Annotated in this window: 51 protein-coding genes and 2 tRNA genes (1 of these 53 only partly in view); 26 read left to right on the top strand and 27 right to left on the bottom strand. The window is 38.5% G+C overall.

All coding sequences use genetic code 11. The features are described 5' to 3' along the window. The first annotated feature begins 174 nt into the window (after window positions 1-174). From D172_RS17245 to D172_RS17210, 8 genes are all read left to right on the top strand, one after another. Window positions 175-1,107, top strand: a complete 933-nt coding sequence (locus tag D172_RS17245; protein WP_007377920.1) for a hypothetical protein — start codon at window positions 175-177, stop codon at window positions 1,105-1,107. Window positions 1,108-1,133: 26 nt separating this feature from the next. Next, window positions 1,134-2,033 carry a DUF350 domain-containing protein gene (locus D172_RS17240; RefSeq protein WP_024589503.1) on the top strand — a complete coding sequence of 300 codons (900 nt, stop codon included), beginning with the start codon at window positions 1,134-1,136 and terminating at the stop codon, window positions 2,031-2,033. Window positions 2,034-2,036: 3 nt separating this feature from the next. Next, the gene (locus tag D172_RS17235; protein WP_007377918.1) at window positions 2,037-3,758 is read left to right on the top strand and encodes a polyamine aminopropyltransferase; all 1,722 of its coding nucleotides are present in this window, start codon (window positions 2,037-2,039) and stop codon (window positions 3,756-3,758) included. A gap of 79 nt (window positions 3,759-3,837) precedes the next feature. Beyond that, a complete protein-coding gene (locus tag D172_RS17230) occupies window positions 3,838-4,251 on the top strand; it encodes a YjfI family protein (RefSeq protein WP_004335098.1) in 414 nt (137 codons plus the stop codon). Between the two features lie 24 nt (window positions 4,252-4,275). Further along, window positions 4,276-4,968, top strand: coding sequence for a PspA/IM30 family protein (locus D172_RS17225; protein ID WP_007377917.1), 693 nt, complete (start codon window positions 4,276-4,278; stop codon window positions 4,966-4,968). A gap of 74 nt (window positions 4,969-5,042) precedes the next feature. Then, complete coding sequence (locus tag D172_RS17220) at window positions 5,043-5,681, top strand: DUF4178 domain-containing protein (RefSeq protein WP_007377916.1); 639 nt, start codon at window positions 5,043-5,045, stop codon at window positions 5,679-5,681. Continuing rightward, window positions 5,678-5,998, top strand: coding sequence for a hypothetical protein (locus D172_RS17215; protein WP_007377915.1), 321 nt, complete (start codon window positions 5,678-5,680; stop codon window positions 5,996-5,998). Before D172_RS17220 ends, D172_RS17215 begins: the two co-directional genes overlap by 4 nt. Window positions 5,999-6,013: 15 nt before the next feature. After that, window positions 6,014-6,199, top strand: coding sequence for a hypothetical protein (locus D172_RS17210; RefSeq protein WP_007377914.1), 186 nt, complete (start codon window positions 6,014-6,016; stop codon window positions 6,197-6,199). A 19-nt stretch (window positions 6,200-6,218) separates the two neighbouring features. Here D172_RS17210 and D172_RS17205 read toward each other — a convergent pair whose 3' ends face one another. The 5 genes from D172_RS17205 to D172_RS17185 form a co-directional block, all read right to left on the bottom strand. Further along, complete coding sequence (locus D172_RS17205; RefSeq protein WP_007377913.1) at window positions 6,219-6,623, bottom strand: hypothetical protein; 405 nt, start codon at window positions 6,621-6,623, stop codon at window positions 6,219-6,221. Window positions 6,624-6,633: 10 nt separating this feature from the next. Then, window positions 6,634-7,155, bottom strand: coding sequence for a hypothetical protein (locus D172_RS17200; RefSeq protein WP_007377912.1), 522 nt, complete (start codon window positions 7,153-7,155; stop codon window positions 6,634-6,636). 84 nt (window positions 7,156-7,239) lie between these two features. Continuing rightward, complete coding sequence (locus tag D172_RS17195) at window positions 7,240-8,616, bottom strand: class II fumarate hydratase (RefSeq protein ID WP_007377911.1); 1,377 nt, start codon at window positions 8,614-8,616, stop codon at window positions 7,240-7,242. A gap of 11 nt (window positions 8,617-8,627) precedes the next feature. Continuing rightward, window positions 8,628-8,993, bottom strand: a complete 366-nt coding sequence (locus D172_RS17190; protein ID WP_232525492.1) for a hypothetical protein — start codon at window positions 8,991-8,993, stop codon at window positions 8,628-8,630. A 101-nt stretch (window positions 8,994-9,094) separates the two neighbouring features. Further along, a complete protein-coding gene (locus tag D172_RS17185) occupies window positions 9,095-9,280 on the bottom strand; it encodes a hypothetical protein (protein WP_007377909.1) in 186 nt (61 codons plus the stop codon). A gap of 200 nt (window positions 9,281-9,480) precedes the next feature. Here D172_RS17185 and D172_RS17180 point away from each other — a divergent pair, with 200 nt between their 5' ends. After that, complete coding sequence (locus D172_RS17180) at window positions 9,481-10,071, top strand: DUF938 domain-containing protein (protein WP_007377908.1); 591 nt, start codon at window positions 9,481-9,483, stop codon at window positions 10,069-10,071. On the opposite strand, the gene D172_RS17175 is transcribed toward D172_RS17180, so the two are convergent. The 4 genes from D172_RS17175 to D172_RS17160 form a co-directional block, all read right to left on the bottom strand. After that, the gene (locus D172_RS17175; protein ID WP_007377907.1) at window positions 10,048-11,187 is read right to left on the bottom strand and encodes a GNAT family N-acetyltransferase; all 1,140 of its coding nucleotides are present in this window, start codon (window positions 11,185-11,187) and stop codon (window positions 10,048-10,050) included. The genes D172_RS17180 and D172_RS17175 overlap by 24 nt on opposite strands. A 6-nt stretch (window positions 11,188-11,193) precedes the next feature. Beyond that, window positions 11,194-12,570, bottom strand: coding sequence for an alpha/beta hydrolase (locus tag D172_RS17170; protein ID WP_007377906.1), 1,377 nt, complete (start codon window positions 12,568-12,570; stop codon window positions 11,194-11,196). Continuing rightward, window positions 12,560-15,280, bottom strand: coding sequence for an ATP-binding protein (locus tag D172_RS17165; protein ID WP_033023772.1), 2,721 nt, complete (start codon window positions 15,278-15,280; stop codon window positions 12,560-12,562). The genes D172_RS17170 and D172_RS17165 overlap by 11 nt, the downstream gene beginning before the upstream one ends. Before the next feature lie 73 nt (window positions 15,281-15,353). Next, entirely contained in the window at window positions 15,354-15,809 is a 456-nt protein-coding gene (locus tag D172_RS17160; RefSeq protein ID WP_007377904.1) for an Lrp/AsnC family transcriptional regulator, read from the bottom strand. Window positions 15,810-15,945: 136 nt separating this feature from the next. Here D172_RS17160 and D172_RS17155 point away from each other — a divergent pair, with 136 nt between their 5' ends. Further along, entirely contained in the window at window positions 15,946-17,115 is a 1,170-nt protein-coding gene (locus D172_RS17155; protein ID WP_007377903.1) for a PrnB family protein, read from the top strand. A gap of 1 nt (window position 17,116) precedes the next feature. Further along, window positions 17,117-18,241: an aminotransferase class V-fold PLP-dependent enzyme gene (locus D172_RS17150; protein WP_007377902.1), complete on the top strand. Its 1,125-nt coding sequence runs from the start codon at window positions 17,117-17,119 to the stop codon at window positions 18,239-18,241. Here D172_RS17150 and D172_RS17145 read toward each other — a convergent pair. From D172_RS17145 to D172_RS17130, 5 genes are all read right to left on the bottom strand, one after another. Beyond that, a complete protein-coding gene (locus tag D172_RS17145) occupies window positions 18,225-18,713 on the bottom strand; it encodes a DUF4124 domain-containing protein (protein WP_007377901.1) in 489 nt (162 codons plus the stop codon). The two genes, D172_RS17150 and D172_RS17145, sit on opposite strands and share 17 nt — an antisense overlap. A 307-nt stretch (window positions 18,714-19,020) precedes the next feature. Then, window positions 19,021-19,113: transfer RNA gene (locus tag D172_RS17140), tRNA-Ser, on the bottom strand. Between the two features lie 52 nt (window positions 19,114-19,165). After that, window positions 19,166-19,256 (bottom strand) — tRNA-Ser (locus D172_RS17135). Window positions 19,257-19,474: 218 nt separating this feature from the next. Then, window positions 19,475-19,615, bottom strand: a complete 141-nt coding sequence (locus D172_RS21600; protein WP_007377900.1) for a hypothetical protein — start codon at window positions 19,613-19,615, stop codon at window positions 19,475-19,477. Window positions 19,616-20,145: 530 nt separating this feature from the next. After that, on the bottom strand, window positions 20,146-21,075 hold the full coding sequence (locus D172_RS17130) for a DMT family transporter (protein ID WP_007377898.1): 930 nt from the start codon (window positions 21,073-21,075) through the stop codon (window positions 20,146-20,148). Window positions 21,076-21,177: 102 nt separating this feature from the next. Here D172_RS17130 and D172_RS17125 point away from each other — a divergent pair, with 102 nt between their 5' ends. After that, window positions 21,178-22,620, top strand: a complete 1,443-nt coding sequence (locus tag D172_RS17125; protein WP_007377897.1) for a PLP-dependent aminotransferase family protein — start codon at window positions 21,178-21,180, stop codon at window positions 22,618-22,620. Between the two features lie 237 nt (window positions 22,621-22,857). Here D172_RS17125 and D172_RS17120 read toward each other — a convergent pair whose 3' ends face one another. Next, complete coding sequence (locus D172_RS17120; protein WP_007377896.1) at window positions 22,858-23,652, bottom strand: YggN family protein; 795 nt, start codon at window positions 23,650-23,652, stop codon at window positions 22,858-22,860. 388 nt (window positions 23,653-24,040) lie between these two features. On the opposite strand from D172_RS17120, the gene D172_RS17115 reads away from it, so the two are divergent. Continuing rightward, window positions 24,041-24,226, top strand: a complete 186-nt coding sequence (locus D172_RS17115) for a PA3496 family putative envelope integrity protein (protein WP_007579801.1) — start codon at window positions 24,041-24,043, stop codon at window positions 24,224-24,226. Window positions 24,227-24,344: 118 nt separating this feature from the next. Here the strand turns inward: D172_RS17115 and D172_RS17110 are convergent, their stop codons facing one another. The 3 genes from D172_RS17110 to D172_RS17100 form a co-directional block, all read right to left on the bottom strand. After that, window positions 24,345-24,842: a glutathione peroxidase gene (locus D172_RS17110; RefSeq protein WP_007377894.1), complete on the bottom strand. Its 498-nt coding sequence runs from the start codon at window positions 24,840-24,842 to the stop codon at window positions 24,345-24,347. A gap of 72 nt (window positions 24,843-24,914) precedes the next feature. Next, window positions 24,915-25,214, bottom strand: a complete 300-nt coding sequence (locus D172_RS17105; protein ID WP_007377893.1) for an AzlD domain-containing protein — start codon at window positions 25,212-25,214, stop codon at window positions 24,915-24,917. Continuing rightward, the gene (locus D172_RS17100) at window positions 25,211-25,915 is read right to left on the bottom strand and encodes an AzlC family ABC transporter permease (RefSeq protein ID WP_007377892.1); all 705 of its coding nucleotides are present in this window, start codon (window positions 25,913-25,915) and stop codon (window positions 25,211-25,213) included. The genes D172_RS17105 and D172_RS17100 overlap by 4 nt, the downstream gene beginning before the upstream one ends. A gap of 107 nt (window positions 25,916-26,022) precedes the next feature. On the opposite strand from D172_RS17100, the gene D172_RS17095 reads away from it, so the two are divergent. The 4 genes from D172_RS17095 (at window position 26,023) to D172_RS17080 (ending at window position 30,152) form a co-directional block, all read left to right on the top strand. Beyond that, window positions 26,023-26,679 (top strand): cytochrome b/b6 domain-containing protein, encoded by a 657-nt coding sequence (locus D172_RS17095; RefSeq protein ID WP_007377891.1) that lies wholly within the window; start codon window positions 26,023-26,025, stop codon window positions 26,677-26,679. Between the two features lie 226 nt (window positions 26,680-26,905). After that, window positions 26,906-27,475, top strand: a complete 570-nt coding sequence (locus D172_RS17090) for a hypothetical protein (protein ID WP_007377890.1) — start codon at window positions 26,906-26,908, stop codon at window positions 27,473-27,475. Between the two features lie 144 nt (window positions 27,476-27,619). Further along, on the top strand, window positions 27,620-29,695 hold the full coding sequence (locus tag D172_RS17085; protein WP_007377889.1) for a S9 family peptidase: 2,076 nt from the start codon (window positions 27,620-27,622) through the stop codon (window positions 29,693-29,695). A 58-nt stretch (window positions 29,696-29,753) separates the two neighbouring features. Continuing rightward, window positions 29,754-30,152: a hypothetical protein gene (locus tag D172_RS17080; protein WP_033023771.1), complete on the top strand. Its 399-nt coding sequence runs from the start codon at window positions 29,754-29,756 to the stop codon at window positions 30,150-30,152. A gap of 22 nt (window positions 30,153-30,174) precedes the next feature. Here D172_RS17080 and D172_RS17075 read toward each other — a convergent pair whose 3' ends face one another. Further along, entirely contained in the window at window positions 30,175-30,927 is a 753-nt protein-coding gene (locus tag D172_RS17075; RefSeq protein ID WP_033023770.1) for a LytR/AlgR family response regulator transcription factor, read from the bottom strand. Window positions 30,928-31,179: 252 nt separating this feature from the next. On the opposite strand from D172_RS17075, the gene D172_RS17070 reads away from it, so the two are divergent. After that, on the top strand, window positions 31,180-34,044 hold the full coding sequence (locus D172_RS17070; RefSeq protein WP_007377886.1) for a TonB-dependent receptor domain-containing protein: 2,865 nt from the start codon (window positions 31,180-31,182) through the stop codon (window positions 34,042-34,044). Window positions 34,045-34,411: 367 nt separating this feature from the next. Here D172_RS17070 and D172_RS17065 read toward each other — a convergent pair whose 3' ends face one another. Then, window positions 34,412-34,885 carry a Dps family protein gene (locus D172_RS17065; protein ID WP_007377885.1) on the bottom strand — a complete coding sequence of 158 codons (474 nt, stop codon included), beginning with the start codon at window positions 34,883-34,885 and terminating at the stop codon, window positions 34,412-34,414. A gap of 335 nt (window positions 34,886-35,220) precedes the next feature. Here D172_RS17065 and D172_RS17060 point away from each other — a divergent pair, with 335 nt between their 5' ends. Next, a complete protein-coding gene (locus D172_RS17060; RefSeq protein ID WP_007377884.1) occupies window positions 35,221-35,430 on the top strand; it encodes a hypothetical protein in 210 nt (69 codons plus the stop codon). On the opposite strand, the gene D172_RS17055 is transcribed toward D172_RS17060, so the two are convergent. Together D172_RS17055 and D172_RS17050 are read right to left on the bottom strand one after the other, a co-directional pair. Then, window positions 35,427-36,029, bottom strand: a complete 603-nt coding sequence (locus D172_RS17055) for a DUF7379 domain-containing protein (protein ID WP_007377883.1) — start codon at window positions 36,027-36,029, stop codon at window positions 35,427-35,429. The two genes, D172_RS17060 and D172_RS17055, sit on opposite strands and share 4 nt — an antisense overlap. A gap of 183 nt (window positions 36,030-36,212) precedes the next feature. Further along, a complete protein-coding gene (locus D172_RS17050) occupies window positions 36,213-36,749 on the bottom strand; it encodes a YaeQ family protein (RefSeq protein WP_007377882.1) in 537 nt (178 codons plus the stop codon). A gap of 91 nt (window positions 36,750-36,840) precedes the next feature. On the opposite strand from D172_RS17050, the gene ylqF reads away from it, so the two are divergent. The 5 genes from ylqF to D172_RS17025 all read left to right on the top strand — a co-directional run bounded on the left by ylqF (window position 36,841) and on the right by D172_RS17025 (window position 47,889). Beyond that, window positions 36,841-37,785, top strand: a complete 945-nt coding sequence (gene ylqF, locus D172_RS17045) for a ribosome biogenesis GTPase YlqF (protein ID WP_007377881.1) — start codon at window positions 36,841-36,843, stop codon at window positions 37,783-37,785. A 1,748-nt stretch (window positions 37,786-39,533) separates the two neighbouring features. Beyond that, the gene (locus D172_RS17040) at window positions 39,534-39,881 is read left to right on the top strand and encodes a hypothetical protein (RefSeq protein WP_007377879.1); all 348 of its coding nucleotides are present in this window, start codon (window positions 39,534-39,536) and stop codon (window positions 39,879-39,881) included. A 34-nt stretch (window positions 39,882-39,915) separates the two neighbouring features. Then, complete coding sequence (locus D172_RS17035) at window positions 39,916-40,266, top strand: hypothetical protein (protein WP_033023769.1); 351 nt, start codon at window positions 39,916-39,918, stop codon at window positions 40,264-40,266. A gap of 18 nt (window positions 40,267-40,284) precedes the next feature. Next, window positions 40,285-47,427, top strand: coding sequence for an FG-GAP-like repeat-containing protein (locus D172_RS17030; RefSeq protein ID WP_007377877.1), 7,143 nt, complete (start codon window positions 40,285-40,287; stop codon window positions 47,425-47,427). A 3-nt stretch (window positions 47,428-47,430) separates the two neighbouring features. Next, window positions 47,431-47,889 (top strand): hypothetical protein, encoded by a 459-nt coding sequence (locus tag D172_RS17025; RefSeq protein WP_007377876.1) that lies wholly within the window; start codon window positions 47,431-47,433, stop codon window positions 47,887-47,889. Between the two features lie 192 nt (window positions 47,890-48,081). Here D172_RS17025 and D172_RS17020 read toward each other — a convergent pair. The 3 genes from D172_RS17020 to D172_RS21785 all read right to left on the bottom strand — a co-directional run bounded on the left by D172_RS17020 (window position 48,082) and on the right by D172_RS21785 (window position 51,119). Next, window positions 48,082-49,262 (bottom strand): IS3 family transposase gene (locus D172_RS17020; RefSeq protein ID WP_150115549.1). Its coding sequence is split into 2 segments (ribosomal slippage): window positions 48,082-49,004 and window positions 49,004-49,262, totalling 1,182 coding nucleotides; the frame shifts between segments, so codons are not numbered across the junction. Window positions 49,263-49,323: 61 nt separating this feature from the next. Continuing rightward, window positions 49,324-50,841 (bottom strand): DUF3857 domain-containing transglutaminase family protein, encoded by a 1,518-nt coding sequence (locus D172_RS17010; protein ID WP_237113702.1) that lies wholly within the window; start codon window positions 50,839-50,841, stop codon window positions 49,324-49,326. Then, entirely contained in the window at window positions 50,838-51,119 is a 282-nt protein-coding gene (locus D172_RS21785; protein WP_007378011.1) for a hypothetical protein, read from the bottom strand. Before D172_RS21785 ends, D172_RS17010 begins: the two co-directional genes overlap by 4 nt. Before the next feature lie 348 nt (window positions 51,120-51,467). Between D172_RS21785 and D172_RS17005 the strand changes: the two genes are divergently transcribed. Continuing rightward, entirely contained in the window at window positions 51,468-51,605 is a 138-nt protein-coding gene (locus D172_RS17005; RefSeq protein ID WP_007378012.1) for a hypothetical protein, read from the top strand. Between the two features lie 206 nt (window positions 51,606-51,811). Next, entirely contained in the window at window positions 51,812-53,896 is a 2,085-nt protein-coding gene (gene fusA / locus D172_RS17000) for an elongation factor G (protein ID WP_007378013.1), read from the top strand. 623 nt (window positions 53,897-54,519) lie between these two features. On the opposite strand, the gene mdoH is transcribed toward fusA, so the two are convergent. Next, a complete protein-coding gene (gene mdoH, locus D172_RS16995; RefSeq protein ID WP_033023781.1) occupies window positions 54,520-56,481 on the bottom strand; it encodes a glucans biosynthesis glucosyltransferase MdoH in 1,962 nt (653 codons plus the stop codon). Further along, window positions 56,453-57,671 carry the 3' portion of a glucan biosynthesis protein G gene (locus D172_RS16990; RefSeq protein WP_007378015.1) on the bottom strand. The gene runs 401 nt beyond the window's last position, so the window shows 1,219 of its 1,620 coding nt (coding positions 402-1,620); its start codon lies off the right edge, out of view; the stop codon is at window positions 56,453-56,455. The genes mdoH and D172_RS16990 overlap by 29 nt, the downstream gene beginning before the upstream one ends.

Here is a 57,671-nt window from a genome sequence, read left to right as displayed (position 1 = left end):
TATAAAGCTTCTACTTCAATTCTAACCTTGGCGATACAGCTCAATATCTTCACTAAATCACAGTCGGATTTAAAAGCTAGCTACTTCTTCTCATTTTGTTGCAATTTCATTCTTGGTTTAATAAGTGACCTGTGTAAAACTAGCTGCGTTAATTTAGTAAATCAGGTGACATGAATGTCGAATATTAAAGCTTGGAAACTTATAAGCCTGTTTTGTTTGTTCGCAGTGCTTATGGGTTGTCAATCGAAAGAAGAGCAGCTGCAACAAACAATTCAAGAGTCTATTAAAAAGGCAGATACGGAGCTGTCTCAGCTTGGTACTGCACTCGATAATGGAAGTGTACGCAATGCTGTGTTACTTAAAGAATATGGCGAGCTTCTTAAAAAACAACAACCAGAGCTTACAAAAGTTGTTGATGTAATTACCCTTGATGCAACGCGCCAAGGCGCACTTTATAGTGGCTTAACACAGCGACTTAAAGATATTAAAGGAACTTACTTAATTCCTCCTTACGAAGATACGTTACATAGCATTGATTTGTTACGTGATGCATCTAAACCTACGCTATTTTCTGATGCGTTAACCGATCCTATCAATATGCTAGCTGATATGTCTAAAGGTGCTTTAGCGCGTGTAGGCGCAATTAGTAAGCAAGCTGAAGGTGAGGGTGTTGGTAACCAAATGGTAGGTAACCCTAACTATGGTAACTGGCAATCAAATAGTAACGGTATTAGCTTTTGGCAATGGTACGGAATGTACCGTATTTTAGGTGATGTATTTGATCGTGTTGAATATGGAAGCTGGAGTAAGCGCCGAAAGTATAGCTATTACAATGACTATGGCCGCTCGCGTTATTCAAGCCCTAAACAAATTAAAACCCAAAGCGCTTTAGAAACACGCACGCGCCAAACATACCAACGCCAAGGTAAGCAGTTTACAAGCCCTTATGCGAGTAAAAAAACAGGTGCATCAGGTTTAAGCCGTAATAGTTATACGCCAGCAAAAAGCCGCAGTAGTTATTCTCGTTCGAGCAGTTATAGCAATAGCTCAGGATCGGTGCGTGATAGCGGTAGCAGAACCTCTCGTGGCGTGAGCCGTGGTAAGTAAAAGAATAAAGTTGGAGTTAGAATAATATGTATGAATTTAATGGAATAACTATGTGGTCACTGCAAGCGCTGGCGATTGATTTTGCAATTATTGTTTTATTATTTGTAAGCCTTAAATATATAAAAGGCTGGGTTTCAAACTTACATGCAAATGATGAAATAACAGAGCGTGATAACTTTGCTTTTGGTATTAGCTTTGCCGCTGGCTTAGTGGCACTGGCGATTGTATTAACGGGTGTAAGTAGCGGAGCTTTTGCTGCAACACTGCAACAAGAAGCACTACAAATGTTAGCTTATGGCGCATTAGCAATTGTACTTATTAAGTTGGGTCACTTTTTTCAAGACAAAGTAGCTCTTCGTAAAGTAAGCCTGCACGACGAAATCGTTAAAGGTAACGTTACAGCTTCAATAATTGATTTTGGCCATGTTGTCAGTGTTGCTATCGTTATTCGCTCAGCTCTTTTATGGGTGGCTACTGACGGCTGGCATGGTCTTCCAATTGTAATTGCCGCCTTTATTATAGGTAGTGTTGTATTACTACTTGTTAGCCAGTACCGAGTGCAGTTATTTAAACGTACAAATAAAAGTGGCGACTGCCTACAACAAGCAATTGTTGATGGTAACTTAGCTGTGGGTATTCGTTACGCTGGATTTTTAGTAGGTAGTGCATTAGCTATTACAGCAGCAACGGGTGTTGCGCCATACGCTGCTGATAATATTAATGCGAGTTTACTATACTGGGCTATTAGCGCTGTTGTGAGCCTTGTCGCATTTATTATTTTGCACTTAGTGACAATTAAAATAATTTTATCTGGTTGCGATATTTCCGATGAAGTTAATCGTCAAAAAAATGTAGGTGTAGCTACTATTTCTGCAGCAGTATCATTTGCTGTAGGTATCACTATGGCAACCTTACTAGGCGCATAATCAGTGTCATCAACCAACACTCCCCCAAGTAAGTCTCGCTTACTTGGGCACGATATACTACTTATTACTGTTATGGCCGTGCTTGCTGGGTGCGGCCTTATTTATGAATACTTACTGTCTCATTATGCGGGCCGTGTACTTGGCTCGGTAGAGAGCGCTATTTACGCCATGATTGGTACTATGATTGTAGCAATGGGCTTAGGCGCTTTTTTAGCGCGTTGGTTTAAAGATGCATTTACCGCTTTTGCTTGGCTAGAAAGCATTATTGCTTTGGTTGGCATGGGCTGCATTTTAGCGATAGCGGGTGTAATAGCAGTTAGTTATTCTCTTCCTCATTTATTTTCGAGCATTTTTAATTTACCCCCAGATGTTGTGCTTAATGGTTACGTATTTCAAAAGCTACAAGAGTGGTCACGTTTTCTACCTTATGTTTTTGGTTTAATACTGGGCTTATTTATTGGTATGGAAATACCGCTTATAGCGCGCATTCGTCAGCATGTTTATGGCCGTTTTTTAGAAAACAACGCAGGGACTATTTATGGTGCCGATTATATTGGTGCTGGTATTGGTGCCGCCATTTGGGTAAGCATCATGCTCTCAATGCCTATAATGCAAGCTGCGGCGTGGACGGCGTTATTTAATATCATCGCAGGACTCGCTTTTTTATGGCGTTACCATGCCCATGTGCGCTTTGCTAAGGCACTTTTAGTTTGCCATATAGTACTGCTGGCATTGTTTGGCTTTATTTTAGTATTTGGCAGTAGCTGGATGAACAATCTAAGTAATGTTTTATACAAAGATAAAGTAATTTATTCGCAAGCAACCAAATACCAGCACGTAGTTTTAACCGAAAGATTAAGCAAAAACCAACCTCAGCCAATCACCGATTTATATTTAAATGGGCGTTTGCAGTTCTCAAGTATTGATGAGCAAATATATCATTCAATGCTGGTTTATCCTGCAATGCTTGCCTCTAACAGACACGACCGTGTATTAATAATTGGTGGTGGTGACGGGCTTGCACTTAGGGATGTTTTAAAATGGCCTGTGAGTGAAGTAACGCTAATAGATTTAGACGCGCAACTACTCAATTTATTTGGTCATAAAGACGGTGACTTTACGCCGCCAGAGCACATCAATAAGCGATTACTACAGCTAAACAATAAATCGATGCAAGACTCGCGAGCCAACATAATTGTGGGTGATGCATTTTTAGAAGTTGAAAAGCTGCTTGATCAATCTAAGCAGTTCGACACTATCTTAATTGATTTACCGGACCCAAATCACCCTGATCTAAATAAAATGTACAGTGACTACTTTTATAATCATGTACGTCAGTTATTAGCACCCGATGGCGCAATGGCGGTTCAATCAACTTCACCTTACCACGCTAAAAAAGCGTTTTTAAGCATTGCTAAAACAGTTAAAGCCGCAGGGTTTGAGTATGTTGAGCAGTATCAGCAAAACATACCTTCGTTTGGGCAGTGGGGCTGGACTATAGCCACTAAAATGGGTCAGTCTGCCAGTGGCCGTATTAATGATGCGACGGCTATGCCTGTGCCATCAAGGTGGATTAGTAAAGAATATTTATTGGCAAGCTTTGTATTTCCTAACCACTACTTTGAACAAGTTAAAAGTATTGAGGTCAATAGGTTAGGATCTGGTCAGTTGTATGATTACTACCGAACTGCATGGCAAATAGAAAGCGAATTGTATAAAAACTAACAAAATATGGTTGACATAATATGTCGGCCGTGAGAATCTTAACTCAGACATAATATGTCAAACGACAAAAGGCAGAGACATGGAATTAAATGAACTTTCAATAAAATTAGCTTCTTTTGAAACTGAAGGCGCTAACTTTGAGTCTTTCTTGATTGCCAACCCAGGCGAGCAAGATGTTTTACAAGTCATTGTTGATGGAAATGATGAACTTCCAATTTTTGTTACACAAACGCAAGAGCAGTTATTATGTATTAGCTACTTGTTTGACGAAGATGAAGTTAAGAGTGAATTACGCAACGAGTTAAACGAAACATTACTACGTTTAAACGTGCCAATTCCACTGAGTGCATTTGCTAAAATCGATAACAAATACGCGATTTTTGGTGCACTGTCGGTAAATTCATCATTAGATGACGTTACCCACGAACTAGTGACATTAGCCGATAACGCTATCGATGCACTAGAAGCCGTGACCTTGTATTTAAACGATTAATAGCCAGTTAGTGGAGTTAAGATTATGAGTATTTTAAAAAAATTATTTACAGCAGTACGTGGCGGCGCTCGTGAAGCAGGCGAAGCAATTGTAGACAAAAATGGTATCCGTATTTTTGAGCAAGAAATTGCAGACGCGCAAAATGCACTTCACCGTGCTAAAAAAAGCCTTACTGAAGTAATGGCTAAAGAAATGCAAACTAAGCGTAAAATTAGCGCTGTAGATGCATCAATCGCTGAACATGAAGCGTATGCAGGCCAAGCGCTTGAAAAGGGCAACGAAGCGTTAGCATTAGAAATTGCAGAAAAAATTGGTGACTTTGAAGCTGAAAAAGCTGAAAACGAGCAAGTATTATCTGGCTTTAGCAATCACATTGTTACGCTCAAGCAGCAAGTTAAAGATGCTGAAAAATCAATTAAAGAAAACCAACGTCAGCTTACAATGGTTAAAACCACTGAAAGCGTACAGCAAGCAACAATGGCTGTTAACAGCACGCTTAATACAAACAGCTCGTCTATGACATCGGCTCGTCAATCACTTGAACGCATTAAACAGCGTCAACAAGATCGTAGCGACCAGCTAGGTGCTGCAAAACAACTTGAGTCAGACGTAAATGGCGATGACTTAAAAGCAAAAATGGCTGAAGCAGGTATTGGCGACACAAGTCCAAAAAGCGCTGATATTTTAGCTCGCATCAAAGCGAAGCAAAATAGCTAACCATTACGTTTATACTTTAAAAAGGTAACCGAGTTTTGCTCAGTTACCTTTTTTGCTTAGAGGGCAGCCTTCCTATGTTTAATTTTTTCAAATCTAAAAAAGAGCCAGAGCGTCAGCTTAATCATCCGAGCGAGCTTAAAAAAGGCGACATGTTTAGCGTTATCGACTCCTTTGCTTATCCGGCATGGCTAAAAGGTGAAACGCTACGTGTTACTGGTATTCAGACTTACCAATATCAGCACAGTAGCGATACTGAATTTGTACTTGAGACAAACAGCGGCCAAGTTGTATTTTTACAAATTGAGCAAGATGACGGCGAGGAGTGGGCTAACTTTTCTATTAAAATTCAGCGCAACGAAGTTGAGGAGATATTTGGCCTTGATGAGTTTGCGCGTATTTTTGATGAAGAGTCGTTAACCCACATTACAGTGCAAAATACACCAGAGCGCTTTATGCAGTTTTTAGCTAAAAGCTATCAACAAAGCGAGTCGCCTTATGTGTGTTATTTCCATAATAAAGATTACCGCAACCAAACTTTGCCTCGTTATGAGCAAGAAGGTGGTGAGCCATGTGAAATGATTTGCTTAGCGTCAGATAATGAAGGTTTTGGTTTAAATATCGAAATTTGGGATGGCGGCGAAACCGAAGTATCGCTAACGCTCATGCGTCCAATGTCAGACATTGTAGACTTGTTTCCCGGAGATGCTAAGTGAGTGATGCTAAAGACAAGTGGTTACGTCAGGAGCAAGCTGTACGTGCCACACAAATGGCATTTGATCTAAGCAGTGAAGTTCAAAAGCTGATAAAAAAGCAAGCTATAGACCAAGAGTTAACACCGTCAGATATGATCCGTAAAATACTTGGCTTAGATGTAAAATCTAAAAAAACGCGTCAACGTTTATCGTTTAATTTAAATGATGATGAAATTGCGCAACTAGCCAGTCGCTTTGATGTCTCAAGTGATGATAAGCGAGCCGTAAAACAACAAGTAGCTGACTTACTAATTGCTCACACTAAAAAAACTAAGTAGTTACACTAGATTATTATGAATATTATTTTAATTGCTTACTTAATTATTTTTGCGTTGTTTGGTACAGCGGCGAGTTATTTTGTACGTTTTATTTATGCGTATTGGGTGCTTAAAACAATGCCCATGAAGTACATTATAAAAGCAGGTATTTGCGTGATACTGGTGGTAGTAATTTCAGCGTTAATTCCGTATTTAAGTTAACGCTGAAATTAAGTTTGATTTACTTTATATCAAACGACTGACATTGCTGATTAATACACAGCGATTGTACTTCAAGTACAGGGGAGCAATCGGTTAAGCCTTGTGCTGCATTTTTTATTTTTTCTTGCTTTGTTATGAGTTGCGCAATATTTTCAGCTTTTTCTTGCGGGGTGTTAAGTGTTGAGTAAACAACATATTTACTCGGTCCACCGCATGCGCGGGCGCCAACTTCAAGCACTTTGCACTGAAAGCTAGCGGTGCAGCTATTATCACTCACCATGTCATTCAGCTCATAGTTTAAGTCAGACAAGTTTTTACTTTGTTCATTGCTTGACGTTATTGTGCTAGCACAACCACTTAGTAATAAAATGCTGCTAGCAACGCTTAAAATTGATAGTTTAATTGCCGATGATAAACAACTCATAACGTTATCCTTAAAATGCACTTACCGCTGAACCTTCAAGTTTAACACATTTATTTTCAACACACTGCGTGCTTGGCGTTGTTAAATGCTGACAAATACTCATCATCCCTTTTTGTGCATTATAGTTACTTTCAAGCTTTGTAACTTTATCACTTAAGGCTGTTACTTGCTCTTCAGACGCTGATTTTGTTGAATACACAATAAAACTACTCGGTCCACCACATGCGCGGCTACCCACTGCATTTACCCTACATTGCGTGCTTGTATCACATTGCGTGTCTGCAATAAGTGTATTTAACTCGGTTTTAGCTGCTCTGATATCTTCTATTGAAACTTCTTTTAAATCGGCTTTCGGGATTTTTTCAGCAACTGATTTGTTTTGTGTTTTAGTATTCTCTTGTAATTTTTGAAGTACTGGCTTTGATGTTTCAGTTTCAGAGGTGACTGTTACTTGATCTGTTTCAGCTGGTGTTTTATCTAAGCATGCAGTTAAACAAAGAGGTAAAAGTATGGCTAACAATGGGGTACGCATAATAAACCTTGATAGTGATGAAATATTCATCACTATCATACACTGTGCATTTTTTACGGCAATAAAAACTATATAATCAAGTAATTAAAGTCCGCCCTGCGTTAGTTTGGTGGGATTAAGTAGCTTTTCGAGTTCTTCGCGCGGTAAATCAGTTTCCTGTTCAGCTACATCAATAATAGGGCGGGCTTCTTTATAAGCCTGCTTTGCTATTTTTGCTGCTTTTTCGTAACCGATCACCGGATTAAGCGCCGTCACTAAAATTGGATTTTTAGCGAGTGCTTTATCTATATTAGGCTGATTTACCTTAAAGCTGGCAATGGCTTTATCGCCCAATGCTTGCGCGCTATTGGCAAGTAATTCTATACTTTGTAAAATATTATAAGCAATGACTGGGAGCATAACGTTCAGCTCAAAATTACCCGCTTGGCCGGCTACCGTAATAGTGGCATCGTTACCTATTACTTGTGCACTTACCATGGCTACGGCTTCTGGTATTACTGGGTTTACTTTACCAGGCATAATAGACGAGCCTGGTTGCAATGCTTCAAGCTCTATTTCACCTAAGCCTGCAAGTGGTCCTGAGTTCATCCAGCGTAGGTCGTTCGCTACTTTCATTTGTGCGACAGCGAGTACTTTTAATTGCCCCGAAAGCGCAACTATGGCGTCTTGTGAACCTATGTTATAAAAAAAGTTACTGCTAGGCGCAAATCTAATGCCTACATTGGCACTTAGGTTTTCTGTAAATTTTGCTGCAAATTTAGGGTCTGCATTTATTCCTGTTCCAACCGCTGTACCACCTTGTGCAAGTTCGCATACACGCTCTAAACTATGTCTAATTCCTGCTGCAGCATGATTAACTTGTGACTGCCATGCACTTAGTGTTTGATCAAATGTAACTGGCATTGCATCCATTAAATGCGTACGGCCCGTTTTAACTATATGGCCTACCTCAGCTTTTTTATTTTCTAGGCTTTGCGATAAGTTTTCAAGCGAAGGAAGTAATTCATACACTACATTTATTGCACTACTGAGTGCGATAGCGGTAGGAACTACATCGTTAGAGCTTTGTCCCATGTTTACATCATCATTAGGGTGAATGCTTTCATTGCCTAATCGGCTAGCAAGTGTTGCAATAACTTCGTTGGCATTCATATTTGAGCTTGTGCCCGAACCTGTTTGAAAAATATCAACGGGGAAATGCTCAATGTGTTCGCCATCAATAATACTTTGACAAGCTTGCTCAATAGCATTTGCTTTGTCTTTACTTAGATGGCCAAGCTCGCAGTTACTTTGTGCAGCGGCTTGCTTTATATAAGCCAGTGCAGTGATAAATTGCTTTGGCATAGAAAGGCCACTAATCGCAAAGTTATTAACTGCTCGTTGTGTTTGCGCCTGATAGAGCGCATCAGTAGGTACTTGTAGCTCGCCCATGCTGTCTGATTCTGTTCTAAAGTTGCTCATAAGTGTGCTCCTTAAAAAGGGTTGAATTCGTGGCTAAGAATACGAGCTTCACGCTCCAGTATTAAAAATTGTGCAGTATTGTTATGCACTTTATAAAACCGTTTCAATGCTAATAATGGCTTGTATAACTGCTCTAAACATTGCTTACGAATAGCATTATGGATAAGAGGGTCGCACATTTTGTTCATAATTTCATGGTGTGTGCGCCTAAGATAAAACTCTTGAAGCAAAGGATTTCGCTGTTGTTCAAAGTTTTTGGCGACGTTTAGGGCGGTTTCTATGTAATCGGCAACGAGCATGGGTGCATGCAGGCCGGGTCTTAAGCAATGGCAAGAGAGTTCTTGATGGTAACGATGCTGTGCATGATTTGAAGACATAAAAAAACCGACTCAGTCTAACGATAATAGTTATCATTACATTTAATCGGTTTCAGTGTAAACAGTTATTATTAAAATTATTTGCGATATTAATTTGAGTTTTAATTGTAGCCAAGAATAAATATCTGATCTGTTTCATGTTTTGTTATCGCCTTTTGATTATGTTTAGGATGCGAAAGTAAATCGATTACTGTAGCTCTCATATCAACGGCATAACTATGATCGTCGGTGGTTTTTTCAATTATAGCAACAGCTGCATCTACAGCTGTATAAGAGGGAGTATGCATAATATTTTCCTATTAATTAAATCATAAATTAACCCAAGTAAGGGTTAATATAACTAAAGCATAATACATACCACTGCCTTAAATTAGTTGTAGAGTTATGAATTTAATAGTCTTTATAAATACTCGATACAATTTTAGTTACCCAAAATTAGCAATTTGCGATATTGTTGTGCAATATGCTTCTCATTTGGTGCAAAGTAATGGCTAAACCTTTCTCACAAGCTTGCGAAAATAACAAAAAGCCTATTTTAAAAGTGCTTACTCAGGTACTTAATAAAACGAAAGTATTGCTTGAAATAGGCTCAGGAACCGGCCAACATAGTGTGTTTTTTGCAGAACAATTACCACATTTACAATGGCATACAAGTGATCGCGCTATAAACCACGAAGGGATTAATTTATGGCACCACGAAGCTAATTTAACTAATTTACATGCACCACTTGAGCTTGATTTAAATAATGAGTGGCCAATAGATAAGGTTGACGCTATTTATACTGCAAACACATTTCATATTGTAAGTTGGCAATTAGTTGAACGTTTTTTTGACGGTGTTAAACGTCACTTAAATAGCGACGGTATGTTGTGTATTTATGGGCCATTCAAATACCAAGATGAATTTACCAGCCCAAGTAATGATGACTTTAGTGCCTTTTTAACAGAGCGCGATCCGTTAAGTGGAATAAGAGATTTTGAAGCAGTTGAACAACTAGCTAAGCAAGCAGGGCTTACGCTTATTAGCGATACTGCCATGCCTGCAAATAATCAGTTACTCGTTTTTAAACGGCAGTAATGAGCTACATTGCTCTTTATATATATCAATATGGCCGCGTTCACGCTTTAAGTAGTCGCTTATTGCATTACTGAAATCGCCATCAACAATATGGTGAGCAGAGTAGGTAAGTACGGGTTCAAATCCGCGTGCTATTTTGTGCTCACCTTGTGCACCCGAATGAAAACAGTTGAGTTTATGTTTTATTGCAAACTCAATACCTTGGTAATAACACAACTCAAAGTGAAGCGAATCTACTTCCTCACTTGCTCCCCAGTAGCGCCCATAAAGCGTATTTGCACCTACTAAACTGAGTGTTGCAGCAATCACGTTATCGTCTCTTTTGGCCAGCATAATAACGAGATTATTAGCCATTAAGGCATGTAAAAGCGTAAAAAACTCCATATTTAAATAGCCCAAATGACCAGAACGCTTTAAGTAGGTACGCTGATAAAACTCACAAAACAATTGCATTATCTCGGGCGTAATTTGCGTTCCTTGCAGCCATTCAATATCAATATTTTGTTGCGCTATTTTAGCTCGCTCTTTTTTAAGTGACTTACGTTTTCGTGAGCTAAGTATTTGCAAAAAGTCGTCAAAGGTTTCAAAACCTTTATTAAACCACTGAAATTGCACACCCACTCTTAACATGGCGTGTTGCTCAGTTAATGAAGTCGCTTGGGCTTGGTCGCAAAAATTAACATGCCAACCCGACCACTTTTGCTCAGCACTGTGTATGCTAAGTTGCTCTGTAATGTACTGATACACCGCATTTGGGTTAGCGTGATCGATAGCAATACGCTTGCCTTCAATAGGGCTAAAGGGAATGCCAGATAGCCACTTGGGATAATATTCTAAACCGTGTTTTTCGTATGCCTCAGCCCATGCCCAGTCAAATACGTACTCGCCATATGAATGACTTTTTAAATACCCGGGTGCAAGTGCAACGAGCGTATCATCTTCAAAAATAGCGAGGTGATGGGGCTGCCAACCGCTTTTTTGTGTTACGCATTGGCTTTGTTCAAGGGCATATAAAAAAGCATGTTGAGTAAATGGTTCATCACCAAATAAACGTTGCCACTGCGCCTGAACAATCTCATTAATACTGCTAAACCATTGGTGCGAAAACGTTCCCATGACTACTTACCTTGTAGTTGTTCTAAGCTGTTCTACATTTTTAATAAACGTACTAATTTGCATTTTAAGCTCGGTAAAATGAGGATTATAAGTTAAGCGTTGTAAAGCCGGATAGTGTTTTAAGTTGGCGCTTGTACGCTCTCCTAGTTGTGGTTTTGTTGTTGTTTTACATGTTTTGTACAGGGACTCATCGTTAATAAAGCTGCCACAATTACGATAGGTTGCGTTAATTCCATAATGTGGATTTTTCGGTGAGTTAACAACAGCAATATGCGACATACCATGAACTTTTTTACATTGAGGTGTTGTGCATTGCGGGTTATTTACTGTGTAGTCACTAGCAAAGTCTGGCGGTAAAATATCGGTTTTGCCATAAAGTACTAAAGTATCGAGTGGCTTATATTTTACTGAATTACCCTTGTGTAACGCACTTAATAATTTTAGCGTGGCACGCGTATCTATCGTGGTATCAATGTCGGAAAGTACACTAAAAATAGGCAATTTAAGTGCAGGGCGTTTGTTTAAACTACTTACGCTTGCAAGTGACATTGCATCGTATGAAGCGGCAGCTGCATTTAAAGGAAATGATTCATACTTAGCAAAGTCTACATCGGCGTCTTTATCTATCCAATTAACAAAGGGTATGGCATCAATCCACTTTGCTATCCAGCCGTACTTATTATGCGGCTCAGAGCCGGGCGAATAAAGCATAAGCGCTTTAATTTTAGGCGAAACAGTGTGTTTGGTTGCGTAATCAATAAGTAACGCTGCACCGGTAGAGTAACCTGCAAGTATCACTTCATCAAAGTCTTGCATCGATCGCTCAACTCCGTACTTGATTGCCTGTTGCCACTGGCTAACCTCTACATTGAGTAAAGCACTTGCGGCACTTCCATGCCCTGGTAATAATATAGTACGCACGGTATAGCCTTGCTGATAATACACTTGTGCTAAATCGTGATACGTAAAGGGTGAGTCAGTTAACCCGTGGATTAATAGTGCAACTTTATTACTGCTTGGATGCGTAAGCTCAAAAGGGGCAATAATATCTACAATAGTAGGGTCTGATTTTCGCGTACCTTGTGTCACTAATTGCTGATACGTTTGTGTAATAACGGGGCATGGCATATTTGCACGGGGATTGGCTTTATTTATATGTTTATACGCATAATCTAAGTAATGATTGAATGGTAAAAGGGCGTGGTAATTAAAACGCTGGTGATTGTGCTCATTTTCAAAGCGTAATAAGCCTTGTTGCTTACTTTTTGTTATAAATTTGAAGTCGCTCGCCTGCGATATACAATTTTGAGCGACAACAATATGCGAAAAAACACTTAAATTAAAACCAAAAAATATGTTTAAAATTAAACCACTATTGTTCATTAACTTCTGCATATTGGACAAGACACTCGGTTAGCTTACTGAGTTCAAGCGGTTTTGCAAGATGCTGGTTAAATCCAACGGCTTGTGCATGTGCTTTATCCTCTGGCATAACGTCGGCGGTTAAAGCAATGATAGGGAGCTCTTCGTCTGTTTTAAATTGCCTGATCAGTGCCGTGGCTCTATAACCATCCATTATGGGCATTTGGCAATCCATAAGCACTAAGTCAAAATGTTGTTCTTTTACAATGTTGACCGCCAGCTCACCATTTTCAACAATGTGCGGCACAATACCTAGCGACCCAAGCATTGCTTTAATGACCATTTGATTTACAGGATTATCCTCTGCAACAAGAATACTTAAAGATGCAGCATTGGTATTTGCAGTCGTTATGGTTGGGAGTTCTTCTGGCTCTGTTGTTTCTAGCTGTATCTCAAATGTGAAAGTAGATCCCTGCTCTAATTCACTTTGCAACGTTATTTGGGCGTTCATTAATTGGCTCAGCTCTCTAGCGATGGTTAAACCAAGGCCAGTCCCTCCAAACTGCCGTGAAGTAGAGCTATCGGCCTGAGTAAACGCATTAAACAGTTTGTTATGTTGGTTTGATTTAATGCCTATACCAGTATCAACAACGTTAATTGTTATTTTTACTTCATTGGTAGATACAAACTCGGTATCGATATTTAGTGTAACGCTGCCTTTTTTTGTAAATTTAATAGCATTACTGCATAAGTTAAGCAGTATTTGCTCTATCCGCATAGAATCGCCAATAAACCATGTGTCGGCTGGTAATTTACAGTTAATTTTCCAATCAAGGCCTTTATTTATAGCGCTTTGTTCAAACATGGTATTAATACGCTGTACAAGTGCATTTAAATCAAATGGGATATATTCAAGAACTAAGCGTTGTGATTCTATTTTTGATATATCGAGAATATCGTTTATTAGATTTAACAAGCTTTTTGAAGATGAGTTTATTTTATCCAAATAGCCAATGAGTGTATTTGCGTTATCTTCTTTACGCGCCAGAGACGAAAAGCCAATTACAGCATTTAACGGCGTACGTATTTCATGGCTCATATTCGCTAAAAACTGACTTTTAGCTTGGTTAGCTAAATCAGATTGCTTTTTAGCTTGTACAAGAGAGTAAGTGCGCTCAGCTACTTGGCGAGTCAGCGCAATTTGCTGCTGATTAAATAGTAGTAATACCATCAAAATTAATGAGCATACGGCCACTTGGAGTATAAGTAATAATAAAGTGAGTTGGCTATTGTGCTGTGATAAAAACTTTTCTTTTAGTGATAGTTTTACAACCCATTGTTGCCCACCAAAGTCGACATTGAATGACATTGGGCGACTGCCTTGTGCTTGGTCGAGGTTCTTTGAGTAATTAGTATAAAATGGAGGCTCGTTTATATCTTCATAAATACCAATCGAGAACATGTCTGATTGTTGCTCAGAAATAGCTTGTTCAATCATACTGCGCACTAAAAACACACCAGTGGCATAGCCTTTAATTTTTTCTCCACTCATACTTTGAGAGTACACAGGCGCAAATAATAAATAAGCTGGGCTTGGCTCTTTGGTTTGCACCAGTTGGATTATTTTAGTGCTAATAGGTAAATATTTAATGGCAGGGTTGAGTAATGATGCTTTTCTATCTGAATTTGAAAAGACATTAAATCCAATCGCTTTTTGATTACCGTTAAAAGGTGCAATATATTTAACAATAACGAGAGGGTCATTATCCTCAAGTGGTTTACCTACGATATCAATATCTAAATGATAAATATTTGAGATTTCTTCAGTAAAAGCATTGCGCTGATCTTGGTCTATTTTTACATTCCACGATAAAGCTTTAATAAATGAATGTTGTTTGAGTAGTTGGCTTGCATAAGAATAAAAGTCTTGCTGATTTAATTTCGATGATGATTGGACTTGGCTCGCTAAACTTTGCACGGCAATAATACTGCGATTTGTGTACCTATATAAGCTATTTTCTATAACGTGAACTTCACGCTCAGCAATTTTAATCGTATTGATACGATTTTCTCGGTCATACAATTGAGTTGTAACGGCAACCGAGACAAATAAAACTGAACATACTGCAAGAGTCGGTAATACAGATATATTATATTGATTCGACTTTTGTGGTAGCAGAGACAGTAACAATGGAGTGGCAATTAAAACGCCTAAAGTATCGCCAAGCCACCAGTAAGTAACATTTCTCCAGTGATTATCAATACTGTAAACAGGGTTGAATTCACTCAGTGCAAATACACCACAATTAGCCGAAATTAAGCTCACTAAAATGGCTACTACAACAATAAAATAAATGATATTTTTGCGTTTTTTAAAGCGTAACGGATGGCCCAACCAAAATTTTAAAAGCGCCGCACCTACCATTGCCTGTATTACAACACCAAAAGAGATGTACATCGCCTCATTAAATGAGTTGCCAATGAGTACCATTTCATGGACTGAGTTATTAAAAACATTAAGATTAAAAGCTATAGAAGCTATAAATAATGGCAGAATAAATCGCCACCACCATATATAACACCCCACTAAAGCAATACCGGCGGGTAACCAAATAGGAATTATTTGTGAGTTAAAAGCAAGTTTAGTGAGTGCAATGCCGACTAAGAAGTATGCAAAGGAAAAAATTATGTAAAAAATAAAAGAGTGATATTTTGAGTTAAAATTTTTCACATAAGGTCCAAGCGATTATTATTCTCATTTTTTAAATATCAGTATAGCTAACAGTAAGTTATTTGCGGAATTTTTATAATGGTAACTGCTTTTTGCTAAATGACTGCTTTAACACGACAGTTGATTCTATATTAGCAATGCAACTTAAACCACCTAATTGATGTTTTACAAATCTCTCATAGCTCTCAAGATCGTGTGCAATAATTTTTAATAGATAATCATAGCTTCCTGATATTACACAACACTCTAATACATGTGGTAATTTTTCTACATGGTGTTCAAATTGCTCAGCAGCACTTACCGAGTTTTGGCTTAGCCTCACAAACGCATACACCAGCACATTAAGATTAAGTGCTTTGGGGTTTATGGCTGCGTGGTAGCCGGTAATAATGTTTTCTTGTTCGAGCTTTTTTATACGCCTTAAGCAAGGTGTATCAGACAAATTAATGCTGCTAGCCAAGTCTGAAACTGACATGCGGGCTTGGCTTTGCAGTGCGATGAGTAATTGCTGATCTTTTTTATCTAACATAGTTATCGGCTTTCATTAATTATTTTTATATTTGTAGTGATTATTGCTAAATATTATGGTTTTTACTATTTTTTTTGGCGTTTTACTCTCATTAAACTCTGTTAGCATTTAATTATAAAAATAATAGAGCACAACAATGAACACACATACCGCTACTTTCGATCAATGGATACGAACAGGATTTGTCACTTTAAATAGTGAACTTGAGCAGCTCTATTGGCAACAAACCGATAAAGCAAATGTAGAAGGAATAGGTGAGGCCTTAAAGCAACAGTTAGAAAAAGAAGGCAACGCATTAATTAGCAATTTATTAGCCGAGGGAAACACAGATCAAGGCTTTGATAGCGCTTTTGACTTACTCGGTAACGTAGGATTATTTATGGCGGCGTGTAGGCGCCATGAAATTACTGAGCCAAGCAGAGAAACTACTTCCCCGCTAATTGAAGCCTCAGCGCTTGCTATGCATATAGGCGCATCCATTGGCGTAACCCCTCGTTTTGCTACCGCCCACTTAACTACTCATAACAAAGCACTTAACGGTATTTATAAACGATTTACTAATTTACCTGATGAAAAGCTATTTATTGATTACAACACCCAAGGTATTTTGGCCTATAAACGTGCAAGTGATGCTTTATTAAAAATATTGCCGTTAGGTATTTCACACCCCTTGTGTGGTGAGTTATTAAAAGTAGCTAAACAAGCGCTTATAGATGTAATTGAGTCAAATAATGCACTTTATTCTGAGCTCGATACAGATCGCTTTTTTAACTGCGTTCGCCCTTATTATAAACCGTACCGTGTAGGTAAAGAGGTTTACAGAGGTGCAAATGCTGGTGACTTTGCAGGTATTAACGTGATTGATATGTTACTAGGGCTTTGTAGCGCAAATGAACCTAGTTACTCGCAAATGCTGGTGGATAAGTTTTTATATATGATGCCGGAGGATCAACAAATCCTACGAGAAGCCATGCGTATGCAAAGCTTTATGGATGACTTTTTACAAGCAGAGCAATATAAAAATACAGATTGGTTTAAAAATCACGCAACGTTATTTATTCAAGTGTGTAAATTACATGGCGACACCGCAGTCGGTCATCATAATCAATTGGTTGAAAAATTTATTGCTCAGCCTTCAAAAAATATGCAACAGCAGCATATGAGCAAGGTAACAGCAAGTGGTCCGCCGCTTCATGTATTACTTGATTCGCTCGAAAAATTAAGAGATAGGCGAGCCAGTGCCAAACGCGACGATATAAAAACACGTTTTGACGATCTAAATACACTTAAAGAATGGGTTAAATAGCATGCTTAAAAATGATTTTTGTATGGCAGATGGCTGTTATTTATTAAACCACTCGGTAGGGCGTCCTCTTAAAAATACACAGCAATATTTAGCACAGCACTACTTTTTACCGTGGGAGAGCTCAAATAAAGAACCTTGGCAACAATGGCTGCCCGCAGTTGAGCAATTTACTACCGCGCTTGGTAAGTTATTTAATGCGCCTAGTTCGCAGTTTTGTCCTCAAGTTAATTTATCAAGTGGCTTAACAAAGTTGCTTATGTCGCACCCTCGATTACAGCAAAAAAATTGTAAAGTGCTTATGGCGCAAAGTGATTTTCCGAGCATGGGTTTTGCAATGCAAAAAGCGTTGCCAGAGTGTGCGCAAATTATGTTTATACCAGAGCACGAAAACCTAACTGATATTAGTGTTTGGCAACGTTATATAACCGCCGACATCGATTTAGTTTTTATAAGTCATGTGTATTCAAATACAGGTGTACAGGCGCCGGTATACGATATTGTAGCTATAAGTAAATTAACCAATAGTTTATCAATAGTTGATGTTGCTCAGTCAGCGGGTGTGATACCGCTTGATTTAAGCATACTCGATGCTGACTTTATGATTGGCTCGAGCGTTAAATGGTTATGTGGTGGCCCAGGTGCAGCTTATTTATGGGTTAACAAAAACCAAATAAAGTTCTGTGAGCCTAAAGATGTGGGGTGGTTTTCGCATCAAAATCCATTTGAGTTCGATATTAATAATTTTAAATATAACAGCAGTGCGCTTAAGTTTTGGGGTGGAACACCTTCTGTAGCGCCTTATATTATCGCTGCAAATAGCATTAATTACTTTGCAGAGCTAACTGCTCACAAGGTAAGGGATCATAATTTAGCTATGCTTACGCTTATTCATGAGCAACTAGCTGAATATGTTGCATCACCTATGGGTAGTGATAAATGCAGCGGGACTGTTATTTTATTTTTTAACAAGCAGCAAGACTATTTACTTACAGAGCTTAATAAAGCGAAAGTCAGCGTAGATGCTCGTAAATTTGGGATACGAGTATCGCCACATATTTATAATACCCGAGAAGACGTTGAGCAGTTTATTTCGATAGTAAAACGAGCACTTAAGGGTTTTGGCTAAGCTGCTGCTGTCTTTGTTTTAATGACTCTATTTTTTGCTGCATTTGATTAATTGATGCGTCGTAAGCTTGCTTTAACGAATTTGTTTTAGTTGCGATAGCATCAGCAATAGATGAAGCGCCTAAACGATTGGCTTTATCTTGAGTCATGTAATCTATCTGCTGTTTTTTAGCTGCGTATTCTTTTTGGCTTTGTGCAATAGATAGCTCAAGACGCTTTATTTCACGCTCTATTTGCTGAACCTCTAAGTAGTCATCCACAGAGGTGTCGCTAATACCTTTATCGGGCGTAGAGCTTTTATATGCTTCAATTACGTTTATATCTTTAAGAGTAATAACTTGTGCATCTTTAGCGCAAGGCGTTTGGCTAAAGGTAGTAACGCCCTTAATTACACACTTATACACTGTTGTACTTTGTGCCAAGGTAAAAAATGGAACTGCCGCGCAAACTGATAGCAATATGAATCGGATCATAGCTAAACCTAAAGTGGCTAAAGTTGTGTTAATAATGCCCGAAGTTATTACAAGGCACAATTTGTTTAGTTTTTATAAATTTTAGGCACAAAAAAACCACAATTAAGTGGTTTAAATTAAGTATGGTCCAGAGGGAGGGATAGACTTGCTTACATCCATGTAATCAATCGCTGCGCGACGCTTGCAGCGGCCTAAAATGTTCCAGACATTTTGTCGAACCCTGTCGAGGGTTCTCACCCTCCCAATTTAGTATCGGTGTTAAATTTTGGGCACAAAAAAACCACAATTAAGTGGTTTAAATTAAGTATGGTGGAGAGGGAGGGATTCGAACCCTCGATAGAGCTACAAACTCTATACTCCCTTAGCAGGGGAGCTCCTTCGGCCACTCGGACACCTCTCCAACGCATAACCGGTTGTATTGATGGAAGTAAAAAAAGCCACCAATTAAAATATGGTGGAGAGATAGGGATTTGAACCCTAGATGGGCTATAAACCCATGCCGGTTTTCAAGACCGGTGCATTCGACCACTCTGCCATCTCTCCGTGACGCAGAATAATACTTAGGTGATACCGCTGTGTAAATAGCAAAATGACTGTTTGCCTAATATTTGTACGTAAATGAGGTTTTTTTTGTAAATAAATGGAAATTAAGGCAGTTTTTGAATAATAAATAGGTTGCAGCAAACTGTGGGAGCTAAAGAAGAGGCTTCATTTAGTGGTTGAGTGTTTGCTGCACCGCAAAAATAATCATGGTTGGGTGATTATTTATATTGAGCTGCGCCGCTAAGTGCTAACCTTTTACCAATAGTGTTAAGTCTAGCTAACATTTTTGCTTTACGGTTAGTTGGTTTAACCGCAATGTGCGCAGATGCCGTTTGGTTTAATGTATTAATTGGATTCATTACCTTGCTCCGAGTTTGTCTGTTGAAATCGAGTGCATTTTGCACGTTAACTGATTAAAAATACAACGATAAAAATTGAGTGTGAAGCATTAGTTATTTTGATGTGAAAATCTTTTAAATACGTTCTATTTTACTTTTTAAATAAGTGTTTTGAATAGTTATTTAAAAAACAAAATACCTATTGCTCTATATTTGCAAGGCTTGTGTGCTTGTTTAGGTTTTTTATGCATTTTACTTTGTTTTTTTTGACTAATTATTCAGATTAAATTATTTTGATTAAAGTGTTTTTCTTCATGCTTTTCGGCTATGTTTTATATCAGTAAAGTTGCTGTTATTGATAATTACTAATGTGGGTAAATATATAATCAAAAAACAGCTTAAATTATTTGAAATTGTTCATTGATGATGGCGTTTATTATAACGAGTCAATGGCACTGCAATGATGAGTTTATTTGTTTTTCACTATATTGGTAATAAAAAAGCGCCTACATACTGTAGGCGCTTTGCGTTAGTTGCGTTAAATAACGCGTCTAACTGGGGACGGAGCCACTTTTAGCTATTGCTCTATTTGCTAAAAAGGCATTAATTTGTTTTGTTGGGGTAAGCACAATGGCGTTACCTAATAGCACTAGGCTAAATCCTGCAAAGGTATTTGCATGCCATTCAAAGCCTTCAAAAAAGCTACTCAGTGTTACTGCCACTAATGGAAATAAAACAATAACGTAGCTGGCTTTTTCAGGGCCTATATTTCTTAGCAGTGCAAAGTAGCACCCAAAAGCGATTACGGTGCCAAATATTGATAGGTAAATTAGTGATAACCAGTAACTTGGTGGAGCATTTAAACTAAATTGCACATCGTTCATTAATACATATAAAGCTAAGCCTATAGCACTATATAACATACCCCATGCATTGCCTTGCAATACACCAATTTGCTTACGAGAATTACGAACGCTTACCATGTTTCCTAATGAAGCCACAAAGGTGCCGCCAAGGGCAAGTAGTAACCCGACCAACGCACCATTACTCAAGTCGAACTGCTGTAACTGTGGCCAAAACAGACACGTAATACCTAACACAGCGAGTACAGCACCTGTATAAATTCGTTTTGAGATTGGCTTACCAAAAAATAGTCGAGTGTTAACTATGTTCATAACCAGCAGCATTGAAAAGGCAATTGAGGTCATTGCGGAGGTTAAGTAATTTTGCGCCCAGTAAAGCATTAAATAGTTTAATCCAAAATTACAAATGGCTAATAAAACAAAAAAGCCATGATCTAGTAATTTAAATCGCATGTCGGGTTTTTTGTACGCTACATATAACCACATCAAAAGCGCTGCAATAGTAAAGCGATAAAATAACGATAACTCTACCGCAATATCGCCCAGTTGAAATTCGATGGCCAACCAAGTAGAACCCCAAATTAAAACGGTTGTAATGTATAGCGCTGCACTTTTCATGGTTACTCTCCAAAGCCCGATTGAATGGCTATTTTAAGACCTATCTGTATACTTACCATATACAGAAAAGTAAAAATGTAACCTATACAGATTGGGTGTGTGATGATAAGACAAAAAAATAGCCAAGGGCACGATTTTTTATATCAACAAGTTATTCAGTTGATCAGAGATATGAGTGCCCAACAGGTTTTACTGCCTGGCGAAAAACTTCCATCACTGCGCAAAATGGCAGATAACTTAAACATAAGTATCCCTACCGTAAAACAAGCGTATCAAGTACTTGAAGATCAGGGGTTAGTAGAAGCACGTGAAAAATCGGGATATTTTTTAAAAGTCGTTAGCATGGCGCGCAATTTGCCTAAGCGCGTTAAATTAAGTCGCGAGCCTGTTGTGGTAAATAAACAAGCCTTAATAGAGCAGGTGTACAGTGCGATTCATCAAGCTAACGTAGTCCCTTTTGGTATTGCTAATCCAATTGCTGCTGCACCCACCGATAAAGCACTCGCCAGAAACATGCGCCGTGTAATGACAATTGCGGGCAGTAAAGCTATTAACTATGGGCCAACAGATGGGTTTGTACCGCTGAAAAAGCAATTGGTGCATCGCTATTTAGATTTTGGTATTGGCATTGATATGGACGAGCTTGTGATCACCAATGGTGCGCAAGAAGCCATGGCTATTGCGCTTAAATGTGTAACAAAGCCTGGCGATGTAGTTGCTATTGAGACGCCTTGTTATCACGGAATTATCGAGTTAATAGAAAGCCTAGGGCTTAAAGCGCTCGAAATACCACTGTGCCCAGATAATGGTATTTGGTTAAGTGATTTGGAACGCGCTTTAAATGAGCATGACATAAAAGCGTGTTTATTCTCGACAGCAATTAGCAACCCTGTGGGCAGCTTTATGCCTGATACAAATAGACAGCAGCTGGTGGAGCTACTTGAAAGTCATGACGTAGTGCTTATTGAAGATGACGTATACGGCGATTTATATTTTACGGCAAAACGAGGCACACCTGCTTTAGCGTACTCTAAAAAAGGATTAGTGATTAGTTGCTCATCTTTTTCTAAAACGGCAGCGCCGAGCTATCGTGTAGGTTGGTTAGTTGCGGGTAAATTTGCAACGCAAGCAAGGCGATATAAAAGAGCGCTAAGTTGCTCTGCTTCTTTAATAAACCAATGGACGTTATCTGAATTTATTGCCAGCGGCGAGTACGACCGAAATTTAAAAGTACTTAGGCAGCGCTTGCGCGATAATAAAGAGCGTATGCGATGGTGCTTACAACAAGCAATGCCAAAAAACACACGTATAAGCAATCCAAAAGGAGGCTGCGTAATGTGGCTAGATTTAGGAGGCGAGTACGATAGTCAAACATTGTTTTTACTTGCGCTTGAGGTCGGTATTAGTATTACCCCTGGGCTTGTTTTTTCGGCCTCTAATAAATATAAAAGCTGCGTCAGGTTAAGTTATGGTGTGCAATGGAGCGCGCAAATTGAGCAAGCAATAGTTACATTGGGTAAGCTTACTTTATTAGCTAAAAAGTAATACCAATCTGCTTATATATGGGGTCTATTTAACGTTAAGAAAATTACGCTATAACTAGGCAAAAGTTTTTGTATCTAGTTGTTCTAAATAAAAATTTTTAACGAAGTTATAGTGCAATTTAATTCGTTAAATTGATCAAAGATTTATGCAGGTTGGTATAAGTTTGCGAAACACAAAAAAGCAGCATTTAAGTAAACTTAAGTGCTGCCAAAGGGATGTTAAATAACGTTTGCTGTACTAATTTTGTTTAAAGCTAAATAACTGGTAACCTTCAAGCTCAGGCACTTGCATTACTAATTGCTCTTCTTGTTTTGCAATATCAGCAAAGTTTCCACATAAAGAGTTAGCACGTTCTTCTAGTGCGCTTGCATGTAGCTCTACTTTTTCTTCTATTTGTGCGCCCATATTTTCCATACGTTGTTCAAAGGCATCCATATCACCGCCTGAACCAAGTAACTCAGAACCTAAAGCAACTAAAATACTGCCCATTGATTGCATCACTGCTGATTCAAACGCTGTTTCTATCTGCTGCTCAAACTGTTGTTCAAAGTTTGAGCCAAATTGATTAAAGCTTTGTTGGCCCATCACAAATGTACCTTGCTGGTAAAATGTGTTTTCTACTTCGATTTTAATGTCGTCCATAAGCTCTGACATATTATCAAGACCGTCAATATTAAATGCATTGCCTACTTCTTCTAATGCTACTCCGGCAATTTTAACACCCTCAAGCGCTATATTAGCTACTTCAGGCAATTGAGTGCGTAAGCTATCAGAGTACTTGGTTAGCGCTTCGCGTTGTGAGTTATTAAGTGCTACAAATTCGCCATTTACGGTTAAGTCACCATGGGTATTAAATCGCATGGCTTTATTATTGGCAGTAAAAATTTCTAATTCGTTTGGTTTAATACGTACGTCGTTTTTAAATTCGACGTTACATTCATCGCTGCTAAATGAAATTGCAGAATCGTTGTCGTTATGAGCCATAGCTGCTGGTGTACAAATTAATGCGCTAACTAATAGTAATTTTTTCATGTGTATTCTCTGCTTTTTTGTTGATGACTATTAACTAATAACAAGTTTAATGCCATTATTTTTTTATTATAATAAACAGTAAGTTAATTTGTCCGAGGCCTTTTTAATAGGTTGGGTTAAGTTAAAAATAAACTATTTTTTAGTCAAATTAACTAAGTTCTACAAATCTATAAGCAATATTTATCGATACGATAAAAAACTCTCACTTTCCACAATTGAAATTTAACGCTATTTATTCACATTACTGACATGAAGACTATTTACGATAGTCACGTGGCTTTATTTTGATGCTAATTTGCAGCGCATTTTGGTGTTAAACATTTTTAATTTACCGGCTATTGCGATAATAAAATCCTTGGCTGGTCTCAAACACTTTATGGAGTGGGTTGTGGGTAAGACATTTAGTTACGATGCGCTAGATGACGATTTTGTTGAAGACGAGTACGAAATGCTCGGACGTAATCAACACGATAAGAACAAGCAAAAGGTTAAGAAAAAGTTGGAAGACTACCTTGAGCAAAAACGCTTGCGTAAAAATCTAGGCGAAGACGATTTAAGCGATTACACCGACTAAATCACGCTAGTATAAATACAATACCAATTAATATTGAGAGTTTAAATGTGCAGTTAGTCGATATGTTTAAGTTTTAATAGTATTGGCAATAAAGAGGCCTCGCGCCTCTTTATTACTTTTAAAGCGTGCTTTTAGCCTGCGCTAATGCTTTTTGGATTGTAAGTTCTAACTTTTTGGGTTTAGTAAAAGGTGCATAGCGTTTAATTGGCATGCCATCTGCGGCAATTAAAAACTTAGTAAAATTCCACTTTATTTTGCGTGTTAAAAAACCAGGCAAGGCTGATTTTAAATAACGAAAGACGGGATGTGCATGCTCACCGTTTACATCTACTTTGGCCGCCATTAAAAAACTCACGCCAAAATTGATTAAACATCCTTGCTCTATTTGTGTTGCGCCGCCGGGTTCTTGTTGACCAAACTGGTTGCACGGAAACCCCAAAATTACTAAACCTTGGCTGGCATACTTATTATGTAAAGCTTGCAGCGACTCGTATTGGTAGGTAAATCCACATTTACTTGCTGTATTAACAATAAGCACAACTTTACCTTCAAAATCATTAAAGTTAATAGGTTGACCCTGCAAGCTTGTTGCGCTTAATTGATGAAATTCGTGCATTTTGGCGTCTTTTTATTGTTGTTACCGGTATTTTAACCTGAGTACAGTATTTCATAAAGTATAAAGAGCACTCTAATTTAAAATTAGAAATAGCCCCATACCGGCAAGCGTTGTGTAATAAATATTATGTGTTTTATAGGCAACAATAATGGCGACTATCGCTGCGCTTAAATAAGGGTTTTGCCAGTTTAAGTTAATGCTATCTTCATTTAAAAATACGATAGGCACCCAAATTGCTGTAAGCACCGCAGGTGCGCTAAAGCTTAAAAATTGCTGCATTTTAGGACCTACTTTAAACGGTAAAGCGCGGTGTAAAAATAAATAACGCGTAAAAAATGTAATGCACGCCATAAGTAAAATATTTGTCATCATAGCGTTGCTTCCTTTTTAGCGGTTAGTCTTGCTGTAGCGTAACCTGCGCTCATTGCCAGCAGCGCTGAGCAAACAAGCCATAACTCAAATCCGGTACTTTTTAAAAGCGTTGCGCTAACGCCTGCTACAATTACCGTAACAAGTGAGGCCAAATTTTTGATTCCCGGAATAACCAACGCGATAAACGTGGCAGCAATCGCAAAGTCGAGCCCTAAATTAGTTAAGTCGGGCAGCATTGTGCCCGCTACAATGCCAATTAATGTCCAAATATTCCATGCAATATAAAAGCTAAAGCCAGCGCTCAATGCGTATATTAAGCGTGTTTTTGTTCTATATGCTTTTCGATGATGAGAAAACGCAAACAGCTCGTCGGTTAAAGCAAAGCTCACCGGTAAGCGCCAACGCATAGGTTGATCAATGACCTTATGACGCACAGCTAAACCGTATAAAAAGTGCCGAGAGCTAATAATAAACGTTGTGAATAAAATTGTGAGCAATGGTGTGTTGCCCGCCATAAGTTCAATCGCAACAAGCTGTGCAGAGCCTGCAAATACTAATAACGACATTGCTTGGGTTTCAAAGGCGCTAAAACCATTTTGAATCGCTAAAGAGCCGCATAAAATACCCCAAGGAACAACGGCTAAACACAGTGGTAGCATATCTAAAAAGCCTTTTAAAATAGCTTTTTTAACTGGTTGCATGATATTTACTCTCACGGCTTGTAGAATGGCTCATAAGGATACCTTAATATTATGATGTTAAAGTAGTTAACAAATTAAATAATACTGTTTTTTTAAGGATAGGCACAATGACGACGTTAAAAGTGTGGGATGGGTTTATAAGATGCTTTCATTGGTTTTTGGTTGTAAGTATTGCAGTGCTTTATTTTAGTATTGAAGAGGGCATGATTGAGCTTCACTTTGTCGCTGGTTTTTTTACTTTAGCACTTATAGTAACACGTTTAATATGGGGTGTTATTGGTAGCAAAACCGCGAGATTAAGTGGGTTACTGCACTCTCCTCGTGCTATTTTAAAGGCGCTAAAAACACCAAGCGAATCGCTAGGCCATTCGGCACCCGGTAGCTGTATGGTGATAGTGTTTTTTATATTGATCATAACGCAACTTGTAAGTGGCTTAATGAGCAGTGATGGTATTTTAACTGACGGGCCGCTTGCTCAATATGTGTCTAGCGATACGATTGATTTTGCCAATTGGCTACATGAGCTGAATTTTGACATTTTACTTTATGCTATTGGCTTGCACGTATTGGCTATTATCATTTATAGAATAAAAGGCAAACCGCTAGTTAAGGCGATGATCACAGGCTCAAAAGAGTTAAAAGCGGATGACTCTGAGGCTAAAGTAACTAAAGCGTCTTGGCCTGCGTGGTTAATATTTATATCTTTATTGGTGTTGCTGGTATTTACGTGGGCGAAAGAGCCTTTAACTTATTTGTTTAGTTAAAAACACATTAAACCAACCTTAAAGGGGTAGTTTTTTATTTTGATTACATTCTTTTGTTTGATTGTTGTGTGGTTGCAAATTATAATCATCAAGTGATTAGCTTATTAAGGTGAGGATAAATTTTTTGCACGATTTATTAGTGCGTATAACTTGCCCTAGATGTATTTTTTGTGTATCCATATAGGTATGGGTAATAGTTTGTGACTCTTAAGGTGTTGCTGTGTTTATGCATACGTCGTTGGCCTGTGGAAAGTGGTCAACTATAGGTTGTTTAAATCATCATACCCAATTATTTATTGGTGATGTGGTGAGTGTAACCTTTTATGACTTGCAAGGAGAGCTAGTCAGTTTATCGTTTGATTATAAAATCACCTCGTTAGAGCAAGGTGAACCCCATGCATGGCCGCGTTTAGTTGCCGAGCACATTAATGTGCATATACCATTAATAAGCGCAGGGCGAATGACTGAACAAGGGCTCGTTGTTGCTTATCGACAAAATGAAATTTTTGCATTGCAAAGTAGTGGTATTTGTAAAGTCCAAGTTGATTTTCATTGCATCGCGAAATGTGATGATTATGTAGTTAAAGAATGTGACGCATATGAATTTATTTATCCACAAAGTAGCGATTCTTACAATGCAGGTACAAAAGTACTACAACCTAAAACGGGAAAAATTTATCAATGTAGGCCTTGGCCATTCAATGAATTTTGCCGTGTTAATGATGAGAATAAAGTTATGTTTGAACCCGGCATTGGACAAAGCTGGGCTATGGCATGGATACAAGTATCAGATTAATAAATATAAAGAACCTTCTTCCCATAGGTAGAACGATTTTAGTAATGAAACGTATTACCTTCTAAGCCCTCTCAACTATTGAGTGGGCTTTTTTATTTTTATGGTAAACTGCAATTATTGTTATTTTTCAAATTGGTCTTTTCTGTGCCTCATCCTGATCACTCTCTAAATTTATTGTCTAACGTCCCTATCGCTAAAAAGCAAGCTCATATACTCAATGCGCATAATAAAACACGTGTCGATAACTATTATTGGATGCGTGATGATGAACGTCAAAATGAACACGTACTAGCGCATTTGCATGCTGAGAATACCTATTGTGATAAACAGTTAGCACCTATAAAACCATTACAAAATACACTATTTGAAGAGCTTAAAGCGCGTATTCTAAAAGACGATAACTCGGTACCCGTTAAAGACGGAAAGTATTGGTATCACTCAGAAGTGCGTGGCGATGATGAATATTCACGCCATTACCGTAGTACCAGCATAGAGGCTGATAATAAAGAGCTTTTACTAGATATAAATGTGCTAGCGGCAGGGTTCGAATTTTTTGAATTAGGTGAAGTCGCTCTTAGCCCGTGTGAACAACTTATGGCTTATTCTGAAGATACTGAAGGCCGACGTATATATTTAGTGCGTTTTAAAAACCTTGAAACAGGTGAGATGCTACCTGATGTACTTGAAAACACAGAAGGGCAAGTTGTTTGGGCTAATGACAATAAAACCGTTTTTTATGTTAAAAAAGATTTAAAAACATTATTAGGCTATCAAGTGTTTCGGCATGAGCTTGGTAGCGAGCAAAGCCAAGACGTAATGGTTTACGAAGAGCAAGATAGTAGCTTTTTTATGGGGCTTGGTAAAAGCCGCGACGAAAGCTTAATTATTATTGATTTAGCATCGACAGAGACCAACGATACATGGGTGCTTGATGCTAATAAGCCCACTGGCGAATTTGAAGCATTAATGCCGCGTGAAGATGGCCACGAGTTTGACGTAGATAAGCTAGGTGACACATTTTATATTGTGACTAACTGGCAAGCTAAAAACTTTAGATTAATGACGGCAACAAACGAAACGATTGCTGATAAAACACAATGGCTTGAGCATACAGCTCACAGAGAAAATGTCCTGCTTGAAGGTGTTGAGTTATTTAATGACTTTTTAGTATTGAGTGAACGCGAGCAAGGGCAATCTCGATTTGTAGTTGTTAATAGGCAAGGAAATTGTATGGCACTTGAGTTTGCCGATCCTTGTTACTATGCCGCTATAGCAATGAACCCAGAGCCAGAAACACGTACTGCGCGTATTTATTACTCAAGCTTAACAACACCGGGTTCTTTATATGATGTTGATTTAACAACAGGCGAAAAAACACTACTTAAACAGCAAAAAGTACTCGGTAGTTTTAATGCCGATGACTATCAGTCGGAGCGATTAATGGTAACTGCTCGCGACGGAATCAAAGTCCCCGTATCTGTTGTTTATCGAAAAGACAGCTTTAAAAAGGATGCCTCAAATCCGTTATTTCAATACGGCTATGGCGCCTATGGCTATACGATTGATCCTAGTTTTTCTAGTTCGTCACTGAGCTTGCTCGATCGTGGTTTTGTTTATGTAATAGCGCATGTTCGAGGCTCTGAAATGCTAGGCCGCGAGTGGTACGAGCAAGGTAAAAAAGAGCATAAAAAAAATAGTTTTAGTGACTTTATTGATGTGACAAAAGCGCTTGTCGCACAAGGCTATTGTGATAGCAATAAGGTGTTTGCCTCAGGCGGCAGTGCAGGTGGTTTATTAATGGGAGCGGTTGTAAACCAAGCACCAGAGTTATATTGTGGTGTTGGCTGTCATGTACCATTTTTAGACGTATTAACCACGATGCTTGATGAGAGTATTCCGCTCACAACAAATGAATACGATGAATGGGGTAATCCAAACGATCAACAGTTTTATGATGTAATTGAAGTTTACTCGCCGTATGACAATATTCGCGCACAAAACTATCCGAACATACTCGTTACTACCGGTCTTCATGACTCGCAAGTGCAGTATTGGGAACCTATGAAATGGGTTGCAAAAATGCGTGAGTTCAAAACGGATAGTAATATTTTAGTCTTTAAAACAGATATGGATGCAGGGCACGGTGGTGCATCAGGTCGTTTTAAAAGCTTAGAAGAAAAAGCCCTCGAAATGGCCTTTTTTATTGCTCTGTTAAATTAACTGCAAAATCGGAAAATTGTATTATTCTATATATAAGTTGATATCTGTAAGGCAATTTATGTTTGGAGCACATGGCGAATTCCAGATTTTCTCGCAGCCACCTCATATGTATTTAAAATTGAAGGGGAGCTTTAATAATGAAGGTATAACATCATTAACTAATGGTGTTATTCAAGAATTGAGCACTCACCCTGAAAATACGATTAAGTTTGTGATTGTTAACTTAAAAGAGTTTGAGCTGTTAACTCTGGATAGTCTTGATTCGTTAGAGGCCTATTTTGCGGGTGTAAAAGAACGTGGCTATCAACGAGTTGACTATATAAACATTAATATCATAGCTAAAAACATGTTTGAAAAAGTATGGAAAAATAGCGATGTAGAAGTTAATTTTTATAAAGATACCGAAAGCTATTTATTAGTGCATCCAAGTGATAGTTATATAAAACAGAACTGGTAATTAATATGAGTATTATAAACCGCTACTGAAGAGGGCTTATAATACTCTCTAAACACCCTTTATAGCGCCTTGAAAGGTTTAAACACATATCGTTTTTAAGTCTTACTTTATAATCGCCACTGTCAGTAGGCATCAGTTCGCAAATAGCTTGTTTTCTTACCAGCGTTGAGCGATGAATACGAATAAACCCTTCAGGCTCAAGCTGCTGCTCAATATTTTTCATGGTTTCGCGGTGTAACACCGGTGTACTACCTTGGGTAAAATGCAGCTCTACATAATTGCCTGCACCATTTATCCAAATAATATCATTGATATCAATTAATCTTACTTTACCTACATCTTTAACTACTATATGTGATGATGATTTTTCAGTTTGTGCGCTTTGCTGATATTGACGTTCGGCCGTGCTTGCAATTGGGCATAAGCGAATCAACTTATCAAAGCATTTATCAATACGTGGTGCAGTTGAATCTAATATTAAAAAATCAATTGCACCCACTTCAAATGCAAAATTGGCAAAGTGGTCTGACTGGGCAATAATGACTAATTTCAGTTTTTTAGCAAGTTCAGTTAAATGCACTATTTGCATAGGGTCAGACATGCTTGTTAACTCATAAAAAAGTACGTTGTATTGACTTGTATCTATCTGATCTAACCTCTTTTGTTGTGTTAGGGATTGAGATTCAAAGTGTCTATGCTCTTGTACTCGATTTGTTAAAAATGTTGCAAATTCAGTGTTGCTAACAAATGTTAATGCATGAAAAGAAGTGGTCATTATTTTATATCCTCGTTGTACAGATTAATAAAGACCGTACTAAATGGAAAAAAATGTTACGAAAATATAATATTTTTATAAAACCATTGTGATTTGTTCACTTATCCCACCAAACTTGCAACTTGTACCAATATAGGTGCCTTGTAAGGAACGTGTATAGAGTCTCAATGCTAATCCCCTTAATGTGATTCGTGAGGTAACTATTTAGTTACAAAAATAACAATTCAAGAAAAAATAATTCAGGGGAATTACATGATATTAACTAACAACGGTAGTGAGCGATTATTTAAAAAATCATCACTAACAGTTGCGCTAAGTAGTATATTATTAGCGGGTTTTTCGTTTCAAGGTGTTGCAGCCGAAGAAGGGGAAGTAAAGAAAGTTGAACGTATTGAAGTGACTGGTTCACGAATAAAGCGTGCAGATATAGAAGGGTCATCACCAGTTACTTCTATTGGTCGCTTAGCCATTGAGTCATCTGGTGTGCAAAGTATTGGTGAACTTCTTCAAACAGTGGCACAAGCTGATTTATCCGGTTTATCACAATTAACAAACAATACGAATGGTAATGATGGTTCTCAAACTATCTCGCTACGTAATTTAGGTGATAACAGAACTCTAGTTTTGGTAGATGGCCGCCGGTTCCTAGCGCTAGGAGGAGGTCAAGTTGATATTTCACAGATCCCTATAGCTATAGTTGAGCGTGTAGATATTTTGGCCGATGGCGCATCTGCTGTATATGGCTCAGATGCTATCGCAGGTGTTGTAAATATTATCACTAAAGATGGCTTTGAAGGCGTGAGTCTTGATGCAACAATTGGTGCAAATTTTGAAGGTGATGGTGAGTATAAACAAGCTGGTATCTCAATTGGTACAATCAAAGGTGATACATCATTATTTTTAAATATTTCAAAATCTGAAGATAAAGAAATTGGTGCTGGAGATCGTGACATTTCATCAACTCCTGTTGCTTATATTCCAGAAGCACGTGGTTCTGCATTTGGACTCTATGGTATTTTTAATACTTCAGATGGTTTTAAATCACTCGACCCAGAAAAAGAAGGTGCGGGCGTAAGGACTGCTGACGATTTTGAGTCGTTTGGAACTAAACATCGTTATAATTTCGCCCCAACAAATTATTTAAAAACACCTTCAGAGCGATTAAATATATTCGCTAAGGTAAATCATGAGTTCTCAGATACGCTTAATGCATTTGTGGATTTCACGTACAATCAGCGTAAGTCTGTAACTCAAATTGCAGCTGTTCCTCTTGTAGCTGGTTTCTCTGGTCCACAGTGGGAAATTCCTTACAGCAAAGATAATATTTATAACCCGTTCGGTGAGGACTTAACCGCATTTGGTTTTAGAACATTACCAATTGGCCCGCGTACCAACATTCAAGATTATGATACTTACTTTATTACAGGTGGTTTTGAAGGTGAGTTTGAAATTGCTGATACAAGCCTATTTTGGGATGTATCTATGTCACGTGGTGACAGCAGTCGTAATGAACACGGTGAAAACTTTGTAAATTTACAAAACCTAAGAAATGCTGTTGGTCCATCTTTTATTGAAGATGGTGTAGCGCAGTGTGGAACTGCGGATGATGTAATTTCAGGCTGTGTGCCTTTAAACCTATTTAATGGTGAAACAGGTTTTACAGACGAAATGGCTAACTACATTGGCTATGAACTAAATAACCAAGTTAAAACAGGTACAACTAACTTTACAGCAAATATTTCTGGCGAAATATTTGAATTACCAGCTGGATTTGTTGGTTTTGCGGCAGGTTATGAAAAACGTACTAATAGCTTCGTAGATAATCCTGATTCTGTTGTTGCTGCTGGTTTAAGCTCAAGTAACTTCAGCGAACCAACAAACGGTAGCCAGACTGCAGAAGAGTCTTACTTTGAGTTTGCAATACCATTACTATCTGAATTACCAGGTGTTCAAAGCTTAGAGCTTAGTATTGCTGGTCGTTTTTCTGATTTCGAAAATAGTGGCTTTGTTGGAACCGACCCAATAACATCTAAATTTGATAATGAGAGTTTCAAGTTTGGTTTCACATGGCGCGTATATGAAGATTTAATGTTTCGAGGTAATTATTCTGATACTTTCCGCGCCCCATCGGTAGACAATTTATTTGCTGGCGGCGGAGAAGGGTTTCCTTCTACTCAAGATCCTTGTAACACAACGCAATTCCCGCTTCAATCAGCTAATACACAAGCTTTATGTATAGCTGATGGTGTTCCTGATGGTGGTTCTATTCAACCTACAGGCCAATTACGCTCATTAAATGGTGGTAACCCTGGACTACAACCTGAAGAAGGTAATACAACTACTTTTGGTGTGGTTTTCAATCCTAGTTGGTTGGAAGGGTTTGATATGACCGTTGATATGTATAAGATTGAGCTTAACGATGCGCTCTCATCTATTTCTGCTGCTGGTATGCTAAATCGTTGCTACGTCCAAGGTGAAAGTGAGTTCTGTGGATTTATTGAAAGAAGAGGTGACGGGCGAGTTGCGACTATTCGTACATCACAGTTTAATTTAGATAAACTTGAAGTTGAGGGTGTCGATTTTAACGCTAATTATGCTTTCCAAACCCAGGACTACGGTAACTTCAACTTCCGCCTTAACGGTTCTTACACTGGCTCTTACCGTTCAGCTGGACCTGATGAAAGTATTAATGATGCAGTAAATGAAGTTGCTCGAATTGATAGTGATATTCTGCGCTGGAGAGGAACATTTAATACGACTTGGTCTTTTGATGATTTAGTTGTTACATGGGGTATGAGATATACTAGTGAAATAACAGAATCATGTTCTATTCCTGAGAACTTTTTAGAGGATGGAATTGCAACACGAGAGCTTTGTAATATGCGCTCTGCTATTAGCGAAGATAACCCAAGTGGCTTAAATCGTATAGGTAGCGTAACGTATCATGATTTATCAGCTAGTTATGCTTTACCTTGGCAAGCAAGTGTTCGTGTTGGCATGAGAAATATATTTAAGAAAGAGCCACCAGTTGCATTAAACCCATTCGGTAACTCTTTTTATTCTGTGCATGACATTCCAGGTGGAACTTGGTTTGTTAATTACAAACAGGACTTTTAATAGCATGTAATTAAATCTCCGTCATAAAATAAATTGACGGTTTAAATGAAAAGACCAGTAGCGCTAGCTACTGGTCTTTTTTGTATATTTACACAGTATTACTTTTATCTACTGCGAAATAATTTGTAAAATAAGCCTAATTAGTAGTTTTACCAGTGTGTACTCGATGATATTAAGTTTTAATGTGTAAATTAATTTAATTAGAATATGTTTTATTACCCGCTTAAGTCAAAAAAAACGCCACTGGTAACAGGTGCGTTGTTTAGATTGAATAAGGGGGTAATATAATAATCGAAACGTTTGATTATTCGACGATTTATCCCTAATTAAGCCCTCTATGAGGGCTTTTATCTTTTTTAGATTAAAATTAATCTAAGTACGCTTTTAACATCCAAACCAGTTTTTCTTGCTCTGAGATGTAATCACTCATTAGTGAGGCTGTGCCTTCATCGTCTGCATCACCTGCTTGGTTTAAAATATCGCGCTGCATGTGAATTAACGTACTGTAACCAGCGAGTAGGTTCTCTACGGCTGTAACACCATCACTAATACCTTTAGCTTCTTTAATTTTACTTACTTCGAGGTAATCAGAAAATGCATGTAATGGAGCGCCATCTAACGTCAAAATACGTTCGGCAACTTCATCTACTTTTAAAAGTAATAAGTTATAAATTTCTTCAAATTTAACGTGTAGCTCAAAAAAGTTACGGCCTTTAATATTCCAGTGAAAACCACGCGCATTCATGTATTGAATTTGGTAGCTGCTTAATAGTGTATTGAGTGATTTTACGATGTCATCACTTTTTGCACTGTTTAGACCTATTGCGTTTACCTGTGACATAACTTGCTCCTTGAATAACCGTTGATTTGTGAACTTGTGATAAGTATTACTAACTTCGATAAATTAGTAAAATCGTTTAAATTTATCTAGTTAATCGTTTTAACCTATCAATTGTTCTTGGTATCTGTATTCACTTTAGACTATTAATAGAAGTGGGACTGATTAATAAAAATACTACCCCTCAAAAATAAATAAAACTTAAAAGTATATAAATCATGATCTAAAACAAACTTTATTCAAGGTAATAACTTAGCTATTTTTTTATTGATGCAGGTCAAAAATCATCCATCCTAACGGCGCATAATAATGTTGTCGAAATAATTAGGAGAGATAACATGCATGCAAAAACAGTTAAGCAAAATAAAGCGGAGTTAATTGTTGTAGGCATAGCGGTGGTAGCATTTGTACTAGGGTTAGTTGCTCACTTGGCCGGAGCTAGCTTTGCTAATTCAGACTTTTTTGGTTATATAGCAGCGCCAATACCACTCGTGCTGGGTATTATATTTTTAATTAGTTATAAAATTGCAGAGGCTGGCGAGGATTAATTCTCGCTTAAGCATTTTAAAATGTAGTCGACCACTTCGCGTGAGTAAATCATACTGGTATGGCTTAAATGAAACACTTTGTGCTCAGCCATACCTTTGAGCTTGGTTTCATCAAGCAATACAGTGCCATCTGATTTACTGCCTTTAACTATAAGGGGCATTAAACCAATGGGTAAGTCACCTGCAATGCTGTAGAGCTTAGCTTTAAATGGCCAGTTACCATTTTGTGTAAGCAAAAATTCAACACTATTTTTTAAAAAAGATTCAAAGCCTTTTTGTTTCATTTTTTGCGCTATATGGCTACCTTGATGAGGCGTGCCTAAAGTAACTACTTTTGTAATGTGTTGGCTTGCAACTGAATTAGCTTCTAGGTATGCGCGAGCGACTAATCCGCCCATTGAGTGACATACGAGTGCAGAAGGTTCACCTGCAATAAATTCATCAATTTGAGCAAAAATAGCATCGCGGTTTGGATCAAGCGTATTATAAGTAAGGTTTAATACCTTAACACCAGATTCTTCCAAGCGAGAGCACAGTGGGCGCATAACAAAGCCAGACATATACAAGCCATGTAAAACAATAACGTGTTTAACTTTCATACGCTCCCTAATACCAATTTTATTAAAAACATGATCATTCTAGCGTATTAAATAATCCGCTACCTGCGTTAAAAATTATTTAGATAGAACAACTATGTGTCATAATTTTCGCCTTGTTATCGACTTATTTATTTGTCGCTATAATAGATAACTAATTTAATGCAATTGGTATAACTACCGTAGTTACATTAACTGCTGTGGTTTTATTTCAATATTAGTTGTATCGGTGTTTACCCACACTTCACCATCTTGAATGGTAATGGCGAGCTTGATACCACGATCAACCAAAGCAGTAAGTGCTTGTGTGGCTGCGTAATCAAGGCTAAAAATACTCAGGTTTTTAAATTCATACAATTTAGGTTGGTGTTTTTGCCACCAAATTGCTTGATTGTTTTCACCATAAGTATATAGCACCACTTTTTTAGATTTATTACAGGCTTTTTTAAGGCGTTTTTCGTCTGGTAAGCCAAGCTCAACCCACAGCTCTATTTCTTCACTGTAGTTTACATGCCAAAGTTCAGGCTCATCGTCAGCACTTAACCCTTTGGTAAATTCTAAACCATCACAGCTATTGAGTGCAAAAGCGAGCAAGCGAATCATTAACCGTTGGTCGGTTTCTGACGGATGTTGTGCCAAGGTTAAACTAAAATCTTGGTAAACGTGGCGGTCCATATCGCTAAGCGATAATTGCACCTTCATAATGGTGGATTTAAGAGCCATAACAACTAATCTAAAAAAATTTGCGCCAGTATAGCGCAATTAAATGAATTGCCAGTTAAAATAGCGGTTAATTATACGTTAGGAGTTAAAAATGGCTATCCAGTGGTTCCCTGGGCATATGAATAAAGCCCGTAATGAAATTAAAGAAATAATGCCACAAATGGATGTGATCATTGAAGTGCTAGATGCGCGCATTCCCTACAGTAGCGAAAATCCGATGGTGGCAACCTTGCGTGAAGGTAAGCCGGTCATCAAAATTTTGAACAAAGCTGATTTAGCTGATCCTAAAATGACGCAAATTTGGAAGGATTATTTTGAACAAGAAAATGGCGTTAAAGCGATTTCTTTTGGTCACGATAAAGCAGCTGAAGTACACCGTATTAATGAGCTTTGTAAAAAGTTAGTGCCGCATAAAGTAGGCGCCGATAAGCAAATAAAAGCCATGATCATGGGTATTCCTAACGTGGGTAAATCTACGTTAATTAATGTATTGGCTGGGCGTATAGTTGCAAAAACAGGTAATGAGCCTGCTGTTACTAAAGCGCAACAACGCATTAAGCTTGAAGACGGTATTATGCTTTACGATACGCCAGGTATGCTTTGGCCAAAAGTAGAAAACGAAAACTCAGGTTATCGCTTAGGCGCCACCGGTGCCATTCGTGATACAGCACTTGAGTATGAAGAAGTAGCAAGTTACACAGCTGAGTACCTATTGCGTGCATACCCAGAGTTATTAAAAGGGCGTTATAAAATAGATGAATTACCAGAAAGTGATTGGGAATTTGTTGAAATGGCGGGTAAAAAACGTGGCTGTATTCGTGGTGGCAATCAAATAGACACATACAAAATGTCTGAAATACTAATCAACGAATTACGCGACGGTATTATTGGCCGTATTACTATGGAAACCCCGCAAATGCGTGAGGAAGAAGAAGTAATGGTTGCTGGTTTACGCGCTGCAGCAGAAGCTAAAAAGGCAGCTAAAGAAGAAGAGAAAAAACAACGCCGAGCACGCGCACGTAAAAACCGTCGTTAATTGATTTAGTTTAATTTAACCAACTAAATTACAGACATAAAAAAAGCCCGTAAGGGCTTTTTTAGTTTCATATCTACCGTCACCGATATGAGCAATGTAGCAAGTAAAATAGTAGGGCGGTTACTCATCATCAACATCAAGGGGCGTTGCGGTTCATAACAAGTAACCATAGCTGTTTACGTGCGCCACACGTTGTTTCAGGGTCGAGAAACAAATCAATTCATTCCGTTACAAGTCAGTATGCTTGCTGTCTTGTTGATATTGATTATCAGTTAGATTCAAGTGTCTGTCAACGATTAAATGCAAATAATTATCATTATCTTAACTGTGTTTTTTATTCTCTTAAAAATCTGCATGTTAGGGTCAACTTAGGTGCAATTTTTTATTTTTACTTAAGCTTATTTTACCTACTAGAGTTTATTAAGCCTGCTAACAATAAGTAAAAATCCCCTTCCATCTGTTTCTATTACTTTAATCCTAATGTTGTCGAATTGTGTCTTGGCTATGTCTATTCTTATTGTTTTTTATCAGATGTCTCATTTAGGATAGTGGAATACAGCGTAATGACTTTATTTATATAAGGGCGTGTCGTTCGCTTATATACATAATTCAATCAACCTACATGGGAGTCATACTAATGAAAAGGCCAAAGCTATGATGTTATAGTCATTTTATCGAGCGTATGTTAGCGAATAGCAACACCTCTATACTCTTTATTATAAGAAAGGGGTCTTCTCTCAAATTTATGGGGAATAATTTTGAATGCCATTAGGCTGCCAGCAGGGTGATCGCCATTAATGGTAGCAAATAAAAGCGCTTGTGGCGTGATTTTCTTTATAAGTACTATGGGTAATCTTCATCGAATAACATCATAAACCAGCTGGTACTTGGTAGGTATTTTCTTATTATTCAATTGCTTGACTGAAATCGTGAGTTATTCTTACCTTGTAAATACTTGCAAGTTAACAGTGCGATTTTATAAAGTTTATGTTAACGAACAATAATCGCTTTATCATTTAGTGTGCTGGCTTTTTATCACCTACAAAAAAGTACTAAATGTTTGTGCTTGCTCATCATTGCGTAGGCGCATACATCAATAAAAAATATTAGTAGTTTATCTTCCACCCAGCCTCTAAGGTCCCCATAAGACTTTTGGGATTTTATGAGAGTGTGGAATTAAGAGCCATTAGAATCTGACTGTATGCACTAGGGTTTGTAAAAAGCAGTTGGTAAAGCAATCACCATATAGTAACAAAATGTAAAGTGAAATAACTAAAAACCATCTAAAAAGTTTGGCTCTAGCGAGGTGTCCATATGTGTATAGTTTTCACTCCATTTTTTAGTAGCTTATTTATATGTCATAAAAGTAAATAAAATGTTTTAAGGTTAACATTCATATGTTTTTTGGGTACTATATATTGATTTTAGACAAAATAAATTCAAATGGAATTTGCAATCGTTTTAATAACAATAATGTTGCTTTTTCCAAGTTTTAGTAGTCAAGCTGCTAAAATCAAGAAAATACGGCAATGATACATTAATTAGATTTGATAAAATGTTCGATAAGAACTGCAAAGGTGCTGAATTTTTGGTTGAAAGGCGGGGGAAAATAAAAGGTTGCTGTCTTTAGTTCATACTGCAGCAACTGCAGGTAAAACAGTCTCCATATTATCTCCAAGTTTTGCAAATGGTGTATACGATTAAAAAATAATAGAAGTATTTGTGAGCTTTTAATATTAAGGAAAATAATGAAAAAACTATTTATTACAATTGCACTTTTATTTTCATTTAACGCTAAAGCTATTTGGCTTAACTCAACGGGTGAAATTGAGAGTGTGGTTATATACACCTCTAATAAAATTTTAGTGAAATTAAAAAATAATAATGGTGGCGATGTTGCTGCATGCAGTAGTAAAGATTTCTTTGCTATATCTAGCACTTATACCGAAGAGGCACGTGCAAGAATGTACAGTACATTACTTGCTGCAAAGCTTGCAGGGCGCTCGGTCACACTGTCTTATAGCGATGTAAGTAATTGCGAAGCTTGGGGAAGTGGCAGCAATGTATACAGGCGTATCACTCGTTTAACACTATAAACACATAAAATATATAAATATTAAGGATAAAAAAATGAAAATAGCCAGCACTGTACTTACAATCTCTCTTCTATTATTAGCAGGTCAAGCGTTCGCAAGCTGTAATAAATATGCTTGCGAAGGTGTGTCAAATGTCGTTTTCTCGTCAGTTATAGCCAATGACTCAGAGGTGAAAATAAAATTTCATGAAGGCACAGGAGCAACCTTGTCATGTAATTTAGATTATGAACAAGCAGCCCCTCTAAATCAACAAAGTGCAAACTTTCGTAACATGCAATCGATGTTGTTGACCGCCGTAGCTGCAAACCTTCCTGTAGTTTTGCGTTTCAATAATGATTTTGCAGCATGCAAAATTGAATCAGTAGAAATAAAAGTTGTTGAATAATAGGGACTATTAGACTAAATGATTAATCTCAAAGGGTTATGGGGTATGTCATTAGGCCTTCTTGGTCTAGCTGCACATGCAAGTCCTGTTGTTCCTCAAAATAAAATATGGACTGATAATGAAGGTAATCTTTATTATCAGCAACCTGTTAAACAGGTCACTACAGTGGAAGAGGCACCTGTAAGTATACGTGTTTTTGAAGCGATGCCGTATGTAAAAATAATCGAAACAGCTAATGGTTATAAATTATTACCTATGTCGGCTGTGCAGTTTAATAAAATAAATGCTGAATTAGATGTCATCGGTGAACGCTTAAGAAGTGACTTTGATGGAGATGGAAAACCAGATCTTTTAATTCAAACAGATCTAGGTCATGAATTACTTGTCTCAAATAAATCAGTTAAACCTTATAAAATTGGTTTTGATTTAAAAAGCCTAGGTAGTGAAGTTAGAGTTCAAGATATGAACTATGACTTTAGAGCCGACATTGTTTCTCAAGACTTAAAAACGGTTCATTATGCACAATCAACAGGTATGTCGCATGCGATAAGCATCAATGATTATGTCGGTGCATTACCTGCAGAAAGTAATGTTTCACCCAGCGGTGAATTTACTTATAATGTACCTATCACTATTGGGGAGTCAACGGGTGGCCTAAAACCAAGTTTGTCACTGAGCTACTCGTCATCTCCTCGTAACGGTCATGTGGGTGTTGGCTTTAACATTGGTGGATTAAGTGCAATTACACGATGTGAAAAAAATATGGAAACCGATGGAGTTGCCAGCTCAGTCAACCTAGACAACAACGATATGTTCTGTCTAGATGGTCAACGTTTGATAATTAAAAAAGGGCAAACTTACGGAGTAAACGGCACAGAGTACCGAACCCGTCAAGACTCAGGTAAAAAAATCATCGCGCATACTTCTAACACGTCCACAGGGCCTTATGCTTTTTCTGTGTATGACACACAAGGAAATAAGTACTCATACGGTAAAGTTGGTAGTGACAGCGATGCGCTTATCAATACTAAAAATAATAGTGCATTCACATGGGCACTTAAAAAAGTACAAGATGCATCAGGTAACTACTACAGCTACCACTACAAACAAGTTAGTAATACCTTAGAGTATTACCCAATTTCATTAAAATATTCAGGTTACGGCTCTACGACCCATAATGAAATTAAATTTAATTGGGAATCGAGAACAGATAAGTATCGATTAACTTATCTAAAGGGTAATCGTATTACTTTAACCCAGCGTCTTAAAAATATAGAGTCGTATTACTCGGGCCGTTTGATAAGGCGCTATAACCTAACGTACTCGTACATTGGCACCGGACTAAAAGAAAGCTTACTAACAAAGATCCAAGCTTGTTCAAGTGATAACAAATGTTTGTCACCCACCGTATTTAATTGGAGCAACCGTGGCAGTGTACGTTTAGGCAGTGATATTGGTAAAGATTACTCTCGTAATAGTCGTTACAAATCACACCAATTCTTAGATTTTAATGGTGATGGCTTGACTGATATTGCGTATGTTAGAAATGACAGAGGCAGCTCAAGCGATCACTTATATATGATCCCTAATACGGGTAGTGGCTTTGGTACTGAAAAGCGATTTTATGATTACGCAACCAAATCATTTAGAAAAACATGGAAAGTGGTTGATTATGATAAAGATGGCAAAGACGACATTCTTTATATGCCGTCAAGCACCAGTCACTGGAGAGTATTCAAGCATAACTCAGGCATGAGTTTTAGCGTACAGACCTTATCATCTATCAGTAAACCTGATAACGATAACAACACCCGATTTTTTGATATAGATGCTGACGGTTACCCAGAACTTCTTCACTTTGTAAAGAATAAGCTATCGTACCAATCAGGTACTAAAACAGGGTTATCTTCAAGCACTGCAAAAGAGATTAAATTTAATCTAGAAGCCGGCTCAAACTCAACTGCCACACTTTTATCGTATGATAAAGAAGACAACACGTTCCAAGCAATGGACTTTAATGGTGATGGGCGTGCAGACTTTTTAGCAAAAGTAAGAGTAACCACACGCTCAGGTGGCGGAGGTGGCGGAGGTGGCTGTGTTAGTGGAATATGTCAGCAACCAAAAGTGATTTTAGATAAAAACTTAGTTGCTAAAAACCTATTTAATAACAATGGCTTAGGTGGTTCAGCTCAGCAATTAAAGAGCGTAAATAACGATGATTTATTAAATAGTCAAACTTTAGTGCCTGTTAATACATCTAAGCTGAACCGAGTGAATATGGTTGCAGAGGCACAGTCTGAAGTGCTGTCATCATTTGGTACGCCTTTATCAAGTATGAGTGGGCCTATAACAACGCAAAGCAGTTCATCTTACACGTACTGGAAAGTACTTGTATCGGCAGGTAAAGACGCGTCGGGTGAGTTTAATTTTAATGAGTACCTTACAATAGCCAGCAGCTATGGGATTAAGGACATTCAGGCGACCGAGCTCAATGGTGATGGTCTAGCCGATATTCTATACCGTGACAACGACAATAAATGGTACGCACGTATCAATAATGGTAATGGCTTTGATAGTGCTATTTACGTCACTACTTATGATAAAGCGAGTTTAAAAACCGCTGATATTAATGGTGACGGTGTTCAAGAAATTTATCGTGAATACTATGGCGATAACTTTCATTTCTTCAATGGCTCAGGTTTCACATCTTACAAACTGACCTCTAACCGTTCAGACTACAACTACTCAACGTATATGGATGTCACAGGCGATGGCAGTCCAGATAAATTGGTTTTCTCTGGTCGAATGGGTCTGTATCAAAATCTAGACTCGCCGACATCATTAATCACCAGTGTGACAGATGGGTTTGGTGCTAAAACACATATTGCCTATTCAACGCTCAATAACCGCAACATTTATACGCCTCATAATGATGCAAATAAAAAGAGCTGGGGCAACGGGCGCGTCACTGATGTGAAATCAGGCTCGCGTGTAGTGAGCTTGTTACAAAAGGGTGGAGATCAAGTTACCTATAAATACCATGGTGCAAAAGCACAAGTTGGTCGCGGCATGCTAGGTTTTAGGCAAATAGAAATCGAAAGCCGTAATGCGGGGACAAAATTTGTCACAACTTATCGTCAAGATGGTGACTACCGAGGCAGCGCCGAGAAGGTCGAGTCTTATGTGAAGTATGGCGCAGAGCCCTCAACTGGAGGTGGTTCTGGTGGCGGAGACGAGCCAATAGAACCCTGTGAAATCAAACCTTCTTTGTGTAATTGTGATTGGAATAATGAACGCGCTTGTGAAGTACCAAGGTTATTACCGATAGAGTCCGCTGTGCAATTTACAGCAGCCAATGGTAATACAGATAACTTAAGCCGAGTCTCGACAACGGACATTGCGAAGTTTGCAACGCTCTCAACAGCGTCAGTCAACAGCAGTGTATGGCGTTTAAAGTCTGAAGTAACAACGACCCACAGCCGCAAACAGCTAACCCCGTTTGTGACAGCTAATTCAACTAAACCATATATGGTGTACCCAAGTCGCTCAGTAACAAGGCGTTATAACACCGATAATAGTAATGCAACGGTTATTGCAACCAAGACAAAAACACTGAGTATAGACAGCTATGGTAATCCGTTAGTTGAAACAAGCACGGTTGATAGTAGCAACGGCTATGCCTATACCAAGTCAGATAATGACTATAGCTACAGTGCGTATGGCGGTCGCTTAACGCAAAAAGAAGAATATAAACGTTATTTAAACCGTTTAGGTGGGTCAAACAAAGGTAACTATGCCAATACTCATATCAGTAAGTTTGCTTACGATAGCTCGGGTAGGCTAACGAAGACAACGGCCAGTAATGGCGTGGTAAAAACATACACCTTAAATAACCGCGGTTTGATCACAAAAGAGACTGTCTCAAAGTCAGGGCTCCCAACCAAAACGTTAGAGACCTATTATGATAGTACTTATCGTCATGTAACGGGTGAAAAAAATACCTTAGGACATCGTAGCACTATAGGATATGACTCGCTGGGTCGTAAGCATTACACGCAAACAGCAAACGGTCAGCGCACTTATTACACCTACAACAAATTGGGCCGTTTAACCGGGGAAATATCGACCCCTGCAAGCAATCATAGTACCTCTGGTAGCTTGGCTATTAGCACAAGCAAAGCCAAATATTGGTGTGTAGGGACCAACCATTGCCCAACATCAGGTGTTTACTTTGAAGAGACGGTTGCAGAAGGTGCACCAAATAGCCGTGCCTACTATGACGTACTAGGCCGTAAATTGCGAGAAGGCAGTGTGGCACTCAATGGCACTTATGTGTATGTCGACTACGGGTATGACAACAAAAGCCGCAAGGTTAAAGAATCAATGCCCTACTTTGCAGGTAATACACCAATATGGAATAGTTACGAATACGACAAACAAAACCGTGCTGTTAAGGTTACCAAATCTGACTTATCTGAGTGGCTGACAGAATATAACGGCGAGTCGGTGACCAGTGTTAATCCTGCAGGTCATAGAAATACACAAGTTAAAAACGCCATGGGTCTATTGGTCAAAGTGACCGATGCCAACGGTAAATCAGCAACGTATGAATATGACGAGAATGGTAAGTCAAGAAAGCTAACGGGCCCGAAAGGAAATCAAATTCAGGTTACTTTTGATAAGTACGGCAACAAAACCAAGGTGGTTGACCCAGATAAAGGCACAGTCAATTACAGCTATAACGCGTATCATCAGCTGACACAAGAAAGCGACAGCAATGGTAATGTAATGATGTATAAGTACGACAGCATTGGTCGTGCTACAGAAAGTGTACGTAAACGCAACGGCAAGCTTGAGCATCACACTTTTACTGAATACGATAAAGGTAGCTATGCCAAAGGCATGGTGTATCAAACAACGGATAAAGTAAGCGGGTTCACCGAGCGGTTTTACTATGATTCATTCGGTCGCAATCGTGAGAAGCACACTATTATTGATGGCACAACCTATAAAGAAATATGGGCTTTCAGTAATAATGGTCAATTACTTAAAGAAACCGATGCGTCAGGTAAGTCTGTTACTTATACCTACAACAGCCACCAGCACTTAACTGCTTTAAAAGACAACCAAACCAATAGCACTGTGTGGCAAGCTAAAGCTGCGGATGCCTTTGGTAACGTGACTAAAGAGCAGCTGGGTAGTCGCATTACACGCAATAAAACCTTTGATGCTAATACCGGCTTATTGACCAGTATGACGTCAACAGGTAACGGCACACTGCAAAACTTACGTTACGACTGGAACAACTTAGGTAACTTAAATTATCGCCAAGACTTGGTGGTAAACAAAAAAGAGACCTTTGGTTACGACGGCCTAAACCGAGTAACCAGTAGCCGTATTTCAGGCGGGGCGAGTACTGACATTCGATATAATGAGTTGGGTAATATTACCTATAAAACAGGAGTGGGGACTTATCATTATCAAAGTAGTCGTCCACATGCCGTAACTCAAGTAACAGGAACAAGGGCTAACAACTATGCCTATGATACCGCAGGTAATATGGTTAAAGACAACGAGCGAGAGCTTGTTTATAACAGTTTCCATAAACCGACCTACATCAAAAAAGGCAACTACTGGGTAGAATTTGCCTACTCAGGTACAGGTAAACGCTATAAACGTTCAGAGTTTGGTGGCGAAAAAGGCAGTTTAATTCCGATACTCAATGGTGACATCACCGTATTTATACCCCTAGCACAAGAAACACGCTATGTTGGCAACGTCGAATTTATTCGCTATGGTGGCCAAAGTATTTGGGTGAGCAAGCGTTACATTGCAGGCAAAGTGTTAGTCACCACGGTGAATAACCAAGCCACCACTCGCTACATGCTAGACGACCATTTAGGTTCAACTCATGTGATTGCTGATGCCAATGGTAAGCTTGAGCAAACCATGAGCTTTGATGTGTTTGGTGCGCGCCGTGATGCCAAAACATGGGCAAGAGATTTCAGCGACCAAGCTAAGTTTACCAGTAAAATTACTTTACGTGGTTATACCGGTCACGAGCAAATGGACGAAGTTGGGCTGGTACACATGGGTGGGCGTATTTACGACCCTATTCTTGGGCGCTTCTTACAAGCAGATCCCATGGTGCAAGCACCAGAGAATATTCAAAACTTAAACCGCTACTCGTACGTGGTGAATAATCCGTTGAATAAAACAGATCCAAGTGGGTATATTTTTGCGACACTGGCTATTTGGGCGTTGAATGCTATGGTTTCCCAACAAGTTGTAGTAGGAGTTGCAGCCACTGTATTGAAGGGGATGTTAGCAGCCTATTCTTATTATGGATACGCCAAGTTAGCAGTCGGAATAGCTAAAGCAATAGACGGTGGTGGGACAGCAATGGCTAATTTTGCAGGTGGGTTTGCAAAAAGCTTTGCAAAAGGGGCCGCTGTTAATTGTATGTTGAATATGGCTGCGGGAGCTGGGTGTGTACCCGAGTCTTCAGAGTCTTCTAAAGAGCAAGCTACCACTAAGACTGATGGGGGCAACGAAAGTCCAACGAATGCTGGGGAGGGCAATAAAGCTACAAACTTAACAAGTGCTGCTGAGAATTCTGATGGCGGTATAGCCGATTCAGGTAATTGGAGGTTATCACGTTTTGATGGTGATATGCCTGTTTATTCTAAGACTTATAATCTAGCAGACGTTGTTCAAGACTCAGGAGATTCTTTCAGTGGCCTATTAGATTTCGCAGCTGGTGCTGCTGATGCAGCAACGTTTGGTTTATCTATGGGTTATACCGGAAGTAATCCTTACGTAAATCCTGAATCACGGATGTATTATTTAGGAGCAATGGTAAGTGGTTTAGGCCTTAAGAAAGCAGTTACAAAAGGCGCTATGCTTGGTGCTAATGGTACCAAGACAGCAAGTAAGACTTTATGGAAAGGAAAAGGCAAAGAAAGGATCGATGTTGAAAACCCAAATCCTGGACAAAGACCTGGTCAAGTGCATTATCAAGACAATCAGAATAACAAATATCTTTACGATCCTGAGAGTAAATCCTTTCCAGGAGCACCGAAGTCTGTTAACAAATTATTGAATGATAGAAAGTTTAAGGCTGCAATAGATAAGGCTATGACTAAATATCTAGGAGAATAAAGTATGCTTGTGATGAATTCAGAAATGCTTAAAACATATGAAAAAATTAGGCTTGGCAATAAACAACTTTCTACAAAATTACTAGCTATTTCTTTAAGCGGTTTTGTCAGCAAAGATGAGTGTTTTTTTCTAAAAGATTGTGTTGAGATAAATACTAATATTACATCACAAGATTTTTCGGATAAAACTGGATACGAGTGCTTTATAAACTCTATTAATGTTGATGACTATGTTAAAAATAGTTTTCTTGAGCAGGGAATACTTTTTGTTCGAGAAGTTTTCAACTTATTTAGACAGCTTGATGTGAATAAAACGCTGAATTGCATAATGTCTTTGGATGAGTTTGGATTAAAAGTTAAATTCCATACGATTAGGACTGGTGAAAGCTGGCTTTCTGATGATTTGGAAGAATTTGAAGAATCTATTTTAATAATAGATTCAGACGAGCGTAGTTGGATTTAAAAAAGTATTAGGGTCAGGCCTTGTATTGTGTAGGCCTGCCTCTCTCTTACAAGTAAGGATAACAATGAAAATGAGGTATATAGGGTCAGGTCCTGAGGGATCCCCACAATTGCTAATGAGAAAGTGAATAGGGTCAGGTCTTGCATTTTGTCTTTATGTAATTAGTGGCAAAAAACAAGACCTTTGTAGTGGTCAACTAATTTTGGCCACAGTTTTAGAACCTTGATATCTAACCTCAGATTCATTTGGTGCTAAACCGGCATTATAATGATGCGGCCTAACATTGTTGTAATATCCATTTATGTAATCACTTACGCTATATTTAGCGTCTATAAAGTTTCCATATCCAATCTTTGGCATCCATTCCGTCTTAAAGCTTCTAAAAAATCGCTCCATTGGCGCATTATCCCAACAATTTCCACGTCTACTCATACTTTGTGTGATTTTATAGCGCCATAAACGTTGGCGATATTTTAAACTTGTATAATGGCTACCTTGGTCTGAATGGAACATGAGTCCTGTCGGTTTCCCTCTGCTTTCATATGCGAGTTCAAGCGCTTTTAGCGTTAAATTAGTATCTGGTGACAACGACATTGCCCAGCCAACCACTTTGCGTGCAAATAAATCAATAACCACGGCTAAATAAGCCCAGCGATTGCCTGTCCAAATATACGTCACATCACCGCACCACACGGTATCCGGCTCAACAACATCAAACTGTCTATCAAGCAGGTTTGGGATTTCAAGGTGTTCATTACCACCACGTTTATATGAATGTTGAGGTACTTGGCAGCTTTCGAGCTTTAATTTAACCATTAGCTTAGCTGCACGATAACGGCTCAATTCAAAATCATTGTTCGTTGCTATCGCTGCGATTGTCCGTGCCCCTGCTGAACCACCACTCATCGCATGTATTGCTTTTACTTCAGCCTCTAACCTTACTTGCTCAGGTGTCGGCGTTGTATCCCGTATGGCCCAGTACTTATAGCTGCTGCGATGCACATTGAATACGCGACATAGCACATTAATTGGATAACGCTCTCGTTGATTTAACTTCTCGATTAACGAGAATTGTTCAGGGAGTCGGACATCAAGAGAGCGGTAGCCTTTTTTAATATATCCTTTTCTAATTCAATGCGTTGGATTTGCTTTTTAAGTTCGCGGATTTCAATTTGTTCGGGCGTCATTGGTGACGCTGATGGTGACTGACCATTGCGTTCTAGCTTTAATTGAGTAACCCATTTACTTACGGTTGATTTACCCACCCCCATCGCTTTTGCTGCGTCTTCTTGCGTATAACCTTGGTCTACTACAAGCTGAGCCGTTTCTAATTTAATTGCCGCTGAATATGTTGCGCGTTTTAATTTCGTCATTTTTTCACCCAAATTTGTATGCTTATTAGCATAACATTTCTTTCTTAATGGGTGGCCAAAATCACTGTACCACTACATTATCAATTTCTTCTTGATCGCTATCAAATCCCCAACCTTTTTCTGCAAAATGTAGTTTTATTGTGGTGTTAATTATATTGGGATAGTCAAAGTAAAGTGGGCCGGTGCGATTTACCTGCTTTGGTTCGTAAACGCTATTTTGTATTTCATTCGCGTAAAAACTAGCTTCGTAGCCTTCGTCTGTTTTTTCCCAAAATTGACTAATTAAATACGACTCTTTGGTTATTAGTTTACCCGTTTGCTCTTGCTCACTAATAGTCATTGCTTCATTGACTGATAAACCAGTTAAAAAGCCTTGGTAATACTCGAAGTAAGATTTAGCAACGCTATTTAGACCACTGCTGGCTATATTGCTTCTGCGGTTAATTGCTTCAAATTCAGCATAAGTGTACTGGGTTTCAAAACGTGATGGCTCAGATACTTTTTCAGCAATAAAAAAGTTATCTTCTACAGATACATTTGTATTTACAGGCTTTTGCGCCATTGACGTTAAAGCGCTTTCACCTTTATCAATAATTAGGGCATAGCCATAATCAGGCTGCTCTAAATATTCGAGAGTACCTCGTTGGTAGCTGACCGTAGGATCGAGCCAGTAGCGCTCTCCGTTTTGCTTTAGCGTAACAATTACGTGATTAAATACACTTGCTGAAGGTGGAAGTTCTTTTAAACGTTTGGTTTCCTCTGTATCAACTAGCGCAGGGAGGGCCTCTATATCCATCGCTTTTAATAACGAAATAAGCAGTACTGTTTTATCTTTACAATCGCCGTATCGTAGCGAAAGCGTTTCTGAAGCTGACGTTGGTTGATGCGAGTTAGTGCCCATTTGAAGCCCTAAATATCGAACTTCGTCTTGGCTAAAGCGCAGTGCAGCGGCAATTTTATCTGATGTTTTTGTGTGTTTTGCTTTTATTTCTTCAGCTATATCTAAAATGCTGCTTGGGGTTTCTATGGCTGATTGATAAAGCGGATATGCCCAGTTAACTATCTGAGCCCAATCGTCAAACTCAGAAAAGTAAACTTGTGTATATGGGTCGTACCAAGTTGGGGTTTGAGAATTCTGCTCGAGTAAAGGTTCTTCAAAAAGAGTTATAGAATAATCTTTACCATATTTGTTAAGCGTTTCTTGAATATCTGCTGCGCCGTTTATTGTATTTATATGTAGAGGTGTTTGTTTACCCCAAAGTACACGCATATTTTGTTGCACTACGGGTACCGACCAGTTTAGCGTGCGTCTTGTACTAAACTTATTAGCATATATGGGGTTGCTGCCTGTGACTGTGTAGCTGTAATCAAGTATGTCGCCACTGCGCATATCATCAATAATAATATTGAGTGATAAGCTACCATTATAAATACGATCAGCTAACTCAGATTCACCTTGTATAACCGTCATTCTCGCGCTACCAAGCTTATCAATGCGCTCATTATTTCTAATAATCGTTAAGCTATTTAGTGTTAGCGACTCGTAACTTGGATCAAAATAAAGATTAAGCTGGCTTATATAATCAACACACTTTGATTTAAAGCTTTCATAACCAAGCGGGTATAGCGTTGCTGTTTTTGCCTGCTCGGTATATAGGATTGGTTATCGAGTAACAAATAAAGTGTGCCGTCACGTACTTTGGTTATGTCGGAATGCTTGGGTTGGTCAATAATATGTGTATTAACCCAATTAGCAGGTTTATCTGTTTTATATTGCTGCGCAAAAATATTATGAGAGAAAATTAATAAGGTAAGTGCAATTAGCCAAGGGCTGAGTCGAAGGAAGTTCCATTTCATTTTAGGTTTTTATTATTGTTTTATGCATATATATCAAAGGTGGAATGTATCAAGTTTCGACATTTTCAACAATAAAATGTTAATAGTATTAATCCACATACTTATAACTATGGTAATGCATAAGTTCAGCTCAATTTAGCCTGTTATTTATATGAGCATGTTATAAATACAATAAAAACATAAAGGTAATTAGTTATCTCTAAAAATGACTTTGCAAAGATATTTTAACTACTGTTATATGGTTATTAGAAAACCGGCTTTGCTGTTTTTTTGCCAGGGGGACATTTTACTTTGCAAAATACACTATGCTTTATAAAGCACGTTACCACAGCATTTTTGGGTCGAAAAATGAGCGATTTTGTGGGTGTTGGTCGTTCTACGTCACGCCGTTACTTGGAGTATTTACTTGAATCAGGTAAGTTAACAGCGGATCAAAGTTATGGCAGTATTGGCCGCCCTGAACGTTGCTATAAAATAGCGAAGTAACTTTTTGCTCCTAAGGCTTAAATATTAAATTCTATTAATTTCAATGCTTTGCGCTTTTTTTGTTTTTTTTGATATTTAATTGATTCTGACGATAAAAAAAATATATTGAATTGATTGCATTTTAAGCGGCTTGCATGGTGATGTTCGCTTTAAGTGATGTTATACTCCTGCCGAATAATTTATCGACTTTATTAAGAGTAAAATTAATGGCAGATTTATCGAAGTACAGAAACATTGGTATTTTCGCGCACGTTGATGCGGGTAAAACCACGACTACTGAGCGTATCCTAAAGCTTACTGGTCAAATCCATAAAACAGGTGAGGTTCATGATGGTGAATCTACTACTGACTTCATGGAACAAGAAGCTGAGCGCGGTATTACTATTCAGTCTGCGGCTGTAAGCTGTTTCTGGAAAGATCACCGTTTTAACGTTATCGATACTCCTGGGCACGTTGACTTCACAGTAGAAGTTTACCGTTCACTTAAAGTATTAGATGGCGGTGTTGGTGTGTTCTGTGGTTCTGGTGGTGTTGAACCACAATCAGAAACTAACTGGCGTTATGCTAATGATTCAGAAGTTGCACGTATTATCTTCGTAAATAAATTAGACCGTATGGGTGCTGATTTTTACCGTGTAACTGAGCAAGTACGTAAAGTACTTGGTGCTGTACCACTAATCATGACTTTACCAATTGGTATTGAAGATGAATTTGTTGGTGTTGTAGATGTTTTAACTAAAAAAGCATACGTTTGGGATGACACTGGTCTTCCTGAAAACTACGAAATTACAGACGTTCCTGCAGACATGGTAGAAAAAACTGACGAGTATTATGAAATGCTTGTTGAAACTGCCCTTGAGCAAGACGATGAACTACTTGAAGCTTACATGGAAGGTGAAGCACCTTCTGTAGAAGACATCAAGCGTTGTATCCGTAAAGGTACACGTGAGCTTGCTTTCTTCCCTACATACTGTGGTTCTGCGTTTAAGAACAAAGGTATGCAGCTTATTCTTGATGCTGTTGTTGATTACCTACCATCTCCTACAGAAGTTGATCCTCAACCTCTTATGGATGAAGAAGGTAACGAAAATGGCGAATTTGCAATCGTTTCTGCAGATGAACCTTTCAAAGCGTTAGCATTCAAAATAATGGATGACCGTTTTGGTGCATTAACATTCGTACGTATTTACTCAGGTAAACTAAATAAGGGTGACACTATCCTTAACTCGTTTACTGGTAAAACTGAGCGTGTTGGCCGTATGGTTGAGATGCAAGCAGATGACCGTAACGAATTAACTAGCGCACAAGCTGGTGACATCATTGCTATCGTAGGCATGAAAAACGTGCAAACTGGTCACACTTTATGTGATCCTAAGCACCCAGTAACACTTGAGCCAATGGTATTCCCAACTCCAGTAATCTCGATTGCTGTACAGCCTAAAGATAAAGGCGGTAATGAGAAAATGGGTGTTGCTATCGGTAAAATGGTTGCAGAAGATCCATCTTTCCAAGTTGAGACTGATGAAGATTCAGGCGAGACTATTCTTAAAGGCATGGGTGAGCTTCACTTAGATATCAAAGTAGATATCCTTAAGCGTACTTACGGCGTAGACCTTATTGTTGGTCAACCACAAGTTGCTTACCGTGAAACTATCACTCGTGAAATCGAAGATAGCTACACGCATAAGAAACAATCTGGTGGTTCTGGTCAGTTTGGTAAAATCGACTACCGCATCAAGCCAGGCGAAGTTGCTTCAGGCTTCACGTTTAAATCATCAGTTGTTGGTGGTAACGTACCGAAAGAATTCTGGCCTGCAGTTGAGAAAGGCTTTAAGTCAATGATGGGCGAAGGTGTTCTAGCTGGCTTCCCAGTACTTGACGTTGAAGTTGAACTTTTCGACGGTGGCTTCCATGCCGTGGATTCATCTGCAATCGCGTTCGAAATCGCTGCTAAAGGCGCTTTCCGTCAATCGATCCCTAAAGCGGGCGCACAACTTCTTGAGCCAATCATGAAAGTTGACGTGTTCACTCCAGAAGATCACGTTGGTGATGTTATCGGTGACCTTAACCGTCGTCGTGGCATGATGAAAGACCAAGAAGCTGGTTTAACAGGCATCCGTATTAAAGCAGATGTACCGTTATCAGAAATGTTCGGTTACATCGGTACACTACGTACAATGACATCGGGTCGTGGTCAGTTCTCTATGGAGTTCTCACACTACGCTGCATGTCCAGCTAACGTAGCTGAAACTGTAATCGCTGCAGAAAAAGAGAAAAAAGCTGCTAAGTAATTAGCTCTTTAACTCTTTAAAAAAACCCGCACATGTTGCGGGTTTTTTATTGCCTATAATTTTTGGATAAGAATATGCCAAGGAGGAGTAGCTCTATATTTTTAATAAAAGCATGTTCATTTATGTGGTCTGCTATTTTTTATTAGGTTAATTTTTGATGGGAGATCTTAACTAATACCAACCTGCATAAATCTTTGATCAATTTAACGAATTAAATTGCACTATAACGTCATTAAAAAATTTTCTATTTAGAACAACTAGATAAAAAAATTTTGCCTAGTTCTAGCGTAATTTTCTTAACGTCAAATAGGCCCCATATATAAGCAGATTGGTATAATCTGAACTCTGGATAATAAATCTATCTCAAGCAGCTATTTTCAGCGCTCACTGCGTTGAATTTACTTGTAATAGGCCAGCGATTGACGCGTAAATTCGCCTTGTTTTTACTGAAAATCTCTGGCTAGAGAAAATAAATTTAAATATCACTATAATTCAAGACGTTGGTAAATCTCTTAACCAGAGCTCAGGTTAACTATTTTAATACGGAAAAATATTTATTAGACAATAAAAAAGGAGCAACTTATTGCTCCTTTTTTGGTTTTTAACGGCTCTTTTATTTAGCGCTAATTAAACTTTTTTATCGCTTTAGCTTTTAGCGCTTTCATCTTTAGCTTGTGTGGCTTATTAAAGCTTTGAATGGGCATTGTAACCATATGCTCTTTTGGCAGTGTTGGAATAGTTGTTGGATATTGACCTTCTTGAGGTACAGAAATCTTTTTGAGATGAACCTTAAGCGCTTCTAAAGTAGCATCGTTATCTACTTCACTAGGGCAAATAAATATACCTAGCTCTCTAAGGAACACGCCTAGCTTAATGCTACTTGAGTAACGGACTATAGGTGCTGCGAGTATTAAGCCTAATAGTATTGGCGACAACCACCAAAAGAATACAGGGGTAAAGTAATACGCTGTGCTGCCCCATGCAATAGCGACGATAGTTGAAAATAGCGTATAACCAAACGCTTCCCTCCAAGGAACCATTCGACCTTCACGAGGCTGTGCATCCCACTTTACTTTTTTACCTAAAAATACGCATATAACAAAGTAAGCATGAAATACCATCATTAATGGTGCAACGATAATAGCAAATACGGTTTCAATGATTGAGCCTAGTATCAGCTTAATTGAACCACCAAAGCGTTTGTTTCTGTGCACTAATGTAACAATAACACCCATTAATTTAGGTAGTAGTAAAATTATGATTGTTAAGTAAAGTAGTGAATCAATCAGTTCGGTTTTGGCAATTTGCCACGTCGGAAATAATTGGTACGCGCGATTAAAGTAAACATCGCTATTAAGCGCACGTGTTACGGCATCAATCGTACTTAGTGCGAGCATTGATAGCCAAATTAGCGATGAAATATAGGCCGTTGCTCCCAGTAAAAAATGAAACTTACTCATTAACTTTAATTTTGATGAGGACAGTAAACCAAGGTGTTGGATATTCCCTTGTACCCAACGTCTGTCGCGTACAGCATAATCTAAAATGTTACTTGGAACTTCTTCATAACTCCCTTCAATGTCTGATAGTAGCAATACGTCCCAATTAGCACTGTGTAACAAAGAGGCTTCTACAAAGTCATGACTTAGTATTTCACCACCAAATGGGGCATTACCTTTAAGCGTTGGTAAACCACAACAGGTAATAAACGCCTCAACTCTAATGATTGCGTTGTGGCCCCAATAGTTTGCTTTATCGGTTTGCCAAAAAGCAGAACCAGTCGCTAGCATTGGGCTGTAAAGTACGGATGCAAACTGTAAAAAGCGGCCAAAAAAAGTATCTTGACGAACGGGGATAGGAATTGTTTGAATAAGGCCTGCTTGCGGGTTGTTTAGCATGCTTGTAGTAAGCTCTAGCATGCACTTTCCGGTCATTACGCTATCAGCATCAAGTACAATCATATGGTCGTACTGGCTGCCCCAACGTTCACAAAAATCAGTTAGGTTGCCTACCTTGCGGTGTTTATTATCTTCGCGGCGACGGTAAAAAACGTGTTTAGCTGTACTGCCTAATCGCTCACACAATGCATGCCATGCACTTAACTCGTTTTTGGCTATTTGTGGGTCTTGGGTATCGCTAAGTAAATAAAAGTCAAAGTGATCTAGTTGCCCTGTTTCTTTTAGTGATTCTAGGCTTACTTCAAAGCCTGCGATAACACGATGAGTATCTTCGTTATAGATTGGCATAACAACCGCTGTTCTTTGCTTAGCAAGTGCTTGGCTGTCGAAAGAGATTGGCTTAATACGCTTTAAAGTTAGTGGATCGATGCGCAGTAGTTGCAGTAAGAAACCAATTGTACCGCTACAAAATGCAGTAACAATCCACGCAAACGTAATTGAAAATAGGGCGAGTAATGCATATTCAAGTAAGGTCATACCGTTTGAATTTAAAATTTCAAACATAATAGATATGCCGTAACCTGATATGCCAAGAGCTGCAATAGCAAACAGCCATACACGAACTGTTTTGAAAGGCATTGACGTTCCCTTGTTTTGCTTACTTGATGTCATTTGGATACCAAACATAGCTCCATACCTCACTAATTTCTTTTTCACGTAGTTTTAGCGATAAACGCATATCTACTGGTTTTCCGTCTTGTGGTGCGATTTTAAAGGCCACACGCCATCCATATGTATCAGGTAGCTTTTGTATTGTTACATCACTCACTTCACCTGTTGTTAGCTGTATATCAGCCTTTAAATCTAGCTTTTTAGAGAGCTGGTTAAGCTCTGGTCCTGAAAAGTCGACAGTAAATTGACGGTGACTTTTTGGTGGAGGATTGTCTTCACCTGGTAGTGCTGCACTGCCAATTCTAGTACGCACCACGCGTGCTTTTTCATGTTGGTTTAAATGGGCATTAAAAGTCGTCATTTTATAGCTTAGTTTTAATGAATCTCCCGCTTTGAAGGGTTTTTCAGGTACCCAATAACTTACTATATTGTCATTAGTTTCTGTGTCAGTTGGTATCTCTACTAGCTCAACTCGACCATTACCCCATTCACCTTCTGGTTCAATCCAAAGGCTAGGGCGGTCGTGGTAATGAGCTTCTGTATCAAAGTAGTTATTAAAATCACGATCGCGTTGCGCTAAACCAAAACCTTTTGGGTTCTCGTATGTAAAAGAAGTGACGCTTAGTTGCGCGGGATTGTTAAGTGGGCGCCACACCCATTTATTATCTTGCGATTGTGTTAATAAACCGTCTGAATCGTGTACTTCAGGGCGGTAGTCATCAAAAAATTTAGTACTGTTTTCACCGTGATAAAACATACTCGTTAAGGGGGCAATACCTAGTTTTTTAACGTCTTTACGTGCAAATATTTGCATATTTACTTTTACAGCCGTATTTGTGGTTGGGTCTACATCGAACCTATATGCCCCCGACACTGATGGGCTATCAAGTAGTGCAAACATAACAATATTAGTTTGATCTAGTTTTGGCTTAACTAACCAAAACTCTTTAAACATTGGGAATTCTTCGCCTGAAGCTTCTGCAGTATCAATCGCTAAACCGCGAGCAGACAATCCGTAAACTTGCTTTGGGCCAACAATACGAAAATAAGATGCACCTTGAAATACCATTACTTCATCTTTGTACTCATTGGTATTTAGTGGGTAATGTAATCGAAAGCCAGCGTGACCAAGCTGAGTATTGGCAATGCTTTTAGTAATTTCTTCTTTTAGAGGAGCAGCAGTGCCATCGTACTGATAAAAGTCA

The sequence above is a fragment of the Pseudoalteromonas sp. Bsw20308 genome (genome assembly GCF_000310105.2).
In the GTDB taxonomy this organism is placed as follows: Bacteria; Pseudomonadota; Gammaproteobacteria; order Enterobacterales; family Alteromonadaceae; genus Pseudoalteromonas; species Pseudoalteromonas fuliginea.
Note: the sequence above shows the minus strand (reverse complement) of the source record. Positions and strands in the feature narration are given on the sequence as shown.

Coding starts and splice junctions, on each gene's coding strand:
- D172_RS17245 (WP_007377920.1), top strand. CDS start 175: ATGTCGAATATTAAAGCTTGGAAACTTATAAGCCTGTTTTGTTTGTTC.
- D172_RS17240 (WP_024589503.1), top strand. CDS start 1,134: ATGTATGAATTTAATGGAATAACTATGTGGTCACTGCAAGCGCTGGCG.
- D172_RS17230 (WP_004335098.1), top strand. CDS start 3,838: ATGGAATTAAATGAACTTTCAATAAAATTAGCTTCTTTTGAAACTGAA.
- D172_RS17225 (WP_007377917.1), top strand. CDS start 4,276: ATGAGTATTTTAAAAAAATTATTTACAGCAGTACGTGGCGGCGCTCGT.
- D172_RS17220 (WP_007377916.1), top strand. CDS start 5,043: ATGTTTAATTTTTTCAAATCTAAAAAAGAGCCAGAGCGTCAGCTTAAT.
- D172_RS17210 (WP_007377914.1), top strand. CDS start 6,014: ATGAATATTATTTTAATTGCTTACTTAATTATTTTTGCGTTGTTTGGT.
- D172_RS17205 (WP_007377913.1), bottom strand. CDS start 6,623: ATGAGTTGTTTATCATCGGCAATTAAACTATCAATTTTAAGCGTTGCT.
- D172_RS17200 (WP_007377912.1), bottom strand. CDS start 7,155: ATGCGTACCCCATTGTTAGCCATACTTTTACCTCTTTGTTTAACTGCA.
- D172_RS17195 (WP_007377911.1), bottom strand. CDS start 8,616: ATGAGCAACTTTAGAACAGAATCAGACAGCATGGGCGAGCTACAAGTA.
- D172_RS17190 (WP_232525492.1), bottom strand. CDS start 8,993: ATGTCTTCAAATCATGCACAGCATCGTTACCATCAAGAACTCTCTTGC.
- D172_RS17185 (WP_007377909.1), bottom strand. CDS start 9,280: ATGCATACTCCCTCTTATACAGCTGTAGATGCAGCTGTTGCTATAATT.
- D172_RS17180 (WP_007377908.1), top strand. CDS start 9,481: ATGGCTAAACCTTTCTCACAAGCTTGCGAAAATAACAAAAAGCCTATT.
- D172_RS17175 (WP_007377907.1), bottom strand. CDS start 11,187: ATGGGAACGTTTTCGCACCAATGGTTTAGCAGTATTAATGAGATTGTT.
- D172_RS17170 (WP_007377906.1), bottom strand. CDS start 12,570: ATGAACAATAGTGGTTTAATTTTAAACATATTTTTTGGTTTTAATTTA.
- D172_RS17160 (WP_007377904.1), bottom strand. CDS start 15,809: ATGTTAGATAAAAAAGATCAGCAATTACTCATCGCACTGCAAAGCCAA.
- D172_RS17155 (WP_007377903.1), top strand. CDS start 15,946: ATGAACACACATACCGCTACTTTCGATCAATGGATACGAACAGGATTT.
- D172_RS17150 (WP_007377902.1), top strand. CDS start 17,117: ATGCTTAAAAATGATTTTTGTATGGCAGATGGCTGTTATTTATTAAAC.
- D172_RS17145 (WP_007377901.1), bottom strand. CDS start 18,713: ATGATCCGATTCATATTGCTATCAGTTTGCGCGGCAGTTCCATTTTTT.
- D172_RS21600 (WP_007377900.1), bottom strand. CDS start 19,615: ATGAATCCAATTAATACATTAAACCAAACGGCATCTGCGCACATTGCG.
- D172_RS17130 (WP_007377898.1), bottom strand. CDS start 21,075: ATGAAAAGTGCAGCGCTATACATTACAACCGTTTTAATTTGGGGTTCT.
- D172_RS17125 (WP_007377897.1), top strand. CDS start 21,178: ATGATAAGACAAAAAAATAGCCAAGGGCACGATTTTTTATATCAACAA.
- D172_RS17120 (WP_007377896.1), bottom strand. CDS start 23,652: ATGAAAAAATTACTATTAGTTAGCGCATTAATTTGTACACCAGCAGCT.
- D172_RS17110 (WP_007377894.1), bottom strand. CDS start 24,842: ATGCACGAATTTCATCAATTAAGCGCAACAAGCTTGCAGGGTCAACCT.
- D172_RS17105 (WP_007377893.1), bottom strand. CDS start 25,214: ATGATGACAAATATTTTACTTATGGCGTGCATTACATTTTTTACGCGT.
- D172_RS17100 (WP_007377892.1), bottom strand. CDS start 25,915: ATGCAACCAGTTAAAAAAGCTATTTTAAAAGGCTTTTTAGATATGCTA.
- D172_RS17095 (WP_007377891.1), top strand. CDS start 26,023: ATGACGACGTTAAAAGTGTGGGATGGGTTTATAAGATGCTTTCATTGG.
- D172_RS17090 (WP_007377890.1), top strand. CDS start 26,906: ATGCATACGTCGTTGGCCTGTGGAAAGTGGTCAACTATAGGTTGTTTA.
- D172_RS17080 (WP_033023771.1), top strand. CDS start 29,754: ATGTTTGGAGCACATGGCGAATTCCAGATTTTCTCGCAGCCACCTCAT.
- D172_RS17075 (WP_033023770.1), bottom strand. CDS start 30,927: ATGACCACTTCTTTTCATGCATTAACATTTGTTAGCAACACTGAATTT.
- D172_RS17070 (WP_007377886.1), top strand. CDS start 31,180: ATGATATTAACTAACAACGGTAGTGAGCGATTATTTAAAAAATCATCA.
- D172_RS17065 (WP_007377885.1), bottom strand. CDS start 34,885: ATGTCACAGGTAAACGCAATAGGTCTAAACAGTGCAAAAAGTGATGAC.
- D172_RS17060 (WP_007377884.1), top strand. CDS start 35,221: ATGCATGCAAAAACAGTTAAGCAAAATAAAGCGGAGTTAATTGTTGTA.
- D172_RS17055 (WP_007377883.1), bottom strand. CDS start 36,029: ATGAAAGTTAAACACGTTATTGTTTTACATGGCTTGTATATGTCTGGC.
- D172_RS17050 (WP_007377882.1), bottom strand. CDS start 36,749: ATGGCTCTTAAATCCACCATTATGAAGGTGCAATTATCGCTTAGCGAT.
- ylqF (WP_007377881.1), top strand. CDS start 36,841: ATGGCTATCCAGTGGTTCCCTGGGCATATGAATAAAGCCCGTAATGAA.
- D172_RS17040 (WP_007377879.1), top strand. CDS start 39,534: ATGAAAAAACTATTTATTACAATTGCACTTTTATTTTCATTTAACGCT.
- D172_RS17035 (WP_033023769.1), top strand. CDS start 39,916: ATGAAAATAGCCAGCACTGTACTTACAATCTCTCTTCTATTATTAGCA.
- D172_RS17030 (WP_007377877.1), top strand. CDS start 40,285: ATGATTAATCTCAAAGGGTTATGGGGTATGTCATTAGGCCTTCTTGGT.
- D172_RS17025 (WP_007377876.1), top strand. CDS start 47,431: ATGCTTGTGATGAATTCAGAAATGCTTAAAACATATGAAAAAATTAGG.
- D172_RS21785 (WP_007378011.1), bottom strand. CDS start 51,119: ATGAAATGGAACTTCCTTCGACTCAGCCCTTGGCTAATTGCACTTACC.
- D172_RS17005 (WP_007378012.1), top strand. CDS start 51,468: ATGAGCGATTTTGTGGGTGTTGGTCGTTCTACGTCACGCCGTTACTTG.
- fusA (WP_007378013.1), top strand. CDS start 51,812: ATGGCAGATTTATCGAAGTACAGAAACATTGGTATTTTCGCGCACGTT.
- mdoH (WP_033023781.1), bottom strand. CDS start 56,481: ATGTTTGGTATCCAAATGACATCAAGTAAGCAAAACAAGGGAACGTCA.